Below are 56723 nucleotides of genomic sequence, written 5' to 3'. Positions count from 1 at the left end.
AGGTAGTGCGCCTGCGCATGGAAGAGCTCAATGGCTAAGCGCCTGCTTGCCCTGTTGGCCGCCAGCACCTTGCTGGCGGGTTGTGCCAGCCTAGCCCCGCGCCAGCTGGCGCAGGACCGCATGAACGACGCCTGCAAAAGCAAGATCGCCAGCACGCCGCTGCTGCCCTTGTTGAGCTCGCAAAGCAAGATCAACGGCTATTGCAGCTGCGCCAGCGACAAGCTGGTGTCCGGCCTCAGCAACAGCGAGCTGCTGGAGGTATCGGCCAAGGGCAAGGATGTCCTGGCCGACCCCGCCTGGCAGGGGCGCCTGCTGAACGTGGGCCTGCAATGCCTGAATACTCTGGTTCGATAACATGAAATACATCAGCACCCGTGGCGGCATGGCGCCGCTTGCTTTCTCCGACACCATCCTGATGGGCCTGGCGCCGGATGGCGGCCTGGCGCTGCCGGAAAGCTACCCGCAGGTTGGCCGCGCCCAGCTGGACGCCTGGCGCGACCTGTCCTACGCCGAGCTGGCGTTCGAGATCATCCGCCTGTTTGCTACCGATATTCCGGAAGCCGACCTCAAAGCCATCCTGGACCGCACCTACACTGCCGAGGTATACGGCAGCGAGGCCATCACCCCGGTGAAGCGCCTGCACGACGGCCTGGTCATCCTGGAACTGTCCAACGGCCCGACGCTGGCGTTCAAGGACATGGCCATGCAGTTCCTGGGCAACCTGTTCGAGTACGTGCTGGCCAAGAAGGGCGAACAGCTGAACATCGTAGGCGCCACCTCCGGCGATACCGGTTCGGCGGCCGAGTACGCGATGCGCGGCAAGCAGGGCATCAACGTGTTCATGCTGAGCCCGGACGGCCTGATGAGTCCGTTCCAGCGCGCGCAGATGTACAGCCTGCAGGACGCCAACATCCACAACATTGCCATCAAGGGCATGTTCGACGATTGCCAGGATATCGTGAAGGCGGTGCAGAACGACCACGCCTTCAAAAACCAGTACAAGATCGGCACCGTCAACTCCATCAACTGGGCACGTGTGGTGGCGCAGGTGGTGTACTACTTCAAGGGCTACTTCAACGCCACCAGCAGCAACGACGAGCAAGTCAGCTTCTGCGTGCCGTCCGGCAACTTCGGCAACGTCTGCGCCGGCCACATCGCCCGCCAGATGGGTCTGCCGGTGCAACGCCTGATCGTGGCCACCAACGAGAACGACGTGCTGGACGAGTTCTTCAAGACCGGCCGCTACCAGCCGCGTGGCACCGCTAATACCTGGGTAACGTCCAGCCCGTCGATGGACATCTCCAAGGCGTCCAACTTCGAGCGTTTCGTGTTCGACCTGCTGGGCCGTGACGGCGCTGCCGTGGCCGCGCTGTGGGCCGAAGTGGACGCCGGCCGTGGTTTCGACCTGGGCGACAAGCTGGCGCAGATCCGCGAGCAGTTCGGTTTTGTGTCCGGCAAGAGCAGCCACGCCGACCGCCTGGCCACCATCCGCACCGTGGACGCCGAAGACCAGGTGGTGGTGGACACCCACACCGCTGATGGCATCAAGGTGGCGCGCGAAGTGCGCCTGCCGGGTGAGACCATCGTCTGCCTGGAAACCGCGCTGCCGGCCAAGTTTGCCGACACCATCCGCGAGGCGCTGAACCGCGACGCACCGCGTCCGGCCGGCTTCGAGGGGCTGGAAGACCTGCCGCAAAAGGTAACGGTGTTCGACGCCGACGCCGACGCGGTGAAAGCCTACGTGCGCCAAGCCTTGGCTTAAGGCGCTAGTCGTTTTGCATGACGAACAAGGCCCGCCATCCGGCGGGCCTTGTTGTTGTTGGCCAACCCTGGCGCTGCCGGTGGCAAGGTTGGCCGCAAGCCGTGGGCCGGCAACAAAAAAGCCCCGCAAACGCGGGGCTTTTGGCGTGTGGCCAGCTTAGACGGCAGCAGCCTCGGCGGTTTCGTGGAAGACCAGCTCCACCTTCTCTTCGGCGGTCAGCTCGACTGTCACCTCGCCACCGCCCGCCAAGCGGCCGAACAACAGCTCGTCGGCCAGCGCCTTGCGGATGGTGTCCTGGATCAGGCGCGCCATCGGGCGGGCGCCCATCAGCGGGTCGAAACCTTTCTTCGCCAGGTGCTTGCGCAGGCTGTCGCTGAAGTGGATTTCCACTTTCTTGTCGGACAGTTGCTGTTCCAGCTGCATCAGGAACTTGTCCACCACCTGCAGGATGATCTCCTCGTTCAGCATGCCGAACGGGATGATGGCATCCAGCCGGTTGCGGAACTCCGGGCTGAACAGGCGCTTGATGTCGGCCATTTCGTCGCCGGCCTGCTTGCTGCCGGTAAAACCGATCGACGACTTGGACAGCGACTCGGCACCGGCGTTGGTGGTCATGATGATCACCACGTTGCGGAAATCCGCCTTGCGGCCATTGTTGTCGGTCAGCGTGCCGTGGTCCATCACCTGCAGCAGCACGTTGAAGATGTCCGGGTGCGCTTTCTCGATCTCGTCCAGCAGCAGCACCGCGTACGGGTGCTTGGTGATCTGCTCGGTCAGCAGGCCGCCCTGTTCGAAGCCGACGTAGCCCGGTGGCGCGCCGATCAGGCGGCTGACGGCGTGGCGTTCCATGTACTCGGACATATCGAAACGCAGCAGCTCGACACCCAGGAAGTAGGCCAGTTGCTTGGCCACCTCGGTCTTGCCGACGCCGGTGGGGCCGGAGAACAGGAAGGAGCCGATCGGCTTGTTGGGGTTACCCAGGCCGGAGCGCGACATCTTGATGGCAGCGGCCAGCGCATCGATGGCCTTGTCCTGGCCAAACACCACGTTTTTCAGGTCGCGGTCCAGGTTCTTCAGTACATTGCGGTCGTCGCTGCTGATGTTCTTGGCCGGAATGCGGGCGATCTTGGCGATGATCTCCTCGATTTCGGCCTTGTTGATCACCTTTTTCTGCTTCGACTTCGGCAGGATCTTCTGCGCGGCACCGGCTTCGTCGATCACGTCGATGGCCTTGTCCGGCAGGTGACGGTCGTTGATGTAACGCGCCGACAGCTCGGCGGCGGTAGACAACGCGGCCAACGTGTACTTGACGCCGTGGTGTGCCTCGAAGCGGCTCTTCAGCCCCTTCAGGATCTCGATCGTCTGCTCCACCGACGGTTCCGGCACGTCGATCTTCTGGAAGCGGCGCGACAGTGCGCTGTCTTTTTCGAAGATGCCGCGGTACTCGGTGTAGGTGGTGGCACCGATGCAACGCAGGCTACCGTTGGACAGCGCCGGTTTCAGCAGGTTGGACGCGTCCAGCGTGCCGCCGGAGGCGGCGCCAGCACCGATCAGGGTGTGAATCTCGTCGATGAACAGGATGGCGTGGCTGTCTTCTGCCAGTTGCTTGATCACCTGTTTCAGGCGCTGTTCGAAGTCGCCACGGTATTTGGTGCCGGCCAGCAGGGCGCCCATGTCCAGCGAGTAGACGGTGGCTTTGGCCAGTACCTCGGGCACCTCGCCGGCTACGATACGGCGCGCCAGGCCTTCGGCAATGGCGGTCTTGCCCACGCCGGCTTCGCCCACCAGCAGCGGGTTGTTCTTGCGGCGACGGCACAGGATCTGGATAACACGCTCTACCTCGTGCTCGCGGCCGATCAGCGGGTCGATGCGGCCATCACGGGCAAACTGGTTGAGGTTTTGCGTGTAGTTTTCCAGCGCACCGCCCGGGGCGTTGTTGCTGTCCTCGCTATCACTTTCGCCGGAGCTGTCGTGATGGGAATCCTGGCCGGCAGCCGGTTTGGAGCTCTGCTTGGTAATGCCGTGCGAGATGAAATTCACCACGTCCAGGCGCGAGATACCTTGCTGGTGCAGGTAGTACACGGCGTGCGAGTCTTTCTCGCCGAAGATGGCCACCAGGATATTGGCCCCGGTCACTTCCTTCTTGCCGGACGATTGCACGTGCAGGATGGCGCGCTGGATCACGCGCTGGAAGCCCAGTGTGGGCTGGGTTTCCACCTCGGCTTCACCAGGCACGGTGGGGGTGTGTTCGTCGATAAAGTCCCCCAGCTGCTTCTTCAGCTGGTCGATGTTGGCGCCGCAGGCGCGGAGGACTTCGGCGGCAGACGGGTTGTCGGTCATCGCCAGGAGCAGGTGCTCCACGCTGATGAACTCGTGCCGTTTGCGGCGTGCATCCATAAAGGCCATGTGCAGGCTGACTTCCAGTTCTTGGGCAATCATCAGTTTTCCTCCATGACACACTGCAGTGGATGCTGGTGCGTTTGTGCGTACTGCGTCACTTGCTCTACCTTGGTGGCGGCAATGTCTTTGGTGTAAATGCCACAAAGTCCCTTGCCCTGATTGTGCACCTGCAGCATCACGGTTGTCGCCTTTTCAGCGTTCATGTGAAAGAAATGCTGCAGTACATCAACGACAAAGTCCATTGGGGTGAAATCGTCGTTTAATAACAATACCTTATACAGCGGTGGGGGTTTGGTCGTGGCTTTCTGAGCGTCGACCGACACATCATCCTTGTACTGCGTAGACATGGGAACCTTCTGCGAATTCGCGCTTAATTCAATTTTGGTTCGGATACCGGGTTTTTCAAGCCCTGAACTTTTGGCTTGGTGTCTTGACGTTGTCACATGCTACGGGTAGAAATACAGACGGTGCTTGGTTTGCATCGCTGGCTGTGTGTCACCCATACCTGCTGCAGCGTGTAAGCTCGAAACGCTAGGACTCACCACCCTGTTTACTTTATGCATGCAAGGATAGTTACACATGGCAACTGGTATTGTTAAGTGGTTCAACGACGCTAAAGGTTTCGGCTTCATCACTCCGGACGAAGGCGGTGATGACCTGTTCGCGCACTTCTCCGCGATCAACATGCAAGGCTTCAAGTCGCTGACCGAAGGCCAGCGCGTAAGCTTTGACGTGGTGCAAGGCCCGAAAGGCAAACAAGCTTCCAACATCCAGAAGGCCTAAGCGCAAGCTGCCTTCCTGATGTGACGACCTTGATGTCGTACGCAAAAACCGCATCTTCCGATGCGGTTTTTTTGCGTCTGGGGGCGTGCATCGGTGCTGGCAGAACACTGCGTTCTGCCAGCACCGCTTCAACAGGGCTGCCGCGCCAGGCGCGCCGCGCGCGATGGCAACAGCTGGCGCTGCAGCGCGTAAAAGGTGATGGCACCGATGGTGGCCAGCATCAGCCACGGCAGGGCCGGCAGCCCCAGGCTGCGCGACAGGTCCAGTAGCCAGCCGCCGCCTAGGTAGCCGGTAGCACCACCCAGCGCCAGCCCCAGCCGGCTGGTGCCACTGTAGCCAGCACGGGCTTCGCTGTTGGCGTAGCCGGCCAGCAGGGCTTCGCGTGCCGGTTCGGTGATCAGGCTGCCGGTATAGAACAGTGCCAGTAGTGGCATGGCCAGCCACAGGCTGCCCGCCCACGCCATCAGCAGCAGGCTGACGCTCATCAGGGCGATGCCGGCCAGCACGCGCTGCGCCAGGCTGAGGTGGCGTTCGCCCAGCTTGGCCAGCGGGTACAACAGGGTCAGCGACAGCGTGGTTTCCATGGCGTACAGCCAGCCCACCACTTGCGGGGTGCCGGCCATCTGCTTCAGCACGATGGGCACCAGCAGCATGATCTGCACGCCCAGGACGTAGTAGCCGCTAAGGGTCAGTACCAGTTGCATGTAGCGGCGATCGCCCAGTACGGTGCGGATGGAGGCCAGCGGCGACGTTTTGCCGCTGGCGACGCGGTAAGCCGGTAATAGCCACAGGTTGGCCGCCGCCGCCAGCACGAACACCGCACAGCCGCCCATGCCCACCCACCAGAAGTCGAAATGCAGCAGCCAGGAGCCGAGCATGGCCCCGCTGACGGCGGCAGCGCTCTCCCACATCATCAACAGCGTGTAGAAGTGGTTGCGTTCACGGGCGCGGGTGAGCTTGATGATCAGCGCGGCGCGGGGCGGGTCGAACAGCATGCCGCCCAAGCCCGACAACACACAGGAAAACACCAGTGCCGCCGGGCTGGTGGCGGCCGCCATGGTGGCAAAACCGGCGGCGCGCAGCAGCATGCCGCTCACGATCAGCGGTTTGGCGCCGTAACGGTCGGCCAGTGAGCCACCGAGCAAGCCCAGTCCCTGCTGCATCAGCTGGCGGATGGCCAGCGCCAGCCCGACGGCGGCGGCGGCCCAGCCCAGCTGGTCGACAAAATGCAGGCTGATCAGCGGAAACACGCAGAAAAAGCCGAATACCACCAGGATGTTGTCGAGCATGATGAAACGCCTGCCCAGGCGCCGTGCCTGCTCTGCCGAAGCCATGATCTGCCCCTGAATGAAGGATGTGCTTCATTGTGGTGCGGCATCAGCTATCATGGAAGCCGTTAACTGCTAATAATTGCTATGGGTTTTCTTTATGGCTATCTCGCTGGATGACCTCGCCTTGTTGATCGATATCGTCGATTGCGGCAGCTTTAGCCAGGCGGCAGCACGGCGCGGCTGGTCGCAGCCGCAGGTGAGCCAGCGCGTGGCGCTGCTGGAGGCCAATGTGGGGGCGCAGCTGTTCCGTCGCCATCGCCGTGGCGCGGTGCCGACGCCGGCGTGCGAGGCGTACCTGCCGGCTGCGCGGCAGGCATTGGCGATCCTGGACGATGGCCGCCGCGCGGTACAGGGCGTGCCGGCACTGCCGCGCCTGACGCTGGCCTGCCTGCCATCGCTGGCGTCGGTGGTGTTTGGCCCGGTGCTGGTGGCGCTGGCCGAGGCGCCGTTCGAGATCCGCTGCAGCACCGATCATTCGCCTGCCATCATGGAACGCTTGCTGACCGATGGCGTACAGGTGGGCTTCGTGCTGAAGTGCCCGCCGATGGCCGGCATCCAGATGGAGCGCATCTGGTGCTCGCCCATCGTGCCGGTGGTGCACAAGCGCCACCCGCTGGCGCAGCGTGGCGAGCTGACGCTAGCCGAGGTGGCCAACGCGCGGCTGGCGCCGCAGTACTGGGGCGACGGTTGCGATACCTTGCTGGCCTTGCTGCGCCAGCAGCGTACCGCTAGCGGCCCGCTGCACGCCATCCAGCCAGCCAGCGCCGCGCGCGAGCTGGCGATGGAGCACGGCTTCCTCACCTTCATGCCGGAGGTGGCGGTGAAGCGCGACCTGCGCGAAGGCCGGCTGGTGAAGCTGGCCATCCGTGATCTGCCGCTGTGGCAGTGGGAGGTGATGATGGCGTGGCGCGCCGGAAAGCGCAGCGATGCCCCGAAGCAGCTGGTGCTGGATACCGTGCGGGCGATGGCGCCGGATTGGGCCTGATGCGGCCAACGTTGGCCGCAGCCGGACGTAGCAAGGCCCTGCCTGGCGGCAGGGCCTTGCCCAGCGGTTTGACCCAGCCGGTTTGCCTTGCACACCGGCTGGGTAGTGTAAACGGGAAGGCTGCGGGGGCAAGATGGAAGTGGTGCGGCCCGGCTTGGCCGGGTCCGCTGAGCGCTTGGTTGCCACTGTGTCTGCAGCCTGTACAAGGCCCTGCCTGGCGGCAGGGCCTTGTGTCTTGACCGCAGCCGGTGCGTTACATGCGCGCGATCATGGCGTCGCCAAACTCGGAGCACGACACCTCGGTGGCGCCGTCCATCAGCCGGGCAAAGTCGTAGGTGACTACCTTGTCGCCAATGGCGGCTTCCATGGCGCGAATCACCAGGTCGGCCGCTTCTTTCCAGCCCAGGTGGCGCAGCATCATCTCGGCTGACAGGATCAGCGAACCGGGGTTCACCTTGTCGAGGCCGGCGTACTTGGGCGCGGTGCCGTGGGTGGCTTCAAAGCAGGCGTACTGGTCGGAGATATTGGCGCCGGGGGCGATGCCGATGCCGCCCACCTGCGCCGCCAGCGCGTCCGAGATGTAATCGCCGTTCAGGTTGGTGGTGGCAATCACGTCGTATTCGGCCGGGCGCAGCAGGATCTGCTGCAGGAAGGCGTCGGCGATGGCGTCCTTGATCACGATACCGTTCGGCAGCTTTAGCCACGGGCCGCCGTCGATTTCCACGCCGCCGAATTCGCGCTTGGCCAGTGCGTAGGCGGTATCGCGGAAGTTACCCTCGGTAAACTTCATGATATTGCCCTTGTGCACGATGGTGACCGACTTGCGCTGGTTGTCGATGGCGTACTGGATGGCGGCGCGCACCAGCCGCTCGCTGCCTTCCACCGAAATCGGCTTGATGCCGATGCCGGAGCTGGTCGGGAAGCGGATTTTCTTCACGCCCATTTCTTGTTGCAGAAACCCAATCACCTTCTGGACCGCCTCGGTACCGTGCGCCCACTCGATGCCGGCGTAAATATCCTCGGTGTTTTCGCGGAAGATCACCATGTTCACCAGCTCCGGCTGCTTCAAGGGCGACGGTACGCCTTTGAAATACTGCACCGGGCGCACGCACTGGTACAAGTCCAGCTCCTGGCGCAGCGCCACGTTCAGCGAGCGGATGCCACCGCCCACCGGCGTGGTCATCGGGCCTTTGATCGATACCGAGTATTCCTTCAACGCGTCGAAGGTTTCGCGTGGCAGCCACTCGTCCGGGCCATACAGGCGGGTGGATTTCTCGCCGGCGTACACCTCCATCCAGTGGATCTTTTTTTGCCCGCCGTAGGCCTTGGCTACTGCGGCATCGATAACCTTGATCATCACCGGCGTGATGTCGATACCGATACCGTCGCCTTCGATGTACGGGATGATGGGCTGGTCGGGTGTCGGCTGGCCCGGGACGATCTTCTGGCCACCGGCCGGCACTTTGATATGCGATACGCTCATGTCGTGCTCTCCTGTTGCTGCTGTGGTGCAGGGTGGGCTGCATGGGAAACGGTAGGACCATCGCCAGCCGGGAATGTTGCCGCAGCATGGTCAAGGCTGGCGCAGGCGGCGACGTTGGCCGCAACGGTCTGCTTTGCTAGTTATTGTGCACACTGTGGCTGATTGCCAGCCCGGCAATAAAAACGCCCCTGCGGCGTCTGCGGCAGGGGCGTGGGGTAGCGCGGGGCAGGATCAGGCCAGTGCGTCAGCCAGGATCTTGTTCAGCGTAGCGCTCGGGCACATTACGGCGCGGGTTTTTTCCGCATCCGGCAGGTAGTAGCCACCGATGTCGGCCGGCTGGCCTTGTACCGCTTTCAGCTCGTCGATGATCTGCTGTTCCTGACCGGCAAGTTGGGCGGCAACCGGTGCGAAGTGGGCCTTCAGCTCGGCATCGTCGTTCTGCTCGGCCAGTGCTTGCGCCCAGTAGGTGGCCAGGTAGTACTGGCTGCCACGGTTGTCCAGCTCACCGGTGCGGCGCGACGGCGATTTGTCGTTGTCCAGCAGCTTGCCGGTGGCTTCGTCCAGCGTTTTGGCCAGGATCTTGGCCTTGGTGTTGCCGGTCTTGATGCCCAGCTCTTCCAGGCTCACCGCCAGTGCCAGGAACTCGCCCAGGCTGTCCCAGCGCAGGTGATTTTCTTCCAGCAGCTGTTGCACGTGTTTCGGGGCCGAACCGCCGGCGCCGGTTTCGTACATGCCGCCACCAGCCATCAGCGGCACGATGGACAGCATCTTGGCGCTGGTGCCCAGTTCCATGATCGGGAACAGGTCGGTCAGGTAGTCGCGCAGGATGTTGCCGGTAACCGAGATGGTGTCCAGGCCGCGAGCAACGCGTTCCAGCGTGTAACGCATGGCACGAACCTGCGACATGATGTGGATGTCCAGACCGCTGGTGTCGTAGTCCTGCAGGTAGGTTTTTACCTTCTTGATCAGCTCGTTTTCGTGCGGACGGTACGGGTCCAGCCAGAACACGGCCGGCATGCCGGAGTTGCGGGCACGGGTAACGGCCAGTTTTACCCAGTCGCGGATCGGCGCGTCTTTCACCTGGCACATGCGCCAGATGTCGCCGGCTTCCACGTTCTGGCTCAGCAGCACTTCGCCGGTAGCCAGGTCAACGATGTTGGCTTGGCCATCAGCCGGGATTTCGAAGGTCTTGTCGTGCGAACCGTACTCTTCGGCTTTCTGCGCCATCAGGCCCACGTTAGGCACGGTGCCCATGGTGCGCGGGTCGAAGTTGCCGTGCCATTTGCAGAAGTTGATCATCTCCTGGTAAATGCGGGCAAAGGTGGATTCCGGCATCACGGCCTTGCAGTCGGCCGGCTTGCCGTCAGCACCCCACATCTTGCCGCCGTTGCGGATCATCGCCGGCATGGAGGCATCGACGATCACGTCGTTCGGCGAGTGGAAGTTGGTAATGCCCTTGGCGGAGTCCACCATGGCCAGACGCGGACGGTGTTCCTGGCAGGCGTGCAGGTCGCGGATGATTTCTTCGCGCTTGGAAGCCGGCAGGGTTTCGATTTTTTCGTACAGTGTGGCCATGCCGTTGTTGACGTTGATGCCCAGTTCGTCAAACAGCTTGCCGTGCTTCTCGAAAGCGTCTTTGTAGTAGATCTTCACGCAGTGGCCGAACACGATGGGGTGGGACACCTTCATCATGGTGGCTTTCACGTGCAGCGAGAACAGGATGCCGGCTTCGCGGCAGTCTTCCATCTCGCGCTCGTAGAATTCGCACAGCGCTTTCTTGCTCATGAACATGGAGTCGATGATCTCGCCGTCCTGCAGCGCCACTTTTGGCTTCAGCACGATGGTTTCGCCGGCCTTGGTCACCAGTTCCATTTTCACGTCACGGGCGCGGTCCAGGGTCATGGACTTTTCACCGTGGTAGAAGTCACCGTGGTGCATGTGGGAAACGTGGGTCTGCGACGCCTGTTTCCATTCGCCCATGCTGTGCGGGTGCTTCTTGGCGTAGTTTTTCACCGCCAGCGGGGCGCGGCGGTCGGAGTTGCCTTCGCGCAACACCGGGTTCACGGCGGAGCCCAGACATTTGGCGTAGCGGGCCTTGATGGCTTTCTCTTCGTCGTTAGTCGGGTTTTCCGGGTAGTCGGGTACGGCGTAACCCTTGGACTGCAGTTCCTTGATGCAGGCCATCAGCTGGGCCACGGAGGCGCTGATGTTCGGCAGCTTGATGATGTTGGTGTCCGGGTTCTGGGTCAGTTTGCCCAGCTCGCTCAGGGTGTCCGGGACTTTCTGCTCGTCGCGCAGGAAGTCGGGGAACTCGGCCAGAACGCGGGCGGCAACCGAGATGTCGGCGGTTTCCACGTTCACGCCGGCGGCGTCGGTAAAAGTACGGATGATGGGCAGGAAGGCACTGGTAGCCAGCGCGGGAGCTTCATCGGTCAGGGTGTAGATGATGGTCGGCTTTTCCGAAGGCATTACTCTATCTCCATGATTATTGTTGGACGCCAGAACTGATACGCATACCGCCAGGGGGGGGGGCGGCACACGGCCGTACACGGAAAGGCAAACTGAAAGCGGGCGCGGCGGGGAGCCGCCAGTGGCCCGGCAGGCACCGCCATGGCAGGCAGGCTTTCGGTTGACTTTTCAAAAATGAATTATACCTCTCTATGCAGCGCTTGATTGTAGCGTATCCGAACTTTGCTGCGGCGCAGAATGTAAACAACTGTTCGAATCTGAATGCCGGGCTGCGCCTTTTGCCAGTCTGGCTATCGCTTTAGGTGGCGGCAGTGTGGCATGCGGCCAACTAGCGTGGCCGGCGTGCCCCCTGCTTGTTATCATCGCGCCCATTGTTATTGTCCGAATCGGCCCGCCATGCCCCGTCTCATCCTGTTCAACAAGCCTTACGGCGTGATCTGCCAGTTTTCGCAGCACGAACTGCACCCCACCCTGAAAGACCACCTGGCCATCCCCGGCGTGTACCCGGCCGGCCGGCTGGACACCGACAGCGAAGGCCTGCTGTTGCTGACGGGGGACGGCGAGCTGCAACACCGCATCAGCGACCCGCGCTGGAAACAGCCGAAAACCTACTGGGTGCAAGTGGAGGGCCGCGCCACCGAGGCCCAGCTGCAGGCACTGCGCGATGGCGTGGACCTGGGCGACTTCGTGACCCAGCCGGCGCAAGCGCGTGTGTTGCCGGAGGCGCCCCCGCTGTGGGAGCGCAAGCCGCCGGTGCGTTTTCGCAAGACGGTGCCCGATTGCTGGCTGGAGATCATCATCAGCGAAGGCAAGAACCGCCAGGTACGCCGCATGACGGCCAAGGTGGGTTTGCCAACGCTGCGTCTGGTGCGTGCCGCCGTCGGCCCGTGGCAGCTGGACGGCTTGCAGCCAGGGGAGTGGCGCGAGCTGGACGTGGCGCTTGCCGACCTGCCACGCACGCTGCATGCTAAAGACTTGGCCAAGCCCAAACCGCGTGCGCCCGGCCCGCGTCAGCGCAGCGCCGAGCCGGCCGCTACGCCGCAACCGTCGCGCCAGATGCCGCGCTTCCGCTTTGCCAAAAAGGGTTAGCGGCACCGCGTTGCACAAGATGGAGGATGCGCCCGCTGGCCGGTCATTGCCCGTTTGCCATTGCCGACAGGGGGCCGCATGCAGATACCCGAATCGTACAACCCGGTGGCCCGCGACATCGCGCTGGCGCTGGTGGCCGGTTTTGACCGCCACTACCGTTTATTCCAGGCCACTAGCCGCCGTGCCAAGGCGCTGTTCGAACAGGCCGACTGGCAGGGCGTGCAGCAGCTAGTGCGCGAACGCATCCAGTACTACGACGAACGCGTCAGCGAAACCGTGGTTCAGCTCAATACCGAACTGCATGCCGCGCTGCTGGACGACGAAATCTGGCAGCAGGCCAAGCTGTACTACATCGGCCTGCTGACCAACCACAAACAGCCGGAGCTGGCGGAAACCTTCTTCAATTCGGTGTTCACCCGCATCCTGCACCGCGACTACTTCAATAACGATTTCATCTTCATCCGCCCGGCCATCTCCACCGAGTACATCGAGTCCGACCCGCCGTCCTACCGCAGCTACTACCCCGGCAGCAGCGGGCTGCGCCATGTACTGCGCCGCATCGTGGCCGACTTTGGCTGGCAACGGCCGTTTGCCCACCTGGGGCGGGATCTGGCGCGGGTGATCCGCGCCGTGCACGAACACTTTGCCGCACGTTGGCCGCAGGCCGAAGCCAGCTACCAGATCCAGGTGTTGTCCAGCGCGTTTTACCGCAACAAGAGCGCCTATATTTTCGGCAAGGTGATCAACGGCGCCCAGGTGTACCCGTTTGCGGTACCGGTGCTACACGACACCGACGGCCGGCTGTACCTCGATACCGTGTTGCTGGAAGCGTGGCGCATCGGCGTACTGTTTTCGTTCAGCCGCGCCTACTTTCTGGTGGATATGGACGTGCCGTCGGCTTATGTGCAGTTTTTGCGCAGCATGCTGCCCACCAAGACCAAAGCCGAGCTGTACACCATGCTGGGGCTGCAGAAGCAGGGCAAGAACACCTTCTACCGCGACTTCATGCAGCACCTGCAGCACTCGCGCGACCCGTTCACCGTGGCGCCCGGCATTCGCGGCCTGGTGATGCTGGTGTTCACGCTGCCGTCCTACCCGTATGTGTTCAAGCTGATCAAGGACGTATTCGGCGGCCCCAAGGACATGGACCGCGACACGGTGAAGCGCAAGTACCAGCTGGTGAAGCGGCACGACCGGGTTGGCCGCATGGCCGACACGCTGGAGTTCTCCAACGTGGCGTTTCCCAAGGCGCGCTTCACGCCGGCCTTGCTGGACGAGCTGCGGCAGCAGGCAGCGCTATCGCTGGAGGAGGGGGAAGACACGGTGGTGATTCGCCACCTGTACATCGAGCGGCGCATGAAGCCGCTGAACCTGTATCTGATGCAGTGCGATGCGGCGGAAAAAGAGCGCGTGGTGCGCGAGTACGGTGACGCCATCAAGGACCTGGCTACCGCCAATATCTTCCCGGGTGACATGTTGTTCAAAAACTTCGGTGTTACCCGCTACGGTCGTGTGATCTTTTACGATTATGACGAAATTGAATACATGACCGATTGCAACTTCCGCCGCATTCCGTCGGCACCGAACCCCGAAATGGAGCTGTCCGGCGAGGTGTGGTACCCGGTGGCGCGTGGTGATGTGTTTCCGGAAGAGTTTGCTACGTTTTTGCTGGGCGACCCGGCCATCCGCCGCACCTTCCTGCACTACCACCGCGACCTGCTGGACGTTGGCTTCTGGCAGCAGCGCCAGCAGCGCATCCGGGATGGCATCATCGAGGACTTCTACCCCTACCCGGTGGAAATGCGCTTTTGCCACCGTTATCCCAGCCCCGCACAGGCATGAAAAAGGGAGGCTTGCGCCTCCCTTGTGCGTTGACCCGTGATGTCTAGTCGCAGCGGTGGCTGTCGAAATAGGCGATCGGGCCGGCGCTGGTCAAACCGATGTGGAAACAGCTTTCTTCCGGAAACAGCTCCCCGGCGTTTTCAGCCGCACGAACCACCTCGAACAGGATCTCCACTTCCTTGAAATACTTGGCGATACGGTCATTGCCTTCCAGCCAGCCCAGAATGGCATCGCGCTGCGGGTGATCGTTTTCCAGCGTCAGCGCGCACTGGTTGCAACTGACAAAGCTGATGGCAGGCGGGATGGCGATGCCCAGCGGAGCAAGGTCGGCTCGGACCATCTGGGCAAATTGCGACAATTCCTTGCTGGCACGCTCGCGGATGCCCGAGAGCGGCAGGGCTTCGCCGCCATTAGCCGAACCGAACAGACGAGCCAGGGCAGACGAAACGGCAGTACCTTCTGCATACATGGTGCGACTATCTCCTTATCGGGTTGTTGGTATTAACCTCATTGTAGGAAACATCATGCAGATTACCTGAATTTATTTTGCCATTTTTTTCAGCGTATACAGCAGCTCCAGCGCCTGGCGCGGGGTCAGTTCGTCCACGTCGGTGTCGGCCAGCAGTTCCACCGCCGGGTGCGGTTCCGGCTCGTGCTGGATCACCACCGGGGTGCTGAACAGGTCGGGCTGCGCGCGCGCCGCCGATTCGTTTTCCAGCTCGGTCAGGTAACGCCGCGCCTCGCGGATGACCTTCGGCGGTACGCCGGCCAGCTGGGCCACCGCCAGGCCGTAGCTCTGGCTGGCGGGGCCGTCTTCCACGTGGTGCAGGAATACGATGCGGTCCTTGTGTTCCACTGCCGACAGGTGCACGTTGGCCACGCTGTTGTACTCGCTGGCGAGGCTGGTCAGTTCGAAGTAGTGGGTGGCAAACAGCGTATAGGCGCGGTTTTTCTCGATCAGCGCCCGGGCGATGGCCCACGCCAGCGCCAGGCCGTCGAAGGTGGAGGTGCCGCGGCCAACCTCGTCCATCAGCACCAGCGATTTGTCGGTGGCGTTGTTCAGGATGTTGGCGGTTTCGGTCATTTCCACCATGAAGGTCGAACGGCCGCCGGCCAGGTCGTCGCTGGCGCCGATGCGGGTGAAAATGCGGTCGATCTGGCCCAGCGTTGCCTGCTCGGCCGGCACAAAACTGCCGATGTGCGCCAGCAGCGTGATCAACGCGTTCTGCCGCATATAGGTGGATTTACCGCCCATGTTCGGGCCGGTAATCAGCAACAGCTTGCGCTCTGCGGCCAAGCGGGTGTCGTTGGCGATGAAGCGTTCCACCTCGGCTTCTACCACCGGGTGGCGGCCGCCGATGATTTCTAGCCGGGTGTCGGGCACGAACGTCGGCTGCACGTAGTGGTTGGTTTGCGCGCGCTCGGCAAAGGCGGCCAGCACGTCCAGGCCGGCAACCGCCTGGGCGATCAGTTTCAGCTCGGCAATGTACGGCGCCAGCTGGTCCAGCACCGCCTCGTACAGCTGCTTTTCCAGCGCCAGCGATTTGTCCTGCGCCGACAGCGCTTTGTCCTCGAAGGTTTTCAGCTCCGGCGTGATGTAGCGCTCGGCGTTTTTCAGCGTCTGGCGGCGGCGGTAGTCGTCCGGCACCTTGTCTGCTTGCGCTTTCGATACTTCGATGTAGAAGCCGTGCACGCGGTTGAATTCCACCTTCAGCGTGCTGATGCCGGTGCGTTCCTTTTCGCGCGCTTCCAGCGCCAGCAGGAAGTCGCCGCAGTCGGTCTGGATGGCGCGCAGTTCGTCCAGGTCGGCGTGGTAACCGTGGTTGATCACGCCGCCGTCGCGCAGGAAGGTGGCCGGTTCCGGCAGGATGGCGGTGGCCAGCAGGCTTTCTACCGGCGAGTCGGCCGGCAGCAGCTGTACCAGTTCGGCCAGCAGCGGTGCGTCCAGCGTGGCGGCGATGGCCTTGACGCCGGCCAGCGCGCGCAGCGAGTCGCGCAGTGCGGCCAGGTCGCGCGGGCGGGCGGTGCGCAGCGCCACGCGGGCGGTAATGCGCTCGATATCGGCCACTTCGCGCAGCTGGGTGTGGATGTCCTGATGCGCGTTCAGCAGCGCCCGTACCGCCTGCTGGCGGCGCAGCAGCTTGTCGTGGCGGCGGATCGGGTGGTGCAGCCAGTGGCGCAGCATGCGGCTGCCCATGCTGGTGGCGCAGGTGTCCAGCAGCGAGGCCAGCGTGGGCGAGGCTTCACCGCGGATGGTTTCGGTCAGCTCCAGGTTGCGGCGGGTGGCAGCGTCCATGCGGATCAGCTCGCCCGGCGCTTCTACCGCCAGTTGCGCAATATGCGCCGGGTTCACGCCCTGGGTGGATTTGACGTATTCCAGCAGCGCGCCGGCGGCGCCAACCGCCACCGGCAGCGTGTCGGCGCCAAAGCCGGCCAGGTCGCGGGTGCCGAAGTGGCGGGTTAGCGCCAGGGTGGACGATTCGGTATCGAACTGCCACGGCGGCAGTTTTTTCTTTGGCATGCCCAGGCTGTCGAACACCGCCAGGCCGGTGTCGTCCGGCAGCAGCAGTTCGGCCGGTTTCAGCCGCTCCAGCTCGCTGTGCAGCTCTTCTACGCCGGTTTGCATGACCTTGAATTCGCCGCTGGCCAGCGACAGCCAGGCCAGACCGAGCGTGCCTTTGTGCATATTGACGGCCAGTACCAGGTTGTCGCGCTTGTCGTCCAGCAGGGCGGCGTCGGTCAGCGTGCCGGGGGTGACGATGCGCACCACTTTGCGCTCTACCGGGCCTTTGCTGGTGGCCGGGTCGCCGATCTGTTCGGCGATGGCTACCGATTCGCCCATTTTCACCAGCCGTGCCAGGTAGCCTTCTGCGGCGTGGTAGGGAATGCCGGCCATCTTGATCGGCTGGCCGCCGCTGGCGCCACGCGCCGTCAGCGTAATGTCCAGCAGGCGGGCGGCTTTTTCGGCGTCGTCGTAGAACAGCTCGTAGAAGTCACCCATGCGGTAAAACAGCAGCTTGTCGGCGTGCTCTCGTTTGAGGGCAAGATATTGCTGCATCATGGGTGTGTGCTGGGCTGTGCTCATCGATAGATCCGTACTGAAAAAGGTTGGCCGCAATAGACAACGCCCCGACTGGCGGGGCGCGGCAAACCATTTTACGGGATGTGGCAGGGTACGTCACGGTGGTGGCAGCATCACCGTGCAGTTACGGCCGGCGTGCTTGGCCTGGTACAGCGCCATGTCGGCGCGGGCCAGCAGGCTGCGGCTATCGTCGCCGGGCAGGCGCTGGGTCAGGCCGATGGAGGCGGTTAGCGCAATCTGCTGCCTGTCAAACAGTAGCGGTTGGGCGCGCATGGTTTGCAATAGTCCTTGGGCAATAGCTTGGGCGCGTTCCGGCGGGCAGCCCGGCAGCAGTATGCAGAACTCTTCGCCACCGAGGCGGCCTGCATGATCATGCGGCCCCAGCTGCTGCTGCAACTGGCTGGCAAAGTGCGCCAGTGCGGCGTCGCCGCAGGCATGGCCATAGCAGTCGTTCACTTGCTTGAAGTGGTCGAGGTCCAGCATCAAGAGCGTCATGGCGCCACCATCGCCCAGCGCGTGGGCCAATTGCTGATCCAGTGCCGCCAGCAGGGTGGGGCGGTTGAGCAGGCCGGTCAGCGAATCCACGGTGGCCCGTTCGCGCAGCAGCCGTTCTTGTTGCTTGCGCTGGCGGATGTCACGTGCCGAGCCCCAGATCACCGGCTGGCCGTCCAGTAACAAGCGGCGCACGCTGACCTCTACCTCGATGATGTCGCCGTCGCGGGTACGGTTCAGGCTGTCGAAGGTTTCGCCTTGTTCGCTGGTGAGCTGCAGTTGCTGGCGCAGCTCGGCTTCGCTGCGCCCTTCCACCAGGTCCCACAGGCGTAGCTGGCGCAGTTCTGTCTGGCTGTAACCCAGCAGTTTGCACAGCGAGTCGCTGGCGTCCAGCAAGCGGCCGTCCATATCGATGATCGAGATGGCGTCGGCCGCGTTCTGCAGCATGGCTTGGTACCACTGGGTGCGGCTGTCCAGCGCCTGCTGTGTGGCGTGGTTTTCAAACAGGATGCCCAGTAGCCGCGAGACGTCTTCGATGACGATGATGGCTTCCGGCGTGGGGCTGGCCGGCGTGTGGTGGTAGACGGCAAAGGTGCCGTGTACCTTGCCGCGCCCGTCCATTAATGGTTCGGACCAGCAACTGCCCAGACCGAAGCGGCGGGTGATGTCGCGGTATGGCGCCCAGTTGGGGTGCTGTTGCAGGTCTTCGGCAATCAGCCGTTTGCGGTGCCAGGCGGCCGCACCGCAGCTGCCGACGGAGGGGCCGATGGCCAGCCCGTCGATCAGCGCGTGGTAGTCGGCGGGCAAGGACGGGCCAACCAGCGGTCGCAGCCGCTGCTCTGCGTCGATACGGACGATGGAGCACAACCAGCCGGGCAGGCGTTGCTCCACCTGGCGTACCACGGCTTCCAGCAAGGAGGTCAGTGGCTGGCCCTGGATGTACTGGCGCAGGATGGACGAGTACAGCGCGTCCCAACTGGCGCGCTGGCTGAGTGCGGACTCGTGCTGCAGGCGGCGCAGCTCGGCGGTGGCGCGCTGTACAAAGGGGGCCAGCGCAGCCAGCAAACCATCGGGTAGTTGGTCGCTGCGGTCGTCAAACAAGGCCAGATGACCCAGGCACTGGCCGTCTTCTGCCAGCAGTGGCCAGCCGGCATAGGCCTGCCAGCGGGTGTGGTGTTCGGCTGTGAATTGCTGGTTGACACTGCTGTCTATCTGCAATGCACGCGCTTGTTGCAGTACGTCGGCGCACGGGGTGCCGGCCAGGGTGTAGCGACCGGGGTGGTCGGGGTGGCTGGCAAACAGCACTTCGCTTTCCCGGCGCGGTAGCCAGTGCTGGCGGCTGATGAATACCAACGGGGCGCCGGTGAGGCGTGCCAGGCTGGTCACCAGTTGTTGCAGATAGTCTTTGCCCAGGCAGGCTGCGGTGTCGTGCAGCAGGGCATCGCGCAGAGCGGGGTCGGCTGGCATCGCGGTCCAAGCTTGTCTCGATAGTTATCAGTATGACTTAACTGTTTTGCTTTGATAAGTCAGCACGTTGCAGTGATGGAGCTAGCGCGTTGCAAGGTGTTTGACAAGGTAGATTTTCACAAACTATGATTCATATCAAAGTTTCAGAAATTACTGAAAATTCAAAAGAGGACACACACATGAACCTCCCACCCCTGATCCAGTCCTTCGTGTTGCACTTCGGCGAGATGGGTAGCCACTGGGGCATCAACCGTACCGTGGGCCAGATCTACGCGCTGCTGTACGTGTCGGACAAGCCGCTGAACGCCGACGATATCGTCGAGGCCATCGGCTGTTCGCGCTCCAATACCAGCATGGCGCTGAAAGAGCTGCAGGCCTGGCGCTTGGTGAAGCTGCAGCATCTGCCGGGCGACCGCCGCGAGTACTTCAGCACCCCAGAAGACGTATGGGCCATCTTCAAGACGCTGGCTGAAGAGCGGCAGAAGCGCGAGGTGGAGCCCACGCTCACCATGCTGCGCGGCGCCATCATGGAAAGCCCGTCCGGCGAGGCCGAGCGTCACGCCCAGGCGCGCATGAACGAGATGTACCAGCTGATCGAGCTGGTCACCAAGTGGTTTGCCGACATCCGCGACATGGACGTGGAAACCCTGGAGAAGCTGATGAAGCTGGGCAGCCAGGTCGGCAAAGTGTTGCAGTTCGCGCACAGTCTTGGCCGCTTTGGTAGCCGGGACGATAGCCGGGAGGCCTGATCATGGACGCGCTCGACCCCGTCATCCTGGCCCGCATCCAGTTTGCGGCCAACATTACCTTCCACATCCTGTTCCCTACCATCAGCATTGCCATGGGCTGGGTGCTGCTGTACTTCAAGGCGCGCTTCAACCGCAGCGGCGACGAGGCATGGATGGACGCCTACGGCTTCTGGGTGAAGATCTTCGCGCTGACCTTTGCACTGGGCGTGGTGTCCGGCATCACCATGAGCTTTCAGTTCGGTACCAACTGGCCGGGCTTCATGCAGCACGTGGGCAATGTGGCCGGGCCGCTGCTGGCTTACGAGGTGCTGACCGCGTTCTTCCTGGAGGCCACCTTCCTCGGCATCATGCTGTTCGGCCGCGCCAAGGTGTCCAACCGCGTGCATACGCTGGCCACCTTCCTGGTGGCGTTCGGCACCACGGTGTCGGCGTTCTGGATCATCGTGCTGAACTCGTGGATGCAGACTCCGGCCGGGGTGGAGGTGATCGCCGGCAAGGTGCACGTGCAAAGCTGGCTGGCGGTGATCTTCAACCCGTCCATGCCCTACCGCCTGACGCACATGCTGCTGGCCTCCGGCCTGACAGTGGCGTTTCTGGTGGCCGGGGTGTCGGCCTATCGCTGGCTGCGCGGTGACCGGGCGGCTGCGGTGGCGCACACGCTGAAAACCGGCGTCAGCCTGGCGGCGCTGCTGATTCCGCTGCAGGTACTGGTGGGCGACATGCACGGCCTGAACACCTTCCACCACCAGCCGGCCAAGCTGGCCGCCATCGAAGGCGTGTGGCACACCGAGCGCGGCGCGCCGTTGCTGCTGTTTGCATTGCCGGACGAGGCCACGCAAAGCAACCGCTTCGAGGTGGGCATTCCCAAACTGGCCAGCCTGATCATTACCCACGACCCGAATGGCGAGATCCGCGGCCTGAACGAGTTTCCCAACGCTCACCCGCCGGTAGCCAAGGTGTTCTGGAGCTTCCGCGTGATGGTGGGAGTAGGCCTGCTGATGCTGGCGGTGAGCTGGCTGGCATGGTGGCAGCTGCGTCGCGGCCAACTGGCACCGTGGCTGCAGCGCGGCCTGGTGGCGATGACGTTTTCCGGTTGGGTGGCCACTGTGGCCGGCTGGTACGTCACCGAAATCGGCCGCCAGCCGTGGTTGGTGACCGGCATCCTGCGTACTGCCGACGCCGCGTCGACGGTGGGTAGCGGCATGATTCTGTCTACCTTGCTGATGTACCTGGCGCTGTACGTGGTGCTGCTGGCCAGCTATGTGTCGGTGGTGTTTTACCTGGCGCGCAAGGCAGCGCCTGCGGCCAACCTTGAAGGAGTACAGCCATGAATGCCGAACTGTGGTTGCCGGTGATCTTTGCCGGCCTGATGGCGCTGTCGATGCTGATCTACGTGGTGCTGGACGGCTACGACCTGGGCGTCGGCGTGCTGCTGCCGCTGGGCAATGACGACGAGCGCGACGCCATGATCGCCAGCATCGGCCCGTTCTGGGACGCCAACGAAACCTGGCTGGTGCTGGGCGTGGGGCTGCTGCTGGTGGCGTTTCCGATGGCGCACGGCATCATCCTGGGCGAGCTGTACCTGCCGGTGGCCATCATGTTGCTGGGGCTGATCTTGCGCGGGGTGGCGTTCGACTTCCGCGTCAAGGCGCAGGCGCACCACCAGCCGGCGTGGAACCTCGCTTTTGCCGCCGGCTCGCTGCTGGCGGCGCTTAGCCAGGGTGTGATGCTGGGCCGCTACCTCACCGGCTTTGCGCCCGGCGCCGGCGCCTGGGCCTTTGCGTTGCTGGCCGGGCTGGGCCTGACCGCCGCCTACGTGCTGCTGGGCGCCGGCTGGCTGATCATGAAGAGTAGCGGCGGTTTGCAACAGCGTGCCACGCGCTGGGCGCAGCGGGCCCTGGCGGGTACTGCGCTGGCGGTATTGCTGGTGTCCGTCGCCACGCCGCTGGCCAGCAGCCGCATCGCCGACAAATGGTTCGTGCTGCCGGATTTCCTGCTGCTGTTGCCGCTGCCACTGATCAGTGTGGCGCTGTTCGGCCTGCTGGCCGCCAGCCTGCCCAGGTTGGCCGCACGCCAGCGTGCCGGGCAGGACGCGCTGTGCTGGCTGCCGTTTGCCTGCACCGTGGGCATTGTGTTGCTGGCGTTCTGGGGGCTGGCGTATAGCGTGTTTCCCGAAATCGTCATCGGCCGGCTGGACATCTGGCAGGCCGCCAGCGACCCGGAAGCACTGTGGGTGATTCTGGCCGGTGCCGCCGTGGTACTGCCTACCATCATCGCCTACACGGTGTTTGCCTACCGCGTGTTCTGGGGCAAGGCCGGCAAGCTCAGTTACAGCTAGAAAATATTGCGCCAGATCAACAGGGCAGGAGATATTCCTGCCCTTTTTTCATGTGCTTTCATGTACTTAAAGCAGGGTTTGTCTTGTTGGCGCATGGATACGACACGTTACATTTTGATAAAGCGAGACGCTTGACTTGGGTCAAAGCCCCCATTAACACCGGGGGTAAGATGGCGCCATCCAGATCGAATACCGGGTTTGCCGGAGGAGCTTAATCATGGAACTGTGGAAACAACTGCTGTCCGACGACGTCGGCGTACTGAGCGCGATCGTCATTGCCGTGACAACCATCATCGTGTCGACCTGTATCGGGATCTTTATCAAAAAGACGCACGACGACAAATAAGCTTCAAACGCATGCCATGGCATGTGTGTGTGATTTCCTCTTGATGTGTGTGTGTTTGGGGGTACGGTGGTGGGCCGTTACCCCCTTTTTTTGTCTGTTTTTCCAGCAACAATGCCGGCTTGCTGCGCAAGCCGGCATTGATAGGGATGACAAAGCCTGTTTGCGTTGCAAACAGGCTTTGTCTTGTGAACAGGAAGGCTGCGGATGCCAAAATGGTTAGCGGGCGGCCCGGCTTTGCCGGGTCCGGTAAAGTCTTGACTGATAGTCTGTCCGCAGCCTGAAGGCCGGCTTGCTGCGCAAGCCGGCCTTGTTCTTATGGCAGCAGGGTTCAGGCCACTTGCGTGCCGCTGCAAGCCTGCGGCCAACCCTGCGGGATGGCTGCCAGCAACTGGCGGGTGTAGGCGTGCTGCGGTTGCGCGTACAGCGTGTCGGCGTCGGCTTGCTCCACCACCTGACCGTGCTGCATCACCAGTACCTGGTCGGAGATGTGTTTCACCACCGACAGGTCGTGCGAGATGAACAGGTAGGACAGGCCGTACTCGTCCTGCAGGTCCTGCAGCAGGTTCAGCACCTGGGCCTGCACCGAGACGTCCAGCGCCGAGACCGATTCGTCGCAGATCAGCACTTCTGGCTTCATGGTCAGGCAGCGCGCAATGGCGATGCGCTGGCGCTGGCCGCCGGAAAACTCGTGCGGATACTTCTGCAACGCCCGTGCCGGCAGGCCGACGCGGTCCAGTAGCGCCAGCGCCATGGCGCGTCGCTCGGCACGGTCGGCGCCGATGCCGTGCAGGGTCATCGGCTCCAGCAGGATGTCTTCCACCGAAAAACGCGGGTTCAGCGAGGCGTACGGGTTCTGGAACACGATCTGGATACGGCGTTTGTAGGCGTGAAAGTCGCGCGCCGGCATGGCCAGGATGTCTTCACCGTGGAACAGCGCGCGCCCGGCGCTGGCCTGGTGCAGCCGCATCAGCGTCAGCCCCACCGTGGTCTTGCCGGAGCCGGATTCGCCGACAATGCCCAGCGTCTTGCCGCGTGCCAGCTTGAACGACACGTCCTTCACCGCATGGAACACGTGCTGGCCGAACAGGCCTTCGCGGCTGGTAAAGCTTTTGCACAGCCCTTGCACGTCCAGCACGATGTCGTCGTCCGGCGCGTAACCGCGCTCGCGGTGCGCCGGCGGCACGTAAGGCTGGCCCTGCAGGAAGTCGTCGATCACCGCCAGCCGCGCCGGGCGGCAGTCCAGCCGCGGCCGGCAGTTCAGTAGCGCCTTGGTGTAGGCGTCCCGCGGCTGGCTGAATACCTGCTGTAGCGGGCCGTGTTCGCGGATTTCGCCGTGGCGCATCACGATCACCTCGTCGGCAAACTCGCCGACCAGGCCCAGGTCGTGGGTGATGAACAACACCGCCATGCCGTGGCTTTTCTGCAGCCGCGCAATCAGGGTCAGGATCTGCTTCTGGATGGTCACGTCCAGCGCGGTAGTGGGTTCGTCGGCAATCAGCAGCTTGGGCTCGCAGGCGATGGCCATAGCGATCATCACCCGTTGCTGTTGGCCGCCGGACAGCTGGTGCGGGTAGGCGTCCACCTTGCGGTCCGGCTCCGGCAGGCCCACCTCTTTCAGCAGCGCCATCGCACGCTGGCGCGCCGCTTTGCGGCGCAGGCCGGTGTGCAGCATCAGTGTTTCCATGATCTGCTCGCCTACGGTGAACACCGGGTTCAGCGCGCTCATCGGGTCCTGGAAGATCATGGCGATGTCGCGGCCGCGCAGCTGGCGCAGTTCGCGACGGTCGGCGGCCAGCAGGTTGCGGCCTTCGAACAGGATCTGGCTGTCGGGGTGGATGTGGCAGCCTTGCTGCGGCAGCAGGCGCAGGATGGCCATCGAGGTCACCGACTTGCCGGAGCCGGACTCGCCGACCAGCGCCACGGTACGGTTGGCCGCAATGTCGAAATCAATGCCCTTCAAGGCCTCGAAGCAGTCGCCGTCTTCGTTACGGAAGCTGACGCGCAGCTGGCGCACGCTCAGCAGGGGGGTAGCGGGGGTCATGGCGGCTCCTTACTTCACTTTCGGGTCCAGCGCGTCGCGCAGGCTATCGGTCAGCATGCTGAAGGCGGTGACCAGCACCGACATGCACAGGGTTACCGCGGCCATCTGCCACCAGTAGCCTTGCAGCAGCTCGGACGGGGCTTCGGCCAGCATGGCGCCCCAGCTGGTCTGCGTGACGCTGACGCCAAAGCCCAGGAACGACAGGATGGCTTCGTACTTGATCAGGGCCACGGTGAGGATGGAAAACTGCACCAGCAGCAGGTGGCTGACGTTGGGCAGGATGTGGCGGAACATGCGGCTGCGGTGTCCGGCGCCGATGGCGTCGGCGGCCTGCACATACTCGCGGCACTTGTGTTTCATGAACTCGGCGCGCATCAGGCGGTAGGTGCCGGTCCAGCTGGTGAGCGCCATCACCATGATCACGGTGTCGATACCGCGGCTCATCACTGCGGAAAACGCCAGCAGCAACAGCATGTCGGGCACCGAGGTGAACACGCTGTAAAACCACATCAGCAGGTCGTCCACGCGGCGGCCGAAGTAGCCGGACAGCGCGCCCAGCAGCGTGCCGGCGGCAATGGCCAGCACGGCGCCGCACAGGCCGACCAGCAGCGAGGTGGCAGTGCCCTGGATGACTTTTTGCAGTACGTCGCGGCCGCGAGCGTCGCTGCCGAACGCCAGATCGTCACGATGGGCGGCGGCGGCGACCGGCGCTGCCTTGGCGGCTTCGGCCTGGGCGGCGGCCATGTCGGCGGCCAACGGGTCGTCTTCAGCGCTGATGCCGGTGGCGGCGCTGGCGTCGGCCGCGGTGCTGCCGGCTTGTTGTGCCGCGTCGATGTCGGCGGCGGTCAGTTCTACCGTGGCCGGGCCGTACTGTTTGAACAGCGCCGGCGGGGTATTCGGTTTGGCCACCTGTTCGCGCCAGTGGCTGCCGGCCAGGCCCAGCCAGCCGGCGATGGCCAGCAGCACGAAAGCGGCCACGATCCAGAGCGAGGCAAAGCCGATGCGGTCGCGCTTCAGGCGTTGCCAGCCCAGTTGCCACAGGCTGCGCGACGGCGGGCAGGCGGCGTCGGCCGCCGGGATGGTGTGGGACGGGTGCATCGCGCGCTCCTTATTTCAACTCGACGCGCGGGTCGATCAGTTTGTAGACGATATCGGCCAGCAGATTGAACAGCATGGTGGCCAACGCGACGTAAATGGTGATGGCCTTGATGACCGGAAAGTCGCTGCGGTCGACGGCATTGATCACTTCGTTGCCCATGCCGGGGATGCCGAAGAAGCGCTCCAGCAGCAGGGCGCCCAGAAACAGGTAGGGCAGCGACATCATCAGCGAGGTGACCACCGGAATCAGCGCGTTGCGCATCACGTGCTTCAGCATGATGGCGGGCTCCGACAGGCCTTTGGCGCGGGCGGTGCGCACGTAGTCGTGGTTCATCTCTTCCACGAAACAGCTGCGGTAAAAGCGGATATCGGGCGCCAGGCTGACGATGGTGCCCAGCAGCAGCGGCAGCGGCACGTACAGCCACAGGTTGGTGGCCAGGTGGTCGCTCCAGCCCAGGATGGGGAACCAGCCCAGCTTGTGCGCCAGCCAGTATTGGCCGGCAATGATGTAGACCAGCGCGCTGACCGACATCGCCAGCGTGCAGATCAGCGTGACCAGCCGGTCGGTGAGGCTGCCGCGCAGGTAGGCCACCACGGCGGCCAACAGTACCGCCAGGATCAGGCTGACCAGCAGCATGGGGATGGCCAGCGTCAGCGACGGCACGATGCGGCTGGCCAGGATGTCGGCTACCGGTTGCTGGGTGGACCACGAGATGCCGAAGTCCAGCGTCAGCACTTGCTGCACGAAGATCAGGAATTGCTCGGGCAGCGATTTGTCCAGCCCCAGCTGGTGGCGGATATTGGCCAGCGTTTCGGCAGAAAAGCTCTTGCCGGCCAGGATGTAGGACGGGTCGCCACCCACCCAGTTGAACAGGATGAACAGCAGCAGCATTACCCCGAACAGGGTGGGGACCATCTGCCATAGACGGCGCAGGATGTAGGCAAGCATGTCGGCCTCCGGGCAAACACGGGTAGCCAGCCCCGTATCGGGGCCGGCTGCGGTGGATCAGGACGGGATTACTTCTGGAGGTCGAGGTAACGCCAGGTGGTATTCAGCAGCGGGTGCAGCTTGAAGTTTTTCACGTAGCTGTGCGCCAGCGAGCTGCGGATGCGGGTATCGCCGAAGATCCACGGCTGTTGCGCCACCACGATCTTGTTCATCGCATCGTACAGCTTGTTGCGCTCGGCGCCATCCGGCAGCTTCAGCGAGGCAGCGAACAGGCGGTCGAACTCGGCGTTCTTGAAGCTGGCGCTATTGGCGTCGCCGGCGTTTTTGCCGTACAGCAGCTGCATGAAGTTTTCGCCGTCCGGGTAGTCGGCACTCCACGCCAGGCCCCACATCTGCAGTTTGCCCTGACGGTTGGCCTTGTTCAGTTCGTTCCACTTGCCGTACTTGAAGGTGAGCTTGATCTTCAGGCTGTCGAAGGCTTTCTGCCAGTATTCGTTCCACTGTTTGTCGATGCCGCTGGTGCCGGTGGCCATCTCGATGGACAGCGGTTTGCCGTCCGGCAGCGTGCGCAGGCCGTCGGCACCCACTTTGTAACCGAAGCGGTCCAGCAGCGCGTTGGCTGCCGCCGGGTCGTATTTCACCGAGCCCTTGAACGCCGGGTTGTGGCCGGCCACGCCTTCCGGAATGACGTAGTTCACCGGTACCGCTTGGCCGCGACGGATGGCGGCGATGGTTTCGTTGCGCGGGAAGGCCATGGCGATGGCGCGGCGCAGCGCGATTTTTTCCTTGGCGTCACCGCCCACCACCGGGTCTTGCATATTGAAAAACTGGTAAGTGATTTCCAGCTCTTTCTTGCGCTGCAGCTGCATGCCCTGCTTGGCGTATTTGTCTTGCAGCTTCACGTTCAGCGGGTTTTTCGGGTCGATCAGCAGTGCTTCCTGCAAGGCGGCCTGCGGAATGCCGGACACGTCCAGCTGCTTGTTGACGAAGGCCAGCCACAGCGGCTGCTCTTCCTCGATGATGCTCACTTCCACGCGGCCAACGTTTGGCACCGGCTTGCCTTTGTAGCTTTCCTTGCGAAAGCCTGGGTTGGCTTCCAGTACGATCTTGTTGCCCGGCTTCCATTCTTTCAGCAGGTAGGGGCCGGTACCGACCGGTTTGGCGTTGGTGTTGCTGGCGTAGCCTTCGATGGCCTCGCGGGCCACGGCGCCAAACGCCGGCATGGCCAGAATCTGCAGGAAATTGAAGTTGCCTTCGGTAAGGGTGAGCTGCAGCGTGTATTTGTCCAGCGCCTTGATGCCCTCTACCGGGGTGTCGTAGTTCAGTGCGCCTTTGCCGGCGGCTTTCACCAGCGCCTCGGCGCCGGCAAAGCGGCCGTCCACCAGAAAGCTCCACGGCGAGTTGATGGTGGGGTCGAGGTGGCGCTTGATGGCGTAAACGTAGTCAGCGGCGGTCAGCTCGCGTTTCTGGCCTTTGAACACCGGGTCGGCGGCGAAGTAGATGCCAGGCTTGAGCTTGAAGGTGTACACCTTGCCGTCGGCAGAGACGGTGGGCATGGCGGCGATGGTGTTGGGCACGACTTTGGCCGGGCGGGCGTCGTAGTCGTAAGTGACCAGCGGGTCGAACACGTTTTCCAGGATGGCACCGGAGTAGCTGTCCGACACCTTGGCCGGGTCGAAGCCGGTTTCCGGCACATTGAACGCGACGCGCAGTACCTTATTCATGTCGGCAGCGGAGACATGACCGGCTGCCAGTGCGGCCAGCGTGGCCAGCAGAATGTGTTTCTTCATCGTTTTCTCCCAATCTTGTTCGGTATTGTCATGCGGGCTGCATGGGCGCCGCTTTGGTGCGTGCAGTCTGAAAGCTGCCGGTCTTTACGTCGAGTGCTGCACAGGCGTGACTGGACTTTCGGGCAGTATGCCACTGTGGCGGCAAAGGCTGGCCAGTTGCTGTTGCAACAGTTGCAGCGTCAGTTGCACCTTCTGTGGCAGGTAGCGCCGGGCAGGGTAGACCGCGTAAATGCCGGCGTATTGTGGTGCCACGTCCAGCGTCAAGGCCTGCAAGCGGCCATCGGCCAGGGCGGCATTCACCAGGAAGTCCGGCTGGTAAGCAATACCCATACCGGCAATGGCGGCGTCCACCAGCACATCGCCGTTATTGGCGGTCAGCGGGCCGTGCACCGTCACCTGGCGCAGTTGGCTGCCGTGGCCGAACAGCCAGCTGGAGTGCGTCTGCTGCAGGCTGTAGCGCAGGCAGGCGTGGCCGGCCAGCTCGGCCAGCGTGCGCGGCGTGCCGTGCGCGGCCAGGTAGGACGGCGCCGCACAGACGTGCATGGCGAGCTGGCCCAGCGGCCGCGCCACCAGGTGGCCGGCCAGCGGCTGGGTGCTGATGCGCAGCGCCAGGTCGAAGCCGGCTTCCACCAGGTCTACCTGTTCGTCGGACAGCACCAGTTCGATGTCCAGCTGCGGGTGGCTGGCGTGCAGTGCGGCCAACCATTGCCCCAGAAAGCGCATGCCGAACGACAGCGGTGCCGCAATACGCAAGCGCCCGCCCACGCTGACGCTTTGCTGCTGGGCCATGGCATCGGCTTCTTCCAGTTGCGCCAGGATCAGCGCCACGCGGCGGTGGTATTCCTCACCGGCTTCGGTCAGCGTCATGCGGCGCGTCGTCCGCTGGATCAGACGGCAGCCCAGGTGTTTTTCCAGCGCGGCCAGGTGCTTGCTGACCATGGCGCTGGACAAGTCCAGCCGCGCCGCGGCACCGACCAGGCTGCCTGCGTCGACGATGGCCTGGAACACGCGCAAGGAGTCGAGTCTGTTCATCTGATTGTTTCCTGATGGTTGCTAATGCAGTTCATGATTGCCGGTTTATCAATTATTGGCAATGCAATGTAATAGTGGCATACCCTTTTGACGGAGCCAGCCATGCACTATTTTGCCCCTTTGTTCCTGTCCCACGGCGGGCCGGACGTACTGATCAACCAATCGCCGGCGCGCCATGTCTGGCAACGGTACGCTGCCAGCCAGCCGCGACCGCGAGCCATCGTCATCATGTCGGCGCACAACCTGGCGCGGGAACCGGTAGTGGGCTGGTCGCCACGCTGGCAGACGGTGTACGACTTCGGCGGCTTTCCGCGCGAGCTGTACCGCCTGCAATACCCGGCCGTTTCCAGTGCCGAGCTGGCAGGGCAGGTACATCAGCGCCTGCAAGCTGCTGGCTTGCCCGCCCATCTGATGGAAGCCGACGGTCTGGACCACGGTGCCTGGGTGCCGCTGCTGATGATGTACCCGGAAGGGGACATCCCGGTGATCACGCTGTCTACGTTGCCGCGGCACGACGCCCGCAGCCATTATCTGCTGGGCAAGGCGCTGGCAGGGTTGGCCGCAGAGGGGGTACAGATCATCGGTTCCGGCAGTGTGACCCACAATCTGTACGCGCTGGGCGCACCGGGTACGCCGACGCAGCCGTGGGCACAAGCGTTTGCCGACTGGGTGGCTGACAAAATGGAAGCCGGGGACGTGGACAGCTTGCTGGCGTGGCGGGAGCAGGCGCCGTTTGCGCGCGACAATCACCCGACGGATGAGCATCTGCTGCCATTGTTCTTCGCGCTGGGCGCTGCCGACGGCAAGGTTGGCCGCAGCTTGCATCGCGGGATCGAATACGCGTCCGTCACCATGGATGCCTGGGTATTGGGCTGAACGAGTGCTGCTGGCAGCGTGTAACTTGAAACATGATTGACACAAAACCGGGCCAAGCCCGGTTTTTTTTTATGGCAAAATCATGCATTTGGAATGTGCCATTGGCATTTATAGGGTGGCTTTCTGCGCTGAAGCAGCCTTTCTATCATCAGAAAAATTGTGAAACCTGCTGAGTGTTAACAAGTGTTAAGGTTTTGAACCAATCAAGATGCTCGTATGTCTTGGAAAAACAAGCGGTTTTTGATGTTCAAAAAATCAAAATGCTTTGTTCAAAAGCTTCCGCTATCTACTAATGCAGATAGTCACTAAAGTTACCACATCGCAAGGACGCACAGACATGACGCAAGTCGTCAACAGTGAGGTTGGTTTGAGTCCTTGTCCTGAACCGGTGGTTCTGCTGTGACGCGAGAGACCGCCAACCGCACACTTAAAGGAAATTGACCATGAAAAAACTGACTCTGATCGCTACCGCCATTGCCCTGTTTGCTGGTGTTGCCCAAGCCCAAGATGTTGCCAAACGTGAATCCGGCGACGCACCGTACATCGCCAAACGTGAATCCGGCGACGCACCGTACATCGCCAAGCGCGAATCCGGCGACGCACCGTACATCGCCAAACGTGAATCCGGCGACGCTGCTTACATCGCCAAGCGCGAATCCGGCGACGCACCGTACATCGCCAAACGTGAATCCGGCGACGCTGCCTACATCGCCAAACGTGAGTCGGGCGACGCTGCCTACATCGCCAAACGTGAGTCGGGCGACGCAGCCTACATCGCCAAACGTGAATCCGGCGACGCTGCTTACATTGCTCAGCGCGAGTCCGGTGATGCTCCGTACATCGCCAAACGCGAATCCGGTGATGCTGCTTACATCGCTTGATCTCGGCGCAGCACAAAGTAAAAAAGCCCGCAATTGCGGGCTTTTTTGTTGTCCGGGCCAAGGTTGGCCGCAAACAAGGCTTAGCGGGTAACCGGCTTGTAGCGGATGCGCTTGGGCTTGGCACCTTCTTCGCCCAGGCGTTTCTTCTTGTCGGCTTCGTATTCCTGGTAGTTGCCGTCAAAGAAGGTCCACTGCGATTCGCCTTCCGCCGCCAGGATGTGGGTGGCGATACGGTCCAGGAACCAGCGGTCGTGGCTGATCACGAACACGGTGCCGGCGTATTCCAGCAGCGCGTCTTCCAGCGCACGCAGGGTTTCCACGTCCAGGTCGTTGGACGGTTCATCCAGCAGCAGCACGTTGCCGCCCTTCAGCAGGGTTTTGGCCAGGTGCAGGCGGCCGCGTTCGCCACCGGACAGCATGCCTACTTTCTTCTGCTGGTCGGCGCCCTTGAAGTTGAAGCGGCCCAGGTAGGCGCGGCTGGACATTTCGAACTTGCCGACGGTGATCAGGTCGGCGCCGCCGGACACGTCCTCGAACACGGTCTTGTCGCCGTCCAGGCCTTCGCGGGTCTGTTCGACAAAGGCCATCTGTACGGTCTGGCCGATCTTCACGCTGCCGCTGTCCGGTTGTTCCTTGCCGGCAATCATCTTGAACAGGGTGGACTTACCGGCACCGTTGGGGCCGATGATGCCGACGATGGCGCCCGGCGGGGCCTTGAAGCTGAGGTTGTCGATCAGCAGGCGGTCGCCAAAGCCCTTGGACACGTTCTCGAATTCGATCACTTCGTTACCCAGACGCTCGGCCACCGGAATGAAGATTTCCTGGGTCTCGTTGCGCTTCTGGTTTTCAAAGCTGGACAGTTCCTCGAAGCGGGCGATACGCGCCTTCGACTTGGCCTGGCGGCCTTTCGGGTTCTGGCGCACCCATTCCAGTTCCTGCTTCATGGCCTTCATGCGCGCGGCTTCGGACTTGGCTTCCTGCTGCAGGCGGGCTTCTTTCTGTTCCAGCCAGCCGGAGTAGTTGCCCTTCCACGGAATGCCTTCGCCTCGGTCCAGCTCCAGAATCCATTCGGCAGCGTTATCCAGGAAGTAGCGGTCGTGGGTGACGGCCACCACGGTACCCGGGAAGCGCACCAGGAACTGTTCCAGCCACTCTACCGATTCGGCGTCCAGGTGGTTGGTGGGTTCGTCCAGCAGCAGCATGTCGGGCTTGGACAGCAGCAGCTTGCACAGCGCCACACGGCGTTTTTCACCACCGGACAGCGGGCCGATCTTGGCGTCCCACGGCGGCAGGCGCAGCGCGTCGGCGGCCAGCTCCAGCTGCAGTTCGATGTTGTCACCGGCGCCGGCAGAGATGATGGCTTCCAGGCGGGCCTGTTCTTCGGCCAGGGCGTCAAAATCGGCGTCCGGCTCGGCGTAGGCGGCGTACACCTCTTCCAGACGCTTCTGCGCGTTCATCACTTCGCCCATGCCGCTTTCCACTTCTTCGCGCACGGTTTTTTCCGGGTCCAGCTGCGGTTCCTGCGGCAGGTAGCCGATGTTCAGGTTCGGCTGCCACTGCACCTCGCCGTCGTATTCTTTTTCGACGCCGGCCATGATCTTCAGCACGGTGGATTTACCGGCGCCGTTCAGACCCAGCAGGCCGATCTTGGCGCCGGGGAAGAAGGACAGCGAGATGTCCTTGATGATCTGGCGCTTGGGGGGGACGATCTTGCTCACGCGGAGCATGGACATCACGTATTGAGCCATGGTTTACCTAGTTTCAGTATGAAAAAACAGACCGCCACCGAAGCTGACCAAATACACGAGGCGCTGCCATGCAGGCGCGAAAGCGCTGGCCGGTTTCGTGTTTTCAGTGTGCTTCCGTGGCTGAAAAAACAAGCCATCAGTGTATCAAATCCGCCTGCGGCCAACCTTGTTACTGGCGTGCGGTGCGGACGTTGGCCGGCGGTACGGCAGCCGGGTCGTTGCTGCGCCACGGGTTGATGTCCAGGCCGCCGCGGCGGGTGTAGCGCGCATATACGGTCAGGCGCTGCGGCGCACAGGCCTGCAGTACGTCGGTGAAGATGCGCTCCACGCACTGTTCGTGGAATTCGTTGTGCTGACGGAAGCCGATCAGGTAGCGCAGCAGCGCTTCGCGGTCGATGCGCGGGCCGGTGTAGCTGATCTGCACGCTGCCCCAGTCCGGCTGGCCGGTTACCAGGCAGTTGGACTTCAGCAGTTGCGAGCACAGCGTTTCGCTGACCACGTTGGCCGCATCGGCGTGCAGTAGTTGTGGGCAGGGCGCGTAGTTGTCTACCTCGATATCCAGCTCGTCGATGCTGCTGCCGGCCAGCTCCACAATCTGTTCGCGGCCAAAATCGGCCGGCGACAGCAGGCTGACTTCGACTTTGCCACCGGCAGCGTTACTGAGGTCCATGCTCAGCTGCGCTTGTACCTGGTCCCAGCTGGCGATGCGGGTCTGGTTATAGCTGTTCAGATACAGCTTGAACGATTTGGACTCGATCAGGTTGGGGCTGTCGGCCGGAATGCGGAAGGTGGCAATCGCCACCTGCGGTTTGCCGCGTGCGTTCAGCCACGACAGCTCAAAGCCGGTCCACAGGTCCACGCCGTGAAACGGCAGCGCATTGGCCGCCACGTCGATCTCGTCGCGCTTTTGCTGGCGGGCAATCGGGAACAGCAGGCTGTTGTCGTACTGGTCCTGGTAGTCCACCTTCTTGCCCAGCGGGGAAAACTCGGGGGTGTAGGTCGGGGTCATCATCATTCCTCGTGCCGCGGCGTACCCGCAGGGGCCGCCGCCAGCTTTATTGTAGGCAGGCTGCAGCAGCCTGCCGGGTGTTCAGACGGTACGCCGCATGAACTGGCGGGGGCGCAGGCCCAGCGCCAGCAGCGTGGCAAAGTAGGCGCCGGCGCCAGCAACTACCAATAGCAGCAGCCACAGCGCGCGTTGCCAGCTGTGGCCGTGCCAGTCGATCGGCAGCACGTTCAGCAGCAGCAGCAGGGTGGCGGCCATGGCGGCCACACCACCGGCCAGCCGCAGCATGAAGCCCGGCCAGCCGGCAGAGGGCTGGTAGATGCCGTGCTTGCGCAGCTGGTGGTAGAGCAGGGCGGCGTTCAGGCAGGCGCCCAGGCCAATCGACAGCGACAGACCGGCGTGCTTCAGCGGGCCGATAAAGGTGAGGTTCATCAGCTGGGTGGCGGCCAGCGTAATCAGTGCAATCTTCACCGGCGTCTTGATGTTCTGCCGCGCATAAAAGCCCGGCGCCAGCACTTTCACCAGGATCAATCCCAGCAGGCCGACGGCGTAAGCCATCAGCGCCTGCTGCGTCATGGCAGCGTCGTGGGCGGTGAACTTGCCGTACATGAACAGCGTGGCAATCAGCGGTTGCGACAGCACCGCCAGGCCGACGGTGGACGGCACCGCCAGCAATAGCGACAGCCGCATGCCCCAGTCCAGCAACTGGCTGAATTCGCCCTGGCTTTCCGGGCCGCGTGCCGCCTGTTTGGACAGCGACGGCAGCAGGATGGTGCCCAGCGCCACGCCCAGCACGCCGGTGGGGAATTCCATCAGCCGGTCAGCGTAGTACATCCACGACACGCTGCCGGACACCAGAAACGACGCAAAAATGGTGTTGATCACCAACGAGATCTGCGCGATGGATACACCGAAAATAGCCGGCCCCATTTGGCGGATGACACGCCAGACCGCGGCATCGCGCAGGTTCAGGCGTGGCATCGGCAGCATGTCCAGCTTCTTCAGGTGCGGCAGCTGGTACAGCAGCTGGGCAATGCCGCCGATAAACACCGCCCACGCCAGGGTCAGTACCGGCGGGTCGAAGTAGGGCGTCAGCAGCAGCGAGCACAGGATGAACGATACGTTCAGCAGCGTGGGCGTGAACGCCGGTACCGAAAAGCGGTTCCAGGTATTGAGCACGCTGCTGGCCAGCGACGACAGCGAAATGAACAAGATATAAGGAAAGGTGATGCGCAGCAGCTCGCTGGTCAGCGCCACCTTGTCCGGATTGCTGGCAAAGCCGGGAGCGGTGAGCCAGATAATCCACGGTGCGGCCAGCATGCCCAGCGCAGTGACCGCCATCAGCACTACCGTCAGCGTGCCGGTGATGTGCGACAGGAAGGCGCGGGTTTCCGCTTCGCCGCGCTGTTCCTTGTATTCGGCCAGTACCGGCACGAAGGCCTGCGAAAAGGCGCCTTCGGCAAAGATGCGGCGCAGCAGGTTGGGCAGTTTGAAGGCCACAAAGAAGGCGTCGGTCGCGAGGCCGGCGCCGAATACGCGGGCAATGATGGCGTCGCGGACAAAGCCCAGCACGCGCGAAACCAGGGTCATGCTGCTGACTTTTGCCAGCGCTTTTAGGAGGTTCATGCTTGGGTAAAATCAGACACTATGAAGAAGGTTTAAGCCCGCCAGTTTACGCGGGTGGGTTTGTTGTTGCAAAACCTCATGTTAGGGCTTAGAATCGCCGGTTTCAGATTCCGCTCATCAGGAGACACCACATGGCTAACAGCGCACAAGCTCGCAAGCGTGCACGCCAGGCTCTCAAGCAGCGCGCGCAAAACGCTAGCCTGCGTACTGCATTCCGCACTGCAGTAAAGAAAGTTATCAAAGCCGTTGAAGCTGGCGACAAAGCCGCTGCTCAGGCTCAATTCCAGGCTTCCACCAAAGTCATCGACCGTATCGCTGACAAAGGCGTGTTCCACAAGAACAAGGCTGCTCGTCACAAGAGCCGTCTGTCCGCCCAAGTTAAGGCCATGGCCGCCTAATTTGCCCTTAACGGCAAAAGAATACGCAAAGGCTCCGCAATCGCGGGGCCTTTTGTGTTTTTACGACCGGGCACTTTGCGGCAGCCGGCCAGTCTGTCACTGCCGGTGTTTCTATCGATGACGACAATGCGAAAACTTCTTCCCCTGTTGCTGTCGCCGCTGGCCTGGGCCGATGGCAACCTGCAGGTCGGCTTGCAGCAGTGCGCCCAGCTGGGCGATGGCGCTGCCAGGCTGGCGTGTTACGACGCGCTGGCCGCCCAGCCGCTGCCGGTGCCATCTGTCACCAGCCAAGCCGTGCAGGCTGCGGCCAACCCTGCCCCCGTGGCGGCTATCGAACCGGTGGCCAATGGTGTGTCGTTGCCGGCTAGCGGGGCTGCCGCCAGCTTGCCCGAGCTGGGTAGCCAGCGTGCTGCATCCGCGGTGCCGGTGATTACCAGCAGCAAGCACAGTACGCTGGCCAGCCAGTGGGACCTGGACGAAGACAACAAGCTGGGCACCTTTGTACTGCGCGCCCACAAGCCCACCTACATCCTGCCGGTGTGGTACCAGGCCTCGCCCAATGTGCGGCCCGATTCGCCAACGCAGGAAGCGGTGACGTTGTTCGGCAAGAAAATGAACAACGTCGAAGTGAAGTACCAGATCTCGTTCAAGAGCAAGATGTGGGAAAACGTGCTGGGAACCCCAGCCGATTTGTGGTTCGGCTACAGTCAACAGTCGCACTGGCAGATGTACAACAAGCAGCAATCGTCGCCGTTCCGTGAAACCGATTACGAGCCGGAAGTGGTGCTGACCACGCCGTTGCCGGCCAAATGGCAACTGGGTGACTGGCGTTTCCGCGTTGCCGGTATCGGTTTACTGCACCAGTCCAATGGCCAGACCGACCCGCTGTCGCGCAGCTGGAACCGCCTGTACGGCATGCTGGGGGCTGAAAACGGCAACCTGTCGCTGACGGCGCGCTGGTGGTACCGGCTGCCGGAAAAAGCCAGCGAAGACGATAACCCCGACTTGCAAACCTTTACCGGGCGCGGCGACCTGCAGGCGGTGTACCGCTGGAACGGCCATACCTTCGGCGGAACCGTGCGCTACAACCCCAGCAGCCACAAAGGCGCTGCGCAGCTGGACTGGACCTTCCCGGTGGCCGGCCGCTTGCGCGGTTATGTACAGGCTTACGACGGCTACGGCGAGTCGCTGCTGGATTACAACCACCGCTCGCGTGGCATCGGCTTTGGCCTGATGCTGACCGACTGGCTCAGCAACTGATTGCTTGCTACTCAAAAGAAAACGCCCCTGCGGCCAACGGCTGACAGGGGCGTACTGTTTTATCGGGCAGGGCGTTACAGTTCGATATCGCCGCACAGCAGGCCAGCGGCTTCACGCGCCATTTCGCCTTCCTCGTCGGTGGCCATCACGTAGGCGTGCAGGCGGCTGCCCGCGGCGGTAATGCGGTAAGACTGCGCCAGGTTGGCCGCCAGATCGGCCTCGAAGCCCAGCCAAGCCAGTTGCTTGAGGATGCGGCTGCGGATTTCCGGCGAGCGCTCGCCAATGCCGGCGGTAAACACGATGGCGTCCAGCCCCTTCATGGCGGTGGCCAGCGACGCCACTTCACGCGCGGCACGGTAACAGAACAGCTCTACCGCTTCGCGTGCCTCGTCGCTGCGTGCCTGCAGCAGCTCGCGCATGTCGCTGGACAGCCCGCCGGACACGCCCAGCAGCCCGCATTGCTTGTACAGCTCCTGCCGCACCGCGGTCACGTCCATGCCCCCGTGTTCCATCCAGTACAACACCACTTCCGGGTCCAGCGTGCCGGGGCGGGTAGACATCATCAGCCCGTCCAGCGCCGAAAAGCCCATGCTGGAGGCCACGCTGTGGCCTGCCTGGATGGCGCAGGCGCTGGCGCCGCTGCCCAGATGCAGGACTACCACCTTGCTGTCGCCCAAGCCCAGTTCGGGCAGCCGGCGGGCGATGGACGCGTACGACAGCCCATGGAAGCCGTAACGGCGCAGGCCTTTGTCGTGCCAGTGGCGGGCAATGCCGAAGCGGGTGGCCACTACCGGCTGGCTGCAGTGGAAGGCGGTGTCGAAGCAGGCGATCTGTGTCAGGTGCGGGTCCAGCTTGGCAAAGGCGTGCATCACCGACAGGCTGACCGGCTGGTGCAGCGGCGCCAGCGGAATCAGCGCCGACAGCGCGTCCACCACCTCTGGCGTCATCACCACCGGGCTGCGGTAGTGCTGGCCGCCGTGCACCACGCGGTGGACCACCGCCTGCGGTAGCAGGTCGTGGTCGGCCAGCGTGTTCAGCACCGCGGCCACGTTTTCGTCACGGCCAGCGCTGTCAAGCGGCAGCTGGAAGCGCTTGCCGCCTTTGTCCAGTTCCAGCACCGCGTTGTCGCGGCCAAAGTGATCCACCATGCCGCGCGCCAGCAGCGTCTTGCCGTCGCTGCCGTAGGCGCGGAATTTCAGGGTGGCCGAGCCTGCATTGATGGCAATCAGTGCCTTGCCCATGCTGTCTCCTTGCATTATCTGCTGCCCGCCTGCTGGCGCCGGCTGGCGGCGTAAAGGTTGGCCACGGCTGCCGAGGCCAAGCGGCCGGCAGCGTCGTCAGCGCGGCTGGTCAGCACGATGGGCACCCGGGCGCCCATCACGATACCGGCGCTGGCGGCGGCGGCCAGATAGGTAAGCTGCTTGGCCAGCATGTTGCCGGATTCCAGATCCGGCACCAGCAGGATATCCGGTTCGCCGGCCACGTCCGATTCGATACCCTTAGTATCGGCTGCGGCGTGCGAAATGGCATTGTCGAATGCCAGCGGCCCGTCCAGCAGCGCACCCTTGATCTGCCCGCGGTCGGCCATCTTGCACAAGGCGGCCGCGTCCAGCGTAGAGCGGATCTTCGGATTGATGGTTTCCACCGCCGACAAAATGGCCACTTTGGGGCGAGCCAGGCCCAGTGCGTGGCACAGGTCGATGGCGTTCTGGCAGATGTCGCGCTTGGTGGCCAGGTCCGGTTCGATGTTGACGGCCGCGTCGGTAATGAACAGGTAGCGCGGGTAGCTTTCCACCTTCATCACGAACACATGGCTGATGCGGCGGTCGGTGCGGATGCCCTTGGCGCGGTCCAGCACCGCGCTCATGAATTCGTCGGTGTGCAGGCTGCCCTTCATCAGGCTGTCGGCAAAGCCTTCGCGTACCAGCTCCACCGCGCGCTCTGCGGCGGCGTGGCTGTGTTCCACGTCGATGGTCTCATAACGGCCCAGATCGATGTCCAGGCTGGCGGCCAGCTTGGTCAGCTTGGCGCGAGGGGCAATCAGGATCGGGGTGGCGATGCCGTGTTCGGCGGCCTCCACCGCACCTTGCAGGGCTTCCGGGCTGCACGGGTGGGCCACGGCCATCGGGCGCGGGCCGTTGCTGCGGGCTTGTTCGATAATGTCGGTAAATGCGTGATCGTCGCGGGTCATGGCTGCTGCTCCTGTACGGTGCCGCCAGGAAATGCCCCGTGCCGGCGGGCGGCTTGCCGGCACGGGCTGGGCTGGCCGTACTCAGGCCATGATATTGAAACCGCCATCCACGTAGGTCACTTCGCCGGTCAGCGCGCGGGCGGCGTCGGAGGCGAGGAAGGCGGCCGTATGGCCGATGTCCTCGATGCTGACCAGTCGGTTCTGTGGTGCGCGCTCGATGGCGTCGTCGATCAGCTTGTCGAAGTGGGCAATGCCGCTGGCGGCACGGGTTTTCAGCGGGCCGGGGGAGATGGTGTGCACGCGGATGCCCTTGCTGCCCAGCTCGTGGGCCATGTAGCGGGTGGTGCTTTCCAGCGCCGCTTTGACCGGGCCCATGATGTTGTAGTTTTCTACCACCTTGTCGGAGCCGTAGTAGCTCATGGTTAGCAGGGCGCCGCCGTTCACCATCAGCGGCTCGGCCAGGCGCGCCATCTCGATGAACGAGTAGCACGACACGCGCATCGCTTGCAGGAAGCCGTCTTTGGAGCAGTCGGTCACGCGGCCGTGCAGGTCGTCCATCGGGCAGAACGCGATGGAGTGCACCACGAAGTCCAGGCTGCCCCATTGCTCGCGGATGGCTTCGAATACCGCTTCCAGCTGGCCGTCCTGCTGCACGTCCAGCGGCAGGATCAGCCGCGCATCCAGCCCTTCGGCCAGCGGGCGCACGAATTTTTCGGCCTTGTCGTTGAGGTAGGTGATGGCAACGTCGGCGCCCAGGTCGTGCATGACCTTGGCGCAACCGTAGGCAATGCTGTGCTCGTTGGCCACGCCAACAATCAGGCCGCGTTTGCCGGCCAGCGGCAGGTGGGATGTGCTCATGGCAGCTCCTGTAATCAGGTAACAAAAGAAGGGGGCCAGCCCATGCTGCAGTGCGTGCATTGCAGCACCGTGAATCCGATTTTTGTATTGGCGTATCAGTCGGATATAATCACCCGTTTGTGCGGGTTCGGGCTTGCCCTAGTGTGGTTCTGGCCCCATTATCATGAGCCTGTTTATTGCGATGCGGTTTGATGCACTGCAATATTTGCCTGATTATGTCATCGTCGTTGTGGTTGGAGTGGTAAAACATGCCGATTTATGAATACCGTTGCGCCGCCTGTGGTGCGCAAAAGGAACATCTGCAGAAGATGAGCGATGATCCCATCGCCCAATGCCCGGCCTGTGGCAGCGAGCAGTACAGCAAGCAGCTGTCTGCCGCCGGCTTCCAGCTGAAAGGCAATGGCTGGTACGTCACCGACTTCAAGAACGGCAGCGGCCCGGCCTGTGGCAGTGGCGGCTGCGGTAGCGGCGGTTGCGCCTGAGGCCCTATGAAACACATCAAGATGACCCTGCGCGGCTACCTGGCTGCCGGTTTGCTGATCTGGCTGCCGGTGGCGGTGACGCTATGGGTTCTGAACCTGATCGTCGGCACGCTGGACCAGACCATCAACCTGCTGCCGCGTGCCTGGCGCCCGGAAAGCCTGTTCGGTTTCGACATTCCGGGCCTCGGCGTGGTGCTGGCGTTTGCCATCCTGCTGGCCACCGGCTTCATGGCGGCCAACGTGCTGGGCCAGAAGCTGCTGGACCTGTGGAACCTGGTACTCACCCGCACCCCGGTGGTCAGCACCATCTACAACAGCGTGAAGCAGGTGTCCGACACCTTGCTGTCCGACTCGGGCCAGGCATTCCGCCAGGCGCTGCTGGTGCGCTTTCCGCACCAGAACGCGTGGACCGTGGCGTTCCAGACCGGTACCCCGGCCGGCCAGCTCAAAACGCAGCTGGGCGACGAGGAGTACGTCAGCGTCTACGTACCGACCACGCCGAACCCCACATCGGGCTATTTCATCATCGTGCCCAAAAGCGATACCCGCGAGCTGGACATGAGCGTGGACGAGGCCCTGAAGTACGTGATTTCCATGGGGGTGGTGGCACCACCTGCCCCTGCCGACGTGCGCAAGCAGGTGGGTGACGAACGAAATTGACAGGGTTGGCCGCACGCGGCCAACCCGGTTTTGCGTCTACCTGTCAGGAAATCCCTCTACGAATTCAACACAAAGGCATTGCAATGCGTACCGATTATTGCGGACTTATCGACAAGAAATACCTCGGCCAGACCGTTACCGTCAAAGGCTGGGCTCACCGTCGTCGTGACCACGGCGGCGTGATCTTCATTGACCTGCGCGACCGTGAAGGTCTGGTGCAGGTAGTGATCGATCCGGACACCCCGGAAGCGTTCCAGACCGCCGATAGCGCCCGTAACGAATACGTGCTGTCCATCACCGGTATCGTGCGCGAGCGCCCGGCCGGCACCGCCAACAGCAAGATGATCTCCGGCGAGATCGAAATCCTGGCCAAGGACATCGAGATCCTGAACACCGCGGCTACCCCGCCGTTCCAGATCGACGACGAAAACCTGTCCGAGAACGTGCGCCTGACCAACCGTGTCATCGACCTGCGTCGCCCGGCCATGCAGAAAAACCTGCGCCTGCGTTACCGCGTGGCGATGGGCGTGCGTAACCACCTGGACAAGCAGGGCTTCATCGACATCGAAACCCCGATGCTGACCCGCTCCACCCCGGAAGGCGCCCGCGACTACCTGGTACCGTCCCGCGTGCATCCGGGCGAGTTCTTCGCGCTGCCGCAGTCGCCGCAGCTGTTCAAGCAGCTGCTGATGGTGGCCGGCTTCGACCGCTACTACCAGATCACCAAGTGCTTCCGTGACGAAGACCTGCGTGCCGACCGCCAGCCGGAATTCACCCAGATCGATATCGAGACCTCGTTCCTGAACGAGGACCAGATCATGGACATCACCGAAAACATGGCGCAGGAAATCTTCCGCGACGTGATGAACGTGGAGCTGGGCAAGTTCCCGCGCATGACCTACGGCGACGCCATGTTCTACTACGGCTCCGACAAGCCGGACCTGCGCGTCAGCCTGAAATTCACCGAACTGACCGACGTGATGAAGTCGGAAGAGTTCAAGGTATTCCGCGGTGCTGCCGACATGGCCAATGGCCGCGTGGTGGCCCTGCGCGTACCGAACGGTGCCACCCTGTCGCGTAAAGAGATCGACGACTACACCCAGTTCGTCGGCATCTACGGCGCCAAGGGTCTGGCCTACATCAAGGTCAACGACGTCACCAAGCTGAACGAAGAAGGCCTGCAGTCCCCGATCGTAAAGTTCCTGTCCGCTGCCGGCCTGCAAGCCATCATCGAGCGTACCGGTGCCCAGAACGGCGACATCATCTTCTTCGGCGCCGACAAGGCCAAAGTCGTGAACGAAGCCATCGGCGCGCTGCGTATCAAGATCGGTCACGAGCGTGGCGAGAAAGACGGCTACTTCGTGCGCGAATGGCGCCCGCTGTGGGTGGTGGACTTCCCGATGTTCGAACACGACGAAGAAGCCGACCGCTGGACCGCTTGTCACCATCCGTTCACCAGCCCGAAACCGGGCCATGAAGACCTGATGGACACCAACCCGGGCGCTTGCCTGGCCCGTGCCTACGACATGGTGCTGAACGGTTGGGAAATCGGTGGTGGTTCGGTGCGTATCCACCGCGCCGATGTACAGGAAAAAGTGTTCGCCGCGCTGAAGATCAGCCCGGAAGAGCAGCAGAACAAGTTCGGCTTCCTGCTGGACAACCTGAAGTTCGGCGCCCCGCCGCACGGTGGCCTGGCCTTCGGTCTGGACCGTCTGGTAACCCTGATGGCCGGCGCCGAGTCCATCCGCGACGTCATTGCCTTCCCGAAAACCCAGCGTGCGCAGTGTCTGCTGACCAACGCGCCGAACGCGGTAGACGAGAAGCAGCTGCGCGAACTGAACCTGCGCCTGCGCCAGAAGGCCGAGCCGACCGCCTAAGGTTGGCCGCACCTGGCATAGTCAACACAACGGGCCCCGTCGGGGCCCGTTTTTTATGTGTCTGGCGCTTGATAAAGCGTCATCCTGCCGTCATCTGGCATCGGTAGGCTGGATGATTGCCGACCGCTATCGCCCGGATTGGCATTTTCAATTTGAGCGTGGCTGGCGGCTGCTTTATAACCGCCGCAGCAGCCGGATCAACCGGACCAAATCACTGTTTTTCCCAAGGAGACTTTCATGGCCGTACTCGTAGGCAAACAAGCCCCGTTCTTTGCTGGTGAAAAAACCTTCTCCGCCGTGCTGGGCGATGGTCAGATCGTTGACAACTACTCCTTCCAGGAAGCCACTGCCGGCAAATACGCCGTAGTGTTCTTCTACCCGCTGGACTTCACCTTCGTGTGCCCGTCCGAACTGATCGCTTTCGATCACCGCCTGGCCGAGTTCAAGGCCCGCAACGTGGAAGTGATCGGCGTGTCCATCGACAGCCAGTTCACCCACGCCGCATGGCGCAACACCCCGGTAGAAAAAGGCGGTATCGGCCAAGTGGGCTACACCCTGGTTGCCGACATCCAGCACGAACTGTGCAAAGCCTTCGATGTAGAAGCTGACGGCGGCGTGGCCTTCCGTGGCTCCTTCCTGATCGACAAGGCCGGCGTGGTACAGCACCAGGTCGTGAACAACCTGCCGCTGGGCCGCAACGTGGACGAGATGATCCGCATGGTTGACGCCCTGCAGTTCACCGAAGAGCACGGCGAAGTGTGCCCGGCTGGCTGGAACAAAGGCAAAAAAGGCATGACCGCCAGCGCCGAAGGCGTAGCGGCTTACCTGGCCGAAAACGCCAAAGACCTGTAATCCCGTTCCGCCAGCCGTAAGGTTGGCCGCAGGATGTCAAAAGCCCCGCTTGCGCGGGGCTTTTGTGTTTTCAGGTGTCGGTCAGCGTGCCAGCAAGCGCTGCAGTGGCCGGTGCTGGATCAGCACGGTAAGGACGGCGATGCCGGCACAGGCCCACCACAGCATGGCGCCGCCGAAGTGGCCGTAAAACCAGGTGCCGGCAGCCGGTGCGTATAGCGTGCGCCCGCCCCAGCCAGCGCTGTAGATGCCCAGGTAGCGGCCGCGCTGGCGGCCTTCCGAGCACTGCATCGCCACGGTGGACCAGGTGGGCGACAGCAATACCTCGCCCAGCGTTAATACCACCATGGCCAGCATGGGCCAAACGATGTGGGTGCCCAGGTTCAGCAGCAGGTAGCTGCCGCCCAGCAACAGCACCGCCAGCTGCGAGCAGCGCACAATGCCCCAGCGGGTAATGCGCCGCGCCACCCACACCTGCAGGCCTACCACCATCAGGCCGTTGAGGGTGAACAGATAGCCGATCCACTGCGGGCCCAGCTGGTAGTGTTCGCGCAGGTACAGGCCCATGGTGCCGTACATCTGGTCGAATACCGCCACGATCAGCAGCAAGCCCAGCATGAAGCGCAAAAAGTCGGCGTCGCGCCACGGCGAGGCCAGCCCCTCGCTGTGCTGCATGCTAGCCACGTGCAGCGGTGCGCTACCGCCCAGGCGGCGATAGGCGGCCCACACCCATAGCCCGGCCAGCAGGCTGGCGCAACCCTGCGCCACGAATACCCATTGATAGCCGTAGGCCGCCAGCAAGCCGCCGGTAATGCCGGCCAGCGAGGTGCCCAGGTTGAACGACATGCGGTACAGCCCCTGCGCCGTGGGGCGCTGCGTCGGCGAGCACGGCTCCAGCACCAGCCGCATATTGCAGGGGCGGAAGCTGCCGTCGGCCAGCCCGCACGCCACCAGTAGCGGCACATAGACCCATATCGGCAGCGACAGCGCCAGGCTGAGGGTCAGCACGCCGCTGGCCAACAGCAGGGTACAGGCCAGGTGGCGGCTGTCGAAGCGGTCGGACAGCACGCCGCCCAGGTAGGAGCCGGCAAACATGCCCAGGCCGTAGCAGCTCATCAGCAGGCCGATCTGCGTGTACGGCAGCTGGTAGCGTTCCAGGAAGAACAGCGGCAGGAACAGCTTGGCAATGCCACCCATGGTGTTGATCAGGGTGGCGGCGATCTGGATGTAGACAGACGCGGGCAAGCCGCGGAAAGGGGACAGCAGTTTGCGCCCGAGGGTAGGGGCGATGGCGGCCAACATGACGGTTTCCTTGTGGGAGGGAGGTGAGCCGGCGTGAACGCCGGATGGGCAATGGCGCCCACCCCAGCGTAACGGTAACGTCATGAAGGTGGCAAAGTTTGGCCGAAAACGCTGCGTTCCGGGCAGAAAACAGCAGCCAGGGTCAGGATTTGGGTAGCAAGGGCAACAGCGCCGGCAGCACGTTGTCCAGCATCTGGGCTTGCGCGCTGGCAGCCGGGTGGATGCCGTCGGGCTGGAATTTGCCCAAATCACGCTCGAAACCCTTCACCAGCAACGGTACCAGCGCTGTCTTGCGTGCCGCCGCTACGTCGCGGAACACCGCCTGGAACTTGTTGCCGTACTCCGGGCCATAGTTCGGTGGCAACGCCATGCCCACCAGCAGCACGCGTGCTTTTTGCGATTGTGCCAGGCGCACCATCTGGTTCAGGTTATCCTGCATGGCGGGTAGTGGCAGACCGCGCAGGCCGTCGTTGCCGCCCAGCTCCAGCACCAGCACGTCCGGTTTATGTTGCTGCAGCACGCCCGGCAGGCGCGACAGGCCGCCGGCGGTGGTTTCCCCGCTCAGGCTGGCGTTGACGACCTGGAGTTTTGCCCCCAGTTTCTTTTGCAGCAAACTCACCCAGCCCTGCGCCGGGTTGAGACCGTAGGCGGCAGAAATGCTGTCGCCGAACACCACTACCTTGCCAGCCTGAGCCAGCGGTGCGGCCAACAGGCAGGCCAACAACAGACAGCGCTTGATCATCAACATGACATCCTCTTCGGTAAACAGCGCGATTCTGCGCGCCCAGGCCGTTACCCGGCAAGTGAACTACCACGGCCAGCAGCTGGCCATTCTGCACGATGCCAGCCTGGACGTGGCCGCCGGCGAGAGCGTGGCCATCGTCGGTGCCAGCGGTAGCGGCAAGTCAACCTTGCTGGCGATTCTGGCAGGCCTGGACGCGGCGAGTTCCGGCGAGGTGTGGCTGGCGGGCCAGCCGCTATCCGGCCTGGACGAAGACGGCCGCGCGCTGCTGCGCCGCGAGCAGGTGGGCTTTGTGTTCCAGAACTTCCAGCTGATGCCGCAGTTCACCGCGCTGGAAAACGTGATGCTGCCACTGGAGCTGGCCGGCCGCGCCGACGCCCGCTCTGCCGCCGCCGCCATGCTGCAGCGCGTGGGCCTGGGCCACCGGCTGGACCACTACCCGCGCCACCTGTCCGGCGGCGAGCAGCAACGCGTGGCGCTGGCGCGCGCCTTTGTGCTGCGCCCGGCGCTGCTGTTTGCCGACGAACCCACCGGCAACCTGGACCCGGCCACCGGCGAGCAGATCATCGAGCTGCTGTTCGAACTGAACGCCGAAGCCGGCACCGCGCTGGTGCTGGTCACCCACGACACGACGTTGGCCGCACGCTGCGCCGCCATCTACCGCCTTACCGCCGGCGTACTGGCCCGGAGCGCGGCATGAAGCGCTTATCGTGGCTGATGGGCTGGCGCCTGCTGCGGCGCGAGCTGAAATCCGGCGAGCTCACCGTGCTGGCGCTGGCCTTGCTGGTGGCGGTAGCGGCGATGAGCAGCGTGGCGTTTTTTGCCGACCGTATCGACAGTGCGCTCACCCGGCAAGCCAGCCAGCTGCTGGCGGCCGACCTGGTGGTGAACAGCCGTGCGCCGGCCGAGGCTGCCTGGCAGCAGCGCGCGCAAGCGCAGGGGCTGCGCCAGGTGCCTACCGCCACCTTTCCGTCGATGGTATTTGCCCGCGAACAAGCGGTGCTGGCCAACCTGAAAGCGGTCGCCAGCGGCTACCCGCTGCGCGGCGAGGTGCAGATCCGTACCCGTCAGGGCGTCAAGCAGGGCGTGTACAGCCCGGCGCCGGGCGAGCTGTGGGCCGACGCACGCCTGCTGCAAAAGATGGGCCTGCAGCTGGGTGACAGCGTGCGCCTGGGCAGCCGCAGCTTTGTGTTGGCCGCCGAAGTGCTGCGCGAGCCGGACGGCGCCGTGGACGTGTTCAATTTCATCCCCCGCGTGCTGTTGAACCACGCCGACCTGGCCGCCACCGGCCTGGTGCAGGACGGCAGCCGCATCCGCTACCGCCTGCTGCTGGCCGGTGACGCCGCGCAGGTCAAAAGCTACCGCGACTGGCTGGCGCCGCAGCTGAAGCCCGGCACGCGGCTGGAAGACATCGAAGAAGCCCGCCCCGAAGTGCGCAGCGCGCTGGAGCGGGCACGGCGCTTTCTCGGCCTGACCGCCATCCTGTCGGTCACGCTGTCGGCAGCGGCGGTGGCACTGGCGGTACGCCGCTATCTGGCGCGGCACTGGCAGAGCGTGGCGGTGCTGCGTGCGCTGGGGCAAACCGCGCCCGAGGTGGCCACGGTGTGGGGCAGCCTGTTCCTGTGGCTGGGCCTGCTGGCCGGCGTGCTGGGCGCGCTGGCCGGTTACGGCGTACAGGCGCTGCTGGTGTATCTGGCCAGGCAATGGCTGGGCGACGGTTTACCGCCGCCGGGCTGGCTGGCGTGGCTGACCGGGCCGCTGTCGGCGCTGATATTGCTGGCCGGCTTTGCCTTGCCCCCGCTGCTGGCGCTGCGCCGCGTGCCCGCCATGGCGGTACTGCGCGCCGACGTGCCGGCCGGCAGCCGTTCGCTGCTGGCGCCGCTGCTGGCGCTGGTGGCCTTGCTGGGCCTTGCCGCCTGGCAGATTGGCGACGGCCCGTTGGCGTTGTGGCTGCTATCCGGCCTGGGCGGTTTCCTGGCCGCTGTGGGCTTGCTGGCGTGGGGCATTGTGCTGCTGCTGCGCCGCGTGCCGCTGTCCGGCGCGGTGGGCTGGCGCCACGGTGCGGCCAACCTGGCGCGCCGGCCGTGGCTGGCGGTGATCCAGATCGCCGCCTTGTCGGTCAGCTTGCTGGCGCTGTTGACGCTGACCGTGGTGCGCGACGACCTGATCGGCGCCTGGCAGCGCTCGCTGCCGCCGGACGCACCCGATAGCTTCTTGATCAACCTGCAGCCGCCGCAGCGCGCCGAGCTGACGCAAGCCTTTGCCAAGGTTGGCCGCAGCGCGCCCGAGGCGCTGCCGATGACGCGTGCGCGCCTGCTGGCGGTCAACGGCAAGCCGGTCAAAGCCGCCGATTACACCGACGAGCGCGCGCAGCGGCTGGTGGAACGCGAGTTCAACCTGTCGTGGCGCGACGCGGCCAACCCGCGTAACCAGATCGTGGCCGGGCAGTGGTGGCCGCTTGGCAGCAACACGCCGCAATTCTCTGTGGAAGAAGGTCTGGCAGAAACCTTGCGCCTGAAGCAGGGCGATACGCTGACGTTCGACATCGCTGGCACCACTTGGCAGGCGCCGGTCACCAGCCTGCGCAAGGTGGCGTGGGACAGCTTCCAGCCCAATTTCTTCGTGATTGCTCCCGCCGGCTGGATGGGCGATCAGGCCGCCAGCTACATTGCCAGTTACCGCGCGCCGGACGCCGGCTTCAATAACCGGCTGGTGGCGGCGCTGCCCAATGTGACGGTGGTGGATATCAGCGCCATCGTGCGCGAGGTACGCGCCGTCATCGACCGCCTGGCGCTGGCCATCGAAGCCATGTTCGCGTTAACGTTGGCCGCAGGGGTGTTAGTGCTGTGGGCGGCGATGGCGGCCACCCGCGACGAGCGCCTGTACGATGTAGCGCTGCTGCGGGCGCTGGGTGCTTCGCGCCGCCAGGTGCGCAGCGTGCTGCTGGCCGAGCTGGCGTGGCTGGGGGGCGTGGCCGGGCTGATGGCCGGCGGCGGCGCCATGGCATTGGGCGCGCTGGTGGCAGTGCAGCTGTTCAACCTGCCGTTGGCGCTAAACCTGTGGCTGCTGCCGCTGGGCATGCTGGCCGGCGGCAGCGTGGTGGCGCTGGCGGCGTGGCCGCTGTTGCGCCGGGTGACGCACACGCCGCCCAGCGAAGTGCTGCGCGCAAACTAGGAAGCGATATGGATGCACAGGTACTGGCGGCCATGGACAAATGGCCGAATGTGCCGGCCGTGTACGGCTGGCTGCGGCTGGATGCCCGCGGGCAATGGTGGCTGCGCGACAGTTTGCTGAAACAGCCGGCGATGGTGGATTTCTTCCGCCGCAACTACGCCCGCGACGGCGAGGGCCGCTACTACGTGCAGAACGGGCCACAAAAGGTATTCGTGGCACTGGAGGCGGCGCCGTATGTAGCGCGTCGCCACGGCGAGGCTTGGGCGCTGATGCCGGACATGGCGGCCGACGTGGCGCGGTTGGCGTGGCTGGACGAAGAAGGCCGCCTGTTCGTAGAGCTGGGCGGCGAGCTGGCCATCGTGGACGACCGCGACCTGCTGGCGCTGTGCGAGCTGATCTCCCGCCCCGACGGCCGCCAGCCGGCCGACGCCGACTGGCAGGCCTGGGAGCAGGGTACGCAGACGCTGCAGCTGATGTTGCCCGAGGGCGGTATCCCGTTGCGGCGCAGCGCTTTTGCCGAACTGGAAGCCGCCTACCATCTGGTACGGGCGCCACAGCCCTGATGGCTGCATGGTATGATCTGCCGGTTTTGGCAGATGCCAGCTGATAGCTTTTTTTCTACCGATGATACGACCCGCCCTTAGGCTATTTTCCCTGTTGGCCGCACTGTTTGCGCTGTGGCTGGCCTGGGTGATCGTGGTGCCTGTCACCCCCGATCGCCAGCCCTACACCGTCACTGTTGGCCTCAACCGCACCATGACCCAACTGGCACGTACGCTGGAAGACGACGGCGCGGTGCGTAACCGCTACGTGATGGTGGCGCTGTCGCGCGTAATGGGTGTGGATCGCAAGCTCAAGCCCGGCCTGTACCAGTTTGGTGGCGCCACTGCGATGTGGCAGTACCTGAACCGCTTTGCCGACGGCCACCCGGACCAGTCCAGCGTGACCATCATCGAAGGCTGGCGTTTTGCCCAGTTCCGCGCCGCACTGCGCAAGGAAGACGACCTGCGCCAGGATACCGCCGGCTGGAGCGATGCCCGCCTGCTGGCCGAGCTGGGCGTACCCGGCGACAACGCCGAAGGCCTGTTCTTCCCCAGCACCTATTTCTACACCCCCGGCAGCAGCGACCTCGACGTGTACCGCCGTGCCTACCAGAGCATGCAGCAACAGCTGCAAACGGTGTGGGAAGCCCGCGCGGCCGACCTGCCGTATAGCTCGCCCTACGAGCTGTTGATCATGGCCAGCCTGGTGGAAAAAGAAACCGCGCACGAAGAAGACCGCCCGATGGTAGCCAGCGTGTTCGTGAACCGCCTGAAGATCGGCATGCGGCTGCAGACCGACCCGTCCGTCATCTACGGCATGGGTGCCCGCTACCGTGGCAACATCGCCAAGGCCGACCTGCGCCGCGATACGCCGTACAACACCTATACCCGCGCCGGCCTGACGCCGACGCCCATCGCCCTGCCGGGCCGCGCGGCGCTGGACGCTGCGGCCAACCCTGCCCAGAGCCGCGCGCTGTACTTCGTGGCCAAGGGCGACGGCAGCGGTACGTCCCAGTTTTCCGAGACGCTGGACGAGCACAATGCCGCCGTCCGCGACTACATCCTGAAGAAAGGCAAGTAATGTCCAAGGCGCGCTTCATCACGCTGGAAGGTCTGGATGGTGCCGGCAAGAGCACCCACCTGGCCTTCATCCGCCGCTACCTGGAACAGGCCGGCATCGACACCGTGTTCACCCGCGAGCCGGGCGGCACGCCGCTGGGCGAAAAGCTGCGCGAGATCCTGCTGGACATCGACACCGAAGCCACGCTGGATACCGAAACCCTGCTGATGTTCGCCAGCCGCCAGGAGCTGGTGTCGTCGCTGATCCGCCCCAGCCTGGCCGCCGGCCGCTGGGTAGTGAGCGACCGCTTTACCGACGCCACCTTCGCCTACCAGGGCGGCGGCCGCGGCGTGCCGGCCGAGCGCATTGCCATCCTCGAACACTGGGTGCAGCAAGGCCTGCAGCCCGACCTCACCATCCTGCTGGACGTGCCGCTGGAAGTGTCGCAAGCGCGCCTGTCGCAAAGCCGCCTGCCGGACCGCTTCGAGCGCGAGCGCGAAGACTTTCACCAGCGCGTGCGCCAGATGTACCTAGCGCGGGCACAGGCCAACCCGGGCCGCTTCGTGGTGATCGACGCCCGCGGCGATATTGACGCCATCCAGCAAGACATCGCCGCCGCGCTGGCGCGGCTGCAGGAGGCCTGATGCGCTACCCGTGGCAGCACGACGACTGGCAACGCCTGGCCACCGCCTTCAGCCGCCTGCCCAACGCCTGGCTGTTTACCGGCCCGGCCGGCATCGGCAAGAGCGAGTTTGCCCACCAGGTGGCGCAGGCGCTGCTGTGCGAGGCGCCCGGCGCCGACCACCGTGCCTGCGGTCAGTGCCAGGCCTGCCACTGGTTTGCCGCCGGCAACCACCCCGACTACCGCCTGCTGGCGCCGGCCAGCGACGACGAAGACGACGACGCCAAAGCCGGCAAGCGCAAGCTGCCGGTGATCAAGATCGACGGCGTGCGCGCCGTGATCGAGTTTGCCCATTTGAGCTCGCACCGCGGCGGCCGCCGCGTGGTGGTGGTGGAACCGGCCGAAAGCCTGAATCCGGCTGCGGCCAACGCCTTGCTGAAAGTGCTGGAAGAGCCGCCGCCGGAAGTGGTGTTCCTGCTGGTGAGCGACGCGCCGCAACGCTTGCTGCCCACCATCAAGAGCCGCTGTCGCCAGTTTCCGCTTACCGCGCCGCAGCCCGACGTGGCCCTGGCCTGGCTGCAGCAGCGCGGCGTGGTGCACGCCGAGGCCGAGCTGGCCTTTCATGGCGGCATGCCCATCTTTGAACACGACGACGAGCTGGCCACGCTGCGCCGCGACTTCGTACAGGCGCTGACGCAGCCGGCGCTGGCCAGCCTGCTGGCCGCCGTGGAAAAGCTGGACCGCCACAAACTGCCGCTGGCGCTGCCGTTGCAGTGGCTGGGCAAGTGGCTGCACGACCTGGCCAGTTTGAAGCTGGCCGGCAGCCTTCGCTATTATCCAGCCATGCACGACGCGCAGCAGCGCCTGCTGCCGCGGCTGGACGTACACAAACTGATGGCGTGCCAGCGCGAACTGAACGCGCTGGTACCCTTTGGCCAGCACACGCTGGTAACGCGCCTGCAACTGGAAGCGCTGCTGATGCACTATATCCGCGCCTTCAGCAACAAACCGGCCTGAACCCGACACGGAACCTGCCATGGATAACGCCGCCACCAACAAGAACGATGCCGCCCGCCCGGGCGTGCTGTCGCTGTCGATCAAGGAACGCAGCGCCCTGTACGCCGCCTACATGCCGTTTCTGCGCAACGGCGGCATCTTTGTGCCCACCGCCCGCGATTACAGCCTGGGCGACGAGGTGTTCCTGCTGCTGACGCTGCTGGACGACCCGCAAAAAGTGGCGGTGCAGGGCAAGGTAGCGTGGATTACGCCGGCGGGCGCCAACAACAACCGTAACCAGGGCGTGGGCATCGAGTTTGCCACCGGCGACGCCGGCAAGCAGGCGCGCGACCGCATCGAAACCCTGCTCGGTGGCGCGCTGAATTCCACTCGCCCCACCCACACCATGTAACACCGGGCCGCCTGCGCCGCGCTGTGCGGCCAACGCGGGCGGCCACAAGATTGGAACACCATGCTGGTCGATTCACACTGCCACATCAATTTTCCCGACCTGGCGGCGCGCATGCCCGAGGTGCTGGCCAATATGGCCGCCAACGGCGTGAGCCACGCCATGGTCATCGGCGTCAGCCGCCCCAAGTACCCGGAAGTGATCGGCCTGGCCGAAGCGCACGCCAACCTGTTTGCCACCGTCGGCATCCACCCGGATGACCCGGACGCCGAAGAATTCAGCGAAGACGAGCTGGTGGCGCACGCTGCCCACCCCAAGGTGGTAGGCATCGGCGAAACCGGCCTCGACTACCACTGGTGCGAGGGCGACCTGGCCTGGCAGCACGCGCGCTTTGCCACCCACATCCGCGCCGCGCGCCGCGTGGGCCTGCCACTGGTAGTGCACACCCGCAGCTCGGCCGACGACACCGTACGCCTGATGCGCGAACACGGCGCCGACAGCGTGGGCGGCGTAATGCACTGCTTCACCGAAAACTGGGACATCGCCCGCGCCGCGCTGGACCTGGGCTTTTACATCTCGCTGTCCGGCATCGTTACCTTCAAGAACGCCGCCATCGTGAAAGAGGTGGCGCAAAAGGTACCGCTGGACCGCCTGCTGGTGGAAACCGACTCACCCTACCTGGCGCCGGTGCCGTACCGCGGCAAGACCAACGAGCCGGCTTACGTCAAGCACGTGGCCGAGCACATTGCCGAGCTGCGCGGCCTGCGCTTCGAGCAGGTGGCCGAGGCCACCACCGACAACTACTTCCGCCTGTTTGCCAAGGCGCAGCGCACCGGCGCATAAGGGGGCCGCATGACGCAGCTGACGTGGACAGTGCTGGGCTGCGGCTCCAGCGGCGGCGCCCCCGCCATCGGCTGCAGCTGCCCCACGTGTACGTCTACCGACCCGCGCAACACCCGCACCCGCTGCAGCGCCTACGTGCGCATCGGCGACACCGGCGTGCTGATCGACACCGGGCCGGACCTGCGCCAGCAGGCGCTGCGCGAAGGCATCACCCGCGTCGATGCGGTGCTGTACACCCACCCGCACGCCGACCACCTGAACGGCATCGACGACCTGCGCGCCTTCTGCTACGTGAAAAAAGGGCCGATCACGCTGTACGGCAACGACTTCACGCTGGACAACATCCGCAGCCGCTTCGATTACGCGCTGGCGCCGCCGTCGCCGGTGTGGGACAAGCCGGTGCTGAACACCGAGTTAGTGCGCGGGCCGTTTGAGCTGGCCGGCGTCACCGTTACGCCGATTCCGCTGCAGCACGGCCCCAGCTGGCCGTGCCTGGGCTGGCGCATCGGCAACACCGCGTGGCTGACCGACCTGTCCACCATCCCCGACAGCAGCCTGCCGCTGCTGCAAGGCCTGGACACGCTGTTTCTGGACTGCCTGCGGCCGGAACCCTACCCGTCGCACCTGCACGTGGCCGCCGCGCTTGACTGGGCGCAAAGGTTGGCCGCAAAACAGACCTGGCTCATCCACATGACGCACCAGCTGGCATACCATGCGCTGCAAGCGCAGTGTCCGTCCGGCGTCAACGTGGCGTGGGATGGCCTGCAGGTGGCCGGCTAGACCCGCCGCGGCCAACCTTAACCCGAACCGAAAGCAAAAATGGAAACCCTGATTACCCTGTTTGTCGCCGTTGTCGGCCTGATCTTCGCCGGTAGCGTGGCCGTGTTCTACCTGGGCTGCCTGGGCGTCACCATGGCCGCCCTCAACAACGGCCGCATCGTATGGGGCAGCCTCACCTTCTTCATCCCGCCGCTGTCGCTGCTGTTTGCGCTGAAAAATCGCCAGATGGTGGGCTGGGCCTACGGCTTCATTACAAAAGGCGGCGCCATGACCGCGCTGCTGCTGGGCCTGGGCTGGGCCAGCCTGCACCTGATGCCGATGCCGCAGCACAATACCGGCCAGCTAATGGAGCGCCTGCTGCCGAAGCCGGCCGACCAGGCCAGCGCCCCGGCACAAGTCGGCCCGCTGCAGCAGTAAGCGGTTACACCGCGTTCAATACACAAAAAGCCGCCCGCAAAAACGGGCGGCTTTTTCATATGTACCGCTATCAGCCCATTCGCTAGCTGTGGTAACAAGAGCAAAACCGACAATTTAAAAATTATCGAACATTTTAGCTATATGGCATTGATGCTGGGTGACTTGGACAATCCAGAAGTCATACCTTATTCATGTGTGCATCATGCCCGTCAATACCGATGCTGGCGTTACAACAGATAGCAGCACTCCCTGCCCAGCTATCGATACTTCAGCTGCCCTCTGGCTACTGGCCAGCGTGGCGCAGCTGTATCAGCGCCCCTTTGATGCCACGCTGATCCTGGCGCGTTACCCGCCGCCATTTGATTACCCCACGCTGATTGAGGCCTTGGCCTTGCTGGGTATCCAGGCGGGCTTGCAACCATGGCCGGAAAAAAATCAGACCTTACCCCTGCCTGCCGTGGCTTTTCTGGCGCAGGCTCTCGCATCCGCATTGTCCGGCGCGGATCTGCAAGAAGCCCCAGGTCAGCCTGTGCTGATGCCGGTGCTGCTGGTGCAATACGAAGCGGCTCCGCATGGTGTCCAGGTCGGCTGGGTCAAGCCTGGCGAGCAGCAGGTAGAACAGCTGGCGCTACAGGATGCCAAGGCTATCAGCCAGAGCCAGCTGTTACTGCTGGTACAGGCAGAGCCTGCCGTAGCAGATGATGGCGAGCAGCCGGCAGCCAAACCGTTCGGTTTTGCCTGGTTCATCCCCGAGTTGCTACGCCACCGTGCCATCTGGCGCGATATTTTGCTGGCCAGCCTGGCCATTCAGCTTGTCGGTCTGGCCACGCCCCTGTTTACCCAGGTCATTATCGATAAGGTGATCGCCCACCAGTCGCAAAGCACCCTGCAGGTGTTGGGCGTTGCATTGGTGGTATTCATGCTGTTTACCAGTGGCATGAGCTGGCTGCGGCAGTATCTGGTACTGCATACCGGCAGCCGTATCGACGCGGTGCTGGGCGACAAGGTCATGCAGCACTTGCTGCACCTGCCGCTGGGGTATTTTGAAGCACGCCCCACCGGTACGTTGGTAGCCCGCTTGCACGGGGTAGAACAGTTGCGTGAGTTCATCTCTGGCGCTGCCGTCAGCTTGGTACTGGACTTGCCCTTTTTGCTGATTTTCCTGGCGGTCATGTTTGCCTATAGCTGGCAGCTCACCCTGATTGCACTGGGCATACTGTTGCTGGTGGTACTGGCAAGCGTATTGATGGTGCCGGTGTTCCGCCAGCGGCTGGACCAGCAGTTTCTGCTGGGCGCGCGCAACCAGGCGTTTCTTACCGAATACCTGGCAGGCATGGCCACGGTCAAGTCGCTGCAGATGGAGCCAGATGTGGGCAAGCGCTATGGCAGCTATCTGGCCCAGTATCTGGCCGCTGGCTTTGCTACCAAGCAGGTAGGCAATACCTATAGCGTGGTCGCCGGTGCGTTGGAGCAGGTTATGACGCTGGCCATCCTGATTGTGGGTGCCTGGCTGGTCATGCAAAGTGAATCGCCCCAGCTTCTCTAGACACTCTTGAGCCGTTGGAAATACTGCTTCTCGTACTCTACCGGTGACAG

At 63.5% G+C, this 56723-nt stretch carries 50 protein-coding genes and 1 pseudogene (1 of these 51 running past the window's edge); 30 read left to right on the top strand and 21 right to left on the bottom strand.

Annotated features, from left to right (window positions below):
- The 3 genes in view from FLQ03_RS15880 to thrC are tightly spaced (at most 1 nt apart) and all read left to right on the top strand, a layout consistent with a single transcriptional unit that may run on beyond the window.
- Window positions 1-38, top strand: partial view of a homoserine dehydrogenase gene (locus FLQ03_RS15880; protein ID WP_144373158.1) — the 3' portion only. The gene continues 1273 nt to the left of window position 1, outside the view; the window shows 38 of its 1311 coding nt (coding positions 1274-1311); its start codon lies beyond the left edge, outside the window; it ends in the stop codon at window positions 36-38.
- Window positions 31-354, top strand: coding sequence for a hypothetical protein (locus FLQ03_RS15875; RefSeq protein ID WP_144373157.1), 324 nt, complete (start codon window positions 31-33; stop codon window positions 352-354). Before FLQ03_RS15880 ends, FLQ03_RS15875 begins: the two co-directional genes overlap by 8 nt.
- A gap of 1 nt (window position 355) precedes the next feature.
- On the top strand, window positions 356-1762 hold the full coding sequence (thrC, locus tag FLQ03_RS15870; protein WP_144373156.1) for a threonine synthase: 1407 nt from the start codon (window positions 356-358) through the stop codon (window positions 1760-1762).
- 156 nt (window positions 1763-1918) lie between these two features.
- Here the strand turns inward: thrC and clpA are convergent, their stop codons facing one another.
- Both clpA and clpS read right to left on the bottom strand, forming a co-directional pair.
- The gene (clpA, locus tag FLQ03_RS15865) at window positions 1919-4201 is read right to left on the bottom strand and encodes an ATP-dependent Clp protease ATP-binding subunit ClpA (protein ID WP_144373155.1); all 2283 of its coding nucleotides are present in this window, start codon (window positions 4199-4201) and stop codon (window positions 1919-1921) included.
- The gene (clpS, locus tag FLQ03_RS15860) at window positions 4201-4509 is read right to left on the bottom strand and encodes an ATP-dependent Clp protease adapter ClpS (protein WP_144373154.1); all 309 of its coding nucleotides are present in this window, start codon (window positions 4507-4509) and stop codon (window positions 4201-4203) included. The genes clpA and clpS overlap by 1 nt, the downstream gene beginning before the upstream one ends.
- Before the next feature lie 232 nt (window positions 4510-4741).
- Here clpS and FLQ03_RS15855 point away from each other — a divergent pair, with 232 nt between their 5' ends.
- On the top strand, window positions 4742-4945 hold the full coding sequence (locus FLQ03_RS15855; protein WP_017509885.1) for a cold-shock protein: 204 nt from the start codon (window positions 4742-4744) through the stop codon (window positions 4943-4945).
- A gap of 128 nt (window positions 4946-5073) precedes the next feature.
- Here FLQ03_RS15855 and mdtH read toward each other — a convergent pair whose 3' ends face one another.
- Entirely contained in the window at window positions 5074-6279 is a 1206-nt protein-coding gene (gene mdtH, locus FLQ03_RS15850) for a multidrug efflux MFS transporter MdtH (RefSeq protein ID WP_144373153.1), read from the bottom strand.
- A gap of 94 nt (window positions 6280-6373) precedes the next feature.
- Here mdtH and FLQ03_RS15845 point away from each other — a divergent pair, with 94 nt between their 5' ends.
- Window positions 6374-7261, top strand: coding sequence for a LysR family transcriptional regulator (locus FLQ03_RS15845; RefSeq protein WP_144373152.1), 888 nt, complete (start codon window positions 6374-6376; stop codon window positions 7259-7261).
- 253 nt (window positions 7262-7514) lie between these two features.
- Here FLQ03_RS15845 and icd read toward each other — a convergent pair whose 3' ends face one another.
- Window positions 7515-8744, bottom strand: a complete 1230-nt coding sequence (icd, locus tag FLQ03_RS15840) for an NADP-dependent isocitrate dehydrogenase (protein WP_144373151.1) — start codon at window positions 8742-8744, stop codon at window positions 7515-7517.
- 231 nt (window positions 8745-8975) lie between these two features.
- Entirely contained in the window at window positions 8976-11213 is a 2238-nt protein-coding gene (locus FLQ03_RS15835) for an NADP-dependent isocitrate dehydrogenase (protein ID WP_144373150.1), read from the bottom strand.
- Window positions 11214-11609: 396 nt separating this feature from the next.
- On the opposite strand from FLQ03_RS15835, the pseudogene FLQ03_RS15830 reads away from it, so the two are divergent.
- Window positions 11610-12134: pseudogene (locus FLQ03_RS15830) on the top strand (pseudouridine synthase); the annotation flags it as partial.
- Between the two features lie 246 nt (window positions 12135-12380).
- The gene (aceK, locus tag FLQ03_RS15825) at window positions 12381-14144 is read left to right on the top strand and encodes a bifunctional isocitrate dehydrogenase kinase/phosphatase (RefSeq protein ID WP_144373148.1); all 1764 of its coding nucleotides are present in this window, start codon (window positions 12381-12383) and stop codon (window positions 14142-14144) included.
- A 43-nt stretch (window positions 14145-14187) separates the two neighbouring features.
- On the opposite strand, the gene FLQ03_RS15820 is transcribed toward aceK, so the two are convergent.
- The 3 genes from FLQ03_RS15820 to FLQ03_RS15810 form a co-directional block, all read right to left on the bottom strand.
- Entirely contained in the window at window positions 14188-14613 is a 426-nt protein-coding gene (locus FLQ03_RS15820; RefSeq protein WP_144373147.1) for a hypothetical protein, read from the bottom strand.
- Window positions 14614-14685: 72 nt separating this feature from the next.
- Entirely contained in the window at window positions 14686-17229 is a 2544-nt protein-coding gene (mutS, locus tag FLQ03_RS15815; RefSeq protein ID WP_144373146.1) for a DNA mismatch repair protein MutS, read from the bottom strand.
- Between the two features lie 93 nt (window positions 17230-17322).
- A complete protein-coding gene (locus tag FLQ03_RS15810; protein WP_144373145.1) occupies window positions 17323-19185 on the bottom strand; it encodes a sensor domain-containing diguanylate cyclase in 1863 nt (620 codons plus the stop codon).
- A 179-nt stretch (window positions 19186-19364) separates the two neighbouring features.
- Here FLQ03_RS15810 and FLQ03_RS15805 point away from each other — a divergent pair, with 179 nt between their 5' ends.
- From FLQ03_RS15805 to FLQ03_RS15790, 4 genes are all read left to right on the top strand, one after another.
- Window positions 19365-19934: a GbsR/MarR family transcriptional regulator gene (locus FLQ03_RS15805; protein WP_144373144.1), complete on the top strand. Its 570-nt coding sequence runs from the start codon at window positions 19365-19367 to the stop codon at window positions 19932-19934.
- Between the two features lie 2 nt (window positions 19935-19936).
- Window positions 19937-21265, top strand: coding sequence for a cytochrome ubiquinol oxidase subunit I (locus FLQ03_RS15800; RefSeq protein ID WP_144373143.1), 1329 nt, complete (start codon window positions 19937-19939; stop codon window positions 21263-21265).
- Complete coding sequence (locus FLQ03_RS15795) at window positions 21262-22272, top strand: cytochrome d ubiquinol oxidase subunit II (RefSeq protein WP_144373142.1); 1011 nt, start codon at window positions 21262-21264, stop codon at window positions 22270-22272. The genes FLQ03_RS15800 and FLQ03_RS15795 overlap by 4 nt, the downstream gene beginning before the upstream one ends.
- A gap of 217 nt (window positions 22273-22489) precedes the next feature.
- A complete protein-coding gene (locus FLQ03_RS15790) occupies window positions 22490-22618 on the top strand; it encodes a DUF3149 domain-containing protein (protein ID WP_144373141.1) in 129 nt (42 codons plus the stop codon).
- Window positions 22619-22946: 328 nt separating this feature from the next.
- Here FLQ03_RS15790 and FLQ03_RS15785 read toward each other — a convergent pair whose 3' ends face one another.
- From FLQ03_RS15785 to FLQ03_RS15765, 5 genes are all read right to left on the bottom strand, one after another.
- Window positions 22947-24659, bottom strand: a complete 1713-nt coding sequence (locus tag FLQ03_RS15785) for an ABC transporter ATP-binding protein (RefSeq protein WP_144373140.1) — start codon at window positions 24657-24659, stop codon at window positions 22947-22949.
- Between the two features lie 9 nt (window positions 24660-24668).
- The gene (locus FLQ03_RS15780; RefSeq protein WP_144373139.1) at window positions 24669-25757 is read right to left on the bottom strand and encodes an ABC transporter permease; all 1089 of its coding nucleotides are present in this window, start codon (window positions 25755-25757) and stop codon (window positions 24669-24671) included.
- A 10-nt stretch (window positions 25758-25767) separates the two neighbouring features.
- A complete protein-coding gene (locus FLQ03_RS15775; protein WP_144373138.1) occupies window positions 25768-26706 on the bottom strand; it encodes an ABC transporter permease in 939 nt (312 codons plus the stop codon).
- Between the two features lie 68 nt (window positions 26707-26774).
- Entirely contained in the window at window positions 26775-28496 is a 1722-nt protein-coding gene (locus FLQ03_RS15770) for an ABC transporter substrate-binding protein (RefSeq protein ID WP_144373137.1), read from the bottom strand.
- An 84-nt stretch (window positions 28497-28580) separates the two neighbouring features.
- Complete coding sequence (locus FLQ03_RS15765; RefSeq protein ID WP_144373136.1) at window positions 28581-29528, bottom strand: LysR family transcriptional regulator; 948 nt, start codon at window positions 29526-29528, stop codon at window positions 28581-28583.
- A 102-nt stretch (window positions 29529-29630) separates the two neighbouring features.
- Between FLQ03_RS15765 and FLQ03_RS15760 the strand changes: the two genes are divergently transcribed.
- Window positions 29631-30404 (top strand): DODA-type extradiol aromatic ring-opening family dioxygenase, encoded by a 774-nt coding sequence (locus FLQ03_RS15760; protein WP_144373135.1) that lies wholly within the window; start codon window positions 29631-29633, stop codon window positions 30402-30404.
- Window positions 30405-30847: 443 nt separating this feature from the next.
- Entirely contained in the window at window positions 30848-31285 is a 438-nt protein-coding gene (locus tag FLQ03_RS15755) for a hypothetical protein (protein WP_144373134.1), read from the top strand.
- 80 nt (window positions 31286-31365) lie between these two features.
- Here FLQ03_RS15755 and ettA read toward each other — a convergent pair whose 3' ends face one another.
- From ettA to murJ, 3 genes are all read right to left on the bottom strand, one after another.
- A complete protein-coding gene (gene ettA, locus FLQ03_RS15750; protein WP_144373133.1) occupies window positions 31366-33033 on the bottom strand; it encodes an energy-dependent translational throttle protein EttA in 1668 nt (555 codons plus the stop codon).
- A gap of 169 nt (window positions 33034-33202) precedes the next feature.
- A complete protein-coding gene (gene queF / locus FLQ03_RS15745; RefSeq protein ID WP_144373187.1) occupies window positions 33203-34045 on the bottom strand; it encodes an NADPH-dependent 7-cyano-7-deazaguanine reductase QueF in 843 nt (280 codons plus the stop codon).
- Between the two features lie 78 nt (window positions 34046-34123).
- Window positions 34124-35665: a murein biosynthesis integral membrane protein MurJ gene (gene murJ, locus FLQ03_RS15740; protein ID WP_144373132.1), complete on the bottom strand. Its 1542-nt coding sequence runs from the start codon at window positions 35663-35665 to the stop codon at window positions 34124-34126.
- A gap of 131 nt (window positions 35666-35796) precedes the next feature.
- Here murJ and rpsT point away from each other — a divergent pair, with 131 nt between their 5' ends.
- Both rpsT and FLQ03_RS15730 read left to right on the top strand, forming a co-directional pair.
- Window positions 35797-36063 (top strand): 30S ribosomal protein S20, encoded by a 267-nt coding sequence (gene rpsT, locus FLQ03_RS15735; RefSeq protein ID WP_144373131.1) that lies wholly within the window; start codon window positions 35797-35799, stop codon window positions 36061-36063.
- Window positions 36064-36189: 126 nt separating this feature from the next.
- The gene (locus tag FLQ03_RS15730; protein WP_240802292.1) at window positions 36190-37323 is read left to right on the top strand and encodes a phospholipase A; all 1134 of its coding nucleotides are present in this window, start codon (window positions 36190-36192) and stop codon (window positions 37321-37323) included.
- A gap of 74 nt (window positions 37324-37397) precedes the next feature.
- Here the strand turns inward: FLQ03_RS15730 and FLQ03_RS15725 are convergent, their stop codons facing one another.
- The 3 genes from FLQ03_RS15725 to fabI are packed head-to-tail and all read right to left on the bottom strand — an operon-like array spanning window position 37398 to window position 40372.
- Window positions 37398-38564, bottom strand: coding sequence for an acetate/propionate family kinase (locus tag FLQ03_RS15725; protein ID WP_144373129.1), 1167 nt, complete (start codon window positions 38562-38564; stop codon window positions 37398-37400).
- A 14-nt stretch (window positions 38565-38578) separates the two neighbouring features.
- Window positions 38579-39577 carry a bifunctional enoyl-CoA hydratase/phosphate acetyltransferase gene (locus FLQ03_RS15720; protein WP_276607781.1) on the bottom strand — a complete coding sequence of 333 codons (999 nt, stop codon included), beginning with the start codon at window positions 39575-39577 and terminating at the stop codon, window positions 38579-38581.
- Window positions 39578-39595: 18 nt separating this feature from the next.
- Window positions 39596-40372 (bottom strand): enoyl-ACP reductase FabI, encoded by a 777-nt coding sequence (gene fabI / locus FLQ03_RS15715; RefSeq protein ID WP_144373127.1) that lies wholly within the window; start codon window positions 40370-40372, stop codon window positions 39596-39598.
- Between the two features lie 248 nt (window positions 40373-40620).
- On the opposite strand from fabI, the gene FLQ03_RS15710 reads away from it, so the two are divergent.
- From FLQ03_RS15710 to FLQ03_RS15695, 4 genes are all read left to right on the top strand, one after another.
- Window positions 40621-40854, top strand: a complete 234-nt coding sequence (locus FLQ03_RS15710; protein WP_144373126.1) for an FmdB family zinc ribbon protein — start codon at window positions 40621-40623, stop codon at window positions 40852-40854.
- Window positions 40855-40860: 6 nt separating this feature from the next.
- The gene (locus FLQ03_RS15705) at window positions 40861-41514 is read left to right on the top strand and encodes a DUF502 domain-containing protein (RefSeq protein ID WP_144373125.1); all 654 of its coding nucleotides are present in this window, start codon (window positions 40861-40863) and stop codon (window positions 41512-41514) included.
- An 83-nt stretch (window positions 41515-41597) separates the two neighbouring features.
- Entirely contained in the window at window positions 41598-43391 is a 1794-nt protein-coding gene (aspS, locus tag FLQ03_RS15700) for an aspartate--tRNA ligase (protein WP_144373124.1), read from the top strand.
- A 237-nt stretch (window positions 43392-43628) separates the two neighbouring features.
- On the top strand, window positions 43629-44243 hold the full coding sequence (locus FLQ03_RS15695) for a peroxiredoxin (protein WP_144373123.1): 615 nt from the start codon (window positions 43629-43631) through the stop codon (window positions 44241-44243).
- An 81-nt stretch (window positions 44244-44324) separates the two neighbouring features.
- On the opposite strand, the gene FLQ03_RS15690 is transcribed toward FLQ03_RS15695, so the two are convergent.
- Together FLQ03_RS15690 and FLQ03_RS15685 are read right to left on the bottom strand one after the other, a co-directional pair.
- The gene (locus FLQ03_RS15690) at window positions 44325-45542 is read right to left on the bottom strand and encodes an MFS transporter (protein WP_144373122.1); all 1218 of its coding nucleotides are present in this window, start codon (window positions 45540-45542) and stop codon (window positions 44325-44327) included.
- 142 nt (window positions 45543-45684) lie between these two features.
- A complete protein-coding gene (locus tag FLQ03_RS15685) occupies window positions 45685-46290 on the bottom strand; it encodes an arylesterase (protein ID WP_144373121.1) in 606 nt (201 codons plus the stop codon).
- Between FLQ03_RS15685 and FLQ03_RS15680 the strand changes: the two genes are divergently transcribed.
- The 11 genes from FLQ03_RS15680 (at window position 46289) to FLQ03_RS15630 (ending at window position 56673) form a co-directional block, all read left to right on the top strand.
- The gene (locus FLQ03_RS15680; protein WP_144373120.1) at window positions 46289-46984 is read left to right on the top strand and encodes an ABC transporter ATP-binding protein; all 696 of its coding nucleotides are present in this window, start codon (window positions 46289-46291) and stop codon (window positions 46982-46984) included. The two genes, FLQ03_RS15685 and FLQ03_RS15680, sit on opposite strands and share 2 nt — an antisense overlap.
- On the top strand, window positions 46981-49458 hold the full coding sequence (locus FLQ03_RS15675) for an ABC transporter permease (protein ID WP_170252450.1): 2478 nt from the start codon (window positions 46981-46983) through the stop codon (window positions 49456-49458). Before FLQ03_RS15680 ends, FLQ03_RS15675 begins: the two co-directional genes overlap by 4 nt.
- A gap of 8 nt (window positions 49459-49466) precedes the next feature.
- Window positions 49467-50021, top strand: a complete 555-nt coding sequence (locus FLQ03_RS15670) for a DUF2946 family protein (RefSeq protein WP_144373119.1) — start codon at window positions 49467-49469, stop codon at window positions 50019-50021.
- Between the two features lie 61 nt (window positions 50022-50082).
- A complete protein-coding gene (gene mltG / locus FLQ03_RS15665) occupies window positions 50083-51081 on the top strand; it encodes an endolytic transglycosylase MltG (protein WP_144373118.1) in 999 nt (332 codons plus the stop codon).
- Window positions 51081-51704 (top strand): dTMP kinase, encoded by a 624-nt coding sequence (gene tmk / locus FLQ03_RS15660; protein ID WP_144373117.1) that lies wholly within the window; start codon window positions 51081-51083, stop codon window positions 51702-51704. The genes mltG and tmk overlap by 1 nt, the downstream gene beginning before the upstream one ends.
- Entirely contained in the window at window positions 51704-52699 is a 996-nt protein-coding gene (gene holB, locus FLQ03_RS15655; protein WP_144373116.1) for a DNA polymerase III subunit delta', read from the top strand. The genes tmk and holB overlap by 1 nt, the downstream gene beginning before the upstream one ends.
- 19 nt (window positions 52700-52718) lie before the next feature.
- Window positions 52719-53090, top strand: a complete 372-nt coding sequence (locus FLQ03_RS15650; protein ID WP_144373115.1) for a PilZ domain-containing protein — start codon at window positions 52719-52721, stop codon at window positions 53088-53090.
- A 60-nt stretch (window positions 53091-53150) separates the two neighbouring features.
- Window positions 53151-53930, top strand: a complete 780-nt coding sequence (locus FLQ03_RS15645) for a TatD family hydrolase (protein WP_144373114.1) — start codon at window positions 53151-53153, stop codon at window positions 53928-53930.
- Between the two features lie 9 nt (window positions 53931-53939).
- On the top strand, window positions 53940-54710 hold the full coding sequence (locus FLQ03_RS15640; protein ID WP_144373113.1) for an MBL fold metallo-hydrolase: 771 nt from the start codon (window positions 53940-53942) through the stop codon (window positions 54708-54710).
- Between the two features lie 39 nt (window positions 54711-54749).
- The gene (locus FLQ03_RS15635; protein ID WP_144373112.1) at window positions 54750-55127 is read left to right on the top strand and encodes a hypothetical protein; all 378 of its coding nucleotides are present in this window, start codon (window positions 54750-54752) and stop codon (window positions 55125-55127) included.
- Between the two features lie 202 nt (window positions 55128-55329).
- Window positions 55330-56673 carry an ABC transporter transmembrane domain-containing protein gene (locus tag FLQ03_RS15630; RefSeq protein WP_144373111.1) on the top strand — a complete coding sequence of 448 codons (1344 nt, stop codon included), beginning with the start codon at window positions 55330-55332 and terminating at the stop codon, window positions 56671-56673.
- Window positions 56674-56723 lie beyond the last annotated feature (50 nt).

It is taken from the genome of Vogesella urethralis (genome assembly GCF_007644045.2).
In the GTDB taxonomy this organism is placed as follows: domain Bacteria; phylum Pseudomonadota; class Gammaproteobacteria; order Burkholderiales; family Chromobacteriaceae; genus Vogesella; species Vogesella urethralis.
This window is presented reverse-complemented; position numbering and strand designations above follow the sequence as displayed.

Bases quoted from the DNA above. Each gene is read 5' to 3' on its own strand.
- FLQ03_RS15875 (WP_144373157.1), top strand. From the start codon at position 31: ATGGCTAAGCGCCTGCTTGCCCTGTTGGCCGCCAGCACCTTGCTGGCG.
- thrC (WP_144373156.1), top strand. From the start codon at position 356: ATGAAATACATCAGCACCCGTGGCGGCATGGCGCCGCTTGCTTTCTCC.
- clpA (WP_144373155.1), bottom strand. From the start codon at position 4,201: ATGATTGCCCAAGAACTGGAAGTCAGCCTGCACATGGCCTTTATGGAT.
- clpS (WP_144373154.1), bottom strand. From the start codon at position 4,509: ATGTCTACGCAGTACAAGGATGATGTGTCGGTCGACGCTCAGAAAGCC.
- FLQ03_RS15855 (WP_017509885.1), top strand. From the start codon at position 4,742: ATGGCAACTGGTATTGTTAAGTGGTTCAACGACGCTAAAGGTTTCGGC.
- mdtH (WP_144373153.1), bottom strand. From the start codon at position 6,279: ATGGCTTCGGCAGAGCAGGCACGGCGCCTGGGCAGGCGTTTCATCATG.
- FLQ03_RS15845 (WP_144373152.1), top strand. From the start codon at position 6,374: ATGGCTATCTCGCTGGATGACCTCGCCTTGTTGATCGATATCGTCGAT.
- icd (WP_144373151.1), bottom strand. From the start codon at position 8,744: ATGAGCGTATCGCATATCAAAGTGCCGGCCGGTGGCCAGAAGATCGTC.
- FLQ03_RS15835 (WP_144373150.1), bottom strand. From the start codon at position 11,213: ATGCCTTCGGAAAAGCCGACCATCATCTACACCCTGACCGATGAAGCT.
- aceK (WP_144373148.1), top strand. From the start codon at position 12,381: ATGCAGATACCCGAATCGTACAACCCGGTGGCCCGCGACATCGCGCTG.
- FLQ03_RS15820 (WP_144373147.1), bottom strand. From the start codon at position 14,613: ATGTATGCAGAAGGTACTGCCGTTTCGTCTGCCCTGGCTCGTCTGTTC.
- mutS (WP_144373146.1), bottom strand. From the start codon at position 17,229: ATGAGCACAGCCCAGCACACACCCATGATGCAGCAATATCTTGCCCTC.
- FLQ03_RS15810 (WP_144373145.1), bottom strand. From the start codon at position 19,185: ATGCCAGCCGACCCCGCTCTGCGCGATGCCCTGCTGCACGACACCGCA.
- FLQ03_RS15805 (WP_144373144.1), top strand. From the start codon at position 19,365: ATGAACCTCCCACCCCTGATCCAGTCCTTCGTGTTGCACTTCGGCGAG.
- FLQ03_RS15800 (WP_144373143.1), top strand. From the start codon at position 19,937: ATGGACGCGCTCGACCCCGTCATCCTGGCCCGCATCCAGTTTGCGGCC.
- FLQ03_RS15795 (WP_144373142.1), top strand. From the start codon at position 21,262: ATGAATGCCGAACTGTGGTTGCCGGTGATCTTTGCCGGCCTGATGGCG.
- FLQ03_RS15790 (WP_144373141.1), top strand. From the start codon at position 22,490: ATGGAACTGTGGAAACAACTGCTGTCCGACGACGTCGGCGTACTGAGC.
- FLQ03_RS15785 (WP_144373140.1), bottom strand. From the start codon at position 24,659: ATGACCCCCGCTACCCCCCTGCTGAGCGTGCGCCAGCTGCGCGTCAGC.
- FLQ03_RS15780 (WP_144373139.1), bottom strand. From the start codon at position 25,757: ATGCACCCGTCCCACACCATCCCGGCGGCCGACGCCGCCTGCCCGCCG.
- FLQ03_RS15775 (WP_144373138.1), bottom strand. From the start codon at position 26,706: ATGCTTGCCTACATCCTGCGCCGTCTATGGCAGATGGTCCCCACCCTG.
- FLQ03_RS15770 (WP_144373137.1), bottom strand. From the start codon at position 28,496: ATGAAGAAACACATTCTGCTGGCCACGCTGGCCGCACTGGCAGCCGGT.
- FLQ03_RS15765 (WP_144373136.1), bottom strand. From the start codon at position 29,528: ATGAACAGACTCGACTCCTTGCGCGTGTTCCAGGCCATCGTCGACGCA.
- FLQ03_RS15760 (WP_144373135.1), top strand. From the start codon at position 29,631: ATGCACTATTTTGCCCCTTTGTTCCTGTCCCACGGCGGGCCGGACGTA.
- FLQ03_RS15755 (WP_144373134.1), top strand. From the start codon at position 30,848: ATGAAAAAACTGACTCTGATCGCTACCGCCATTGCCCTGTTTGCTGGT.
- ettA (WP_144373133.1), bottom strand. From the start codon at position 33,033: ATGGCTCAATACGTGATGTCCATGCTCCGCGTGAGCAAGATCGTCCCC.
- queF (WP_144373187.1), bottom strand. From the start codon at position 34,045: ATGATGACCCCGACCTACACCCCCGAGTTTTCCCCGCTGGGCAAGAAG.
- murJ (WP_144373132.1), bottom strand. From the start codon at position 35,665: ATGAACCTCCTAAAAGCGCTGGCAAAAGTCAGCAGCATGACCCTGGTT.
- rpsT (WP_144373131.1), top strand. From the start codon at position 35,797: ATGGCTAACAGCGCACAAGCTCGCAAGCGTGCACGCCAGGCTCTCAAG.
- FLQ03_RS15730 (WP_240802292.1), top strand. From the start codon at position 36,190: ATGCGAAAACTTCTTCCCCTGTTGCTGTCGCCGCTGGCCTGGGCCGAT.
- FLQ03_RS15725 (WP_144373129.1), bottom strand. From the start codon at position 38,564: ATGGGCAAGGCACTGATTGCCATCAATGCAGGCTCGGCCACCCTGAAA.
- fabI (WP_144373127.1), bottom strand. From the start codon at position 40,372: ATGAGCACATCCCACCTGCCGCTGGCCGGCAAACGCGGCCTGATTGTT.
- FLQ03_RS15710 (WP_144373126.1), top strand. From the start codon at position 40,621: ATGCCGATTTATGAATACCGTTGCGCCGCCTGTGGTGCGCAAAAGGAA.
- FLQ03_RS15705 (WP_144373125.1), top strand. From the start codon at position 40,861: ATGAAACACATCAAGATGACCCTGCGCGGCTACCTGGCTGCCGGTTTG.
- aspS (WP_144373124.1), top strand. From the start codon at position 41,598: ATGCGTACCGATTATTGCGGACTTATCGACAAGAAATACCTCGGCCAG.
- FLQ03_RS15695 (WP_144373123.1), top strand. From the start codon at position 43,629: ATGGCCGTACTCGTAGGCAAACAAGCCCCGTTCTTTGCTGGTGAAAAA.
- FLQ03_RS15690 (WP_144373122.1), bottom strand. From the start codon at position 45,542: ATGTTGGCCGCCATCGCCCCTACCCTCGGGCGCAAACTGCTGTCCCCT.
- FLQ03_RS15680 (WP_144373120.1), top strand. From the start codon at position 46,289: ATGACATCCTCTTCGGTAAACAGCGCGATTCTGCGCGCCCAGGCCGTT.
- FLQ03_RS15685 (WP_144373121.1), bottom strand. From the start codon at position 46,290: ATGTTGATGATCAAGCGCTGTCTGTTGTTGGCCTGCCTGTTGGCCGCA.
- FLQ03_RS15675 (WP_170252450.1), top strand. From the start codon at position 46,981: ATGAAGCGCTTATCGTGGCTGATGGGCTGGCGCCTGCTGCGGCGCGAG.
- FLQ03_RS15670 (WP_144373119.1), top strand. From the start codon at position 49,467: ATGGATGCACAGGTACTGGCGGCCATGGACAAATGGCCGAATGTGCCG.
- mltG (WP_144373118.1), top strand. From the start codon at position 50,083: ATGATACGACCCGCCCTTAGGCTATTTTCCCTGTTGGCCGCACTGTTT.
- tmk (WP_144373117.1), top strand. From the start codon at position 51,081: ATGTCCAAGGCGCGCTTCATCACGCTGGAAGGTCTGGATGGTGCCGGC.
- holB (WP_144373116.1), top strand. From the start codon at position 51,704: ATGCGCTACCCGTGGCAGCACGACGACTGGCAACGCCTGGCCACCGCC.
- FLQ03_RS15650 (WP_144373115.1), top strand. From the start codon at position 52,719: ATGGATAACGCCGCCACCAACAAGAACGATGCCGCCCGCCCGGGCGTG.
- FLQ03_RS15645 (WP_144373114.1), top strand. From the start codon at position 53,151: ATGCTGGTCGATTCACACTGCCACATCAATTTTCCCGACCTGGCGGCG.
- FLQ03_RS15640 (WP_144373113.1), top strand. From the start codon at position 53,940: ATGACGCAGCTGACGTGGACAGTGCTGGGCTGCGGCTCCAGCGGCGGC.
- FLQ03_RS15635 (WP_144373112.1), top strand. From the start codon at position 54,750: ATGGAAACCCTGATTACCCTGTTTGTCGCCGTTGTCGGCCTGATCTTC.
- FLQ03_RS15630 (WP_144373111.1), top strand. From the start codon at position 55,330: ATGCCCGTCAATACCGATGCTGGCGTTACAACAGATAGCAGCACTCCC.